The 57,671-nt window shown below is 49.2% G+C and carries 46 protein-coding genes and 4 pseudogenes (1 of these 50 running past the window's edge); 16 read left to right on the top strand and 34 right to left on the bottom strand.

Features of this window, described 5'->3' with window-relative positions; translation table 11 throughout:
- Positions 1 to 79: 79 nt before the first annotated feature.
- On the top strand, positions 80 to 238 hold the full coding sequence (locus MRBLPE1_RS04490; protein WP_364144599.1) for a hypothetical protein: 159 nt from the start codon (positions 80 to 82) through the stop codon (positions 236 to 238).
- Positions 239 to 305: 67 nt separating this feature from the next.
- Here MRBLPE1_RS04490 and MRBLPE1_RS04495 read toward each other — a convergent pair whose 3' ends face one another.
- Positions 306 to 5,204, bottom strand: a complete 4,899-nt coding sequence (locus MRBLPE1_RS04495; RefSeq protein WP_364142076.1) for an endo-1,4-beta-xylanase — start codon at positions 5,202 to 5,204, stop codon at positions 306 to 308.
- A 272-nt stretch (positions 5,205 to 5,476) separates the two neighbouring features.
- A complete protein-coding gene (locus MRBLPE1_RS04500; RefSeq protein WP_364142079.1) occupies positions 5,477 to 6,058 on the bottom strand; it encodes a TetR/AcrR family transcriptional regulator in 582 nt (193 codons plus the stop codon).
- Positions 6,059 to 6,297: 239 nt separating this feature from the next.
- Between MRBLPE1_RS04500 and MRBLPE1_RS04505 the strand changes: the two genes are divergently transcribed.
- On the top strand, positions 6,298 to 7,782 hold the full coding sequence (locus tag MRBLPE1_RS04505; RefSeq protein ID WP_364144488.1) for a DHA2 family efflux MFS transporter permease subunit: 1,485 nt from the start codon (positions 6,298 to 6,300) through the stop codon (positions 7,780 to 7,782).
- A gap of 88 nt (positions 7,783 to 7,870) precedes the next feature.
- On the opposite strand, the gene MRBLPE1_RS04510 is transcribed toward MRBLPE1_RS04505, so the two are convergent.
- Positions 7,871 to 8,632 carry an SDR family oxidoreductase gene (locus MRBLPE1_RS04510; protein WP_364144490.1) on the bottom strand — a complete coding sequence of 254 codons (762 nt, stop codon included), beginning with the start codon at positions 8,630 to 8,632 and terminating at the stop codon, positions 7,871 to 7,873.
- 171 nt (positions 8,633 to 8,803) lie between these two features.
- Here MRBLPE1_RS04510 and MRBLPE1_RS04515 point away from each other — a divergent pair, with 171 nt between their 5' ends.
- Complete coding sequence (locus MRBLPE1_RS04515; RefSeq protein ID WP_364142082.1) at positions 8,804 to 9,406, top strand: TetR/AcrR family transcriptional regulator; 603 nt, start codon at positions 8,804 to 8,806, stop codon at positions 9,404 to 9,406.
- Between the two features lie 77 nt (positions 9,407 to 9,483).
- Here the strand turns inward: MRBLPE1_RS04515 and MRBLPE1_RS04520 are convergent, their stop codons facing one another.
- Positions 9,484 to 10,365 carry a TetR/AcrR family transcriptional regulator gene (locus MRBLPE1_RS04520; RefSeq protein ID WP_364142084.1) on the bottom strand — a complete coding sequence of 294 codons (882 nt, stop codon included), beginning with the start codon at positions 10,363 to 10,365 and terminating at the stop codon, positions 9,484 to 9,486.
- A gap of 164 nt (positions 10,366 to 10,529) precedes the next feature.
- Here MRBLPE1_RS04520 and MRBLPE1_RS04525 point away from each other — a divergent pair, with 164 nt between their 5' ends.
- The 5 genes and pseudogenes from MRBLPE1_RS04525 to MRBLPE1_RS04545 all read left to right on the top strand — a co-directional run bounded on the left by MRBLPE1_RS04525 (position 10,530) and on the right by MRBLPE1_RS04545 (position 12,781).
- Positions 10,530 to 11,348, top strand: a complete 819-nt coding sequence (locus MRBLPE1_RS04525) for a discoidin domain-containing protein (protein ID WP_364142087.1) — start codon at positions 10,530 to 10,532, stop codon at positions 11,346 to 11,348.
- Entirely contained in the window at positions 11,317 to 11,967 is a 651-nt protein-coding gene (locus MRBLPE1_RS04530) for a discoidin domain-containing protein (RefSeq protein ID WP_364144492.1), read from the top strand. Before MRBLPE1_RS04525 ends, MRBLPE1_RS04530 begins: the two co-directional genes overlap by 32 nt.
- Positions 11,968 to 12,038: 71 nt before the next feature.
- Positions 12,039 to 12,335 (top strand): transposase, encoded by a 297-nt coding sequence (locus MRBLPE1_RS04535; RefSeq protein WP_364142089.1) that lies wholly within the window; start codon positions 12,039 to 12,041, stop codon positions 12,333 to 12,335.
- A 182-nt stretch (positions 12,336 to 12,517) separates the two neighbouring features.
- Positions 12,518 to 12,571 (top strand): annotated as a pseudogene (locus MRBLPE1_RS04540) (hypothetical protein); the annotation flags it as partial.
- Entirely contained in the window at positions 12,563 to 12,781 is a 219-nt protein-coding gene (locus MRBLPE1_RS04545; RefSeq protein ID WP_364144495.1) for an IS3 family transposase, read from the top strand. The pseudogene MRBLPE1_RS04540 and the gene MRBLPE1_RS04545, both read left to right, overlap by 9 nt.
- A 77-nt stretch (positions 12,782 to 12,858) precedes the next feature.
- On the opposite strand, the gene MRBLPE1_RS04550 is transcribed toward MRBLPE1_RS04545, so the two are convergent.
- Positions 12,859 to 13,218: a winged helix-turn-helix transcriptional regulator gene (locus MRBLPE1_RS04550; RefSeq protein ID WP_364142092.1), complete on the bottom strand. Its 360-nt coding sequence runs from the start codon at positions 13,216 to 13,218 to the stop codon at positions 12,859 to 12,861.
- A 154-nt stretch (positions 13,219 to 13,372) separates the two neighbouring features.
- On the opposite strand from MRBLPE1_RS04550, the gene MRBLPE1_RS04555 reads away from it, so the two are divergent.
- On the top strand, positions 13,373 to 14,104 hold the full coding sequence (locus MRBLPE1_RS04555) for an NADPH-dependent F420 reductase (RefSeq protein ID WP_364142094.1): 732 nt from the start codon (positions 13,373 to 13,375) through the stop codon (positions 14,102 to 14,104).
- Between the two features lie 215 nt (positions 14,105 to 14,319).
- On the opposite strand, the gene MRBLPE1_RS04560 is transcribed toward MRBLPE1_RS04555, so the two are convergent.
- From MRBLPE1_RS04560 to MRBLPE1_RS04575, 4 genes and pseudogenes are all read right to left on the bottom strand, one after another.
- Positions 14,320 to 15,144 carry a sugar phosphate isomerase/epimerase family protein gene (locus tag MRBLPE1_RS04560; protein ID WP_364142097.1) on the bottom strand — a complete coding sequence of 275 codons (825 nt, stop codon included), beginning with the start codon at positions 15,142 to 15,144 and terminating at the stop codon, positions 14,320 to 14,322.
- A 16-nt stretch (positions 15,145 to 15,160) separates the two neighbouring features.
- Positions 15,161 to 15,745, bottom strand: coding sequence for a Gfo/Idh/MocA family oxidoreductase (locus MRBLPE1_RS04565; protein ID WP_364144497.1), 585 nt, complete (start codon positions 15,743 to 15,745; stop codon positions 15,161 to 15,163).
- 90 nt (positions 15,746 to 15,835) lie between these two features.
- A pseudogene (locus MRBLPE1_RS04570) lies at positions 15,836 to 16,140 on the bottom strand (Gfo/Idh/MocA family oxidoreductase); the annotation flags it as partial.
- Positions 16,141 to 16,275 (bottom strand): hypothetical protein, encoded by a 135-nt coding sequence (locus tag MRBLPE1_RS04575; protein WP_364142100.1) that lies wholly within the window; start codon positions 16,273 to 16,275, stop codon positions 16,141 to 16,143. It lies immediately after the preceding pseudogene.
- A 56-nt stretch (positions 16,276 to 16,331) separates the two neighbouring features.
- Here MRBLPE1_RS04575 and MRBLPE1_RS04580 point away from each other — a divergent pair.
- Together MRBLPE1_RS04580 and MRBLPE1_RS04585 are read left to right on the top strand one after the other, a co-directional pair.
- A pseudogene (locus MRBLPE1_RS04580) lies at positions 16,332 to 16,685 on the top strand (AraC family ligand binding domain-containing protein); the annotation flags it as partial.
- A 55-nt stretch (positions 16,686 to 16,740) separates the two neighbouring features.
- Entirely contained in the window at positions 16,741 to 17,043 is a 303-nt protein-coding gene (locus MRBLPE1_RS04585) for a helix-turn-helix domain-containing protein (RefSeq protein WP_364142103.1), read from the top strand.
- Between the two features lie 211 nt (positions 17,044 to 17,254).
- Here MRBLPE1_RS04585 and MRBLPE1_RS04590 read toward each other — a convergent pair whose 3' ends face one another.
- From MRBLPE1_RS04590 to MRBLPE1_RS04610, 5 genes are all read right to left on the bottom strand, one after another.
- Positions 17,255 to 17,821 carry a hypothetical protein gene (locus MRBLPE1_RS04590; RefSeq protein WP_364142106.1) on the bottom strand — a complete coding sequence of 189 codons (567 nt, stop codon included), beginning with the start codon at positions 17,819 to 17,821 and terminating at the stop codon, positions 17,255 to 17,257.
- Positions 17,814 to 18,212 carry a hypothetical protein gene (locus MRBLPE1_RS04595; RefSeq protein WP_364142109.1) on the bottom strand — a complete coding sequence of 133 codons (399 nt, stop codon included), beginning with the start codon at positions 18,210 to 18,212 and terminating at the stop codon, positions 17,814 to 17,816. Before MRBLPE1_RS04595 ends, MRBLPE1_RS04590 begins: the two co-directional genes overlap by 8 nt.
- Positions 18,209 to 20,122, bottom strand: a complete 1,914-nt coding sequence (locus MRBLPE1_RS04600; RefSeq protein ID WP_364142111.1) for an Ig-like domain-containing protein — start codon at positions 20,120 to 20,122, stop codon at positions 18,209 to 18,211. Before MRBLPE1_RS04600 ends, MRBLPE1_RS04595 begins: the two co-directional genes overlap by 4 nt.
- A 245-nt stretch (positions 20,123 to 20,367) precedes the next feature.
- Positions 20,368 to 21,612 carry an NAD(P)/FAD-dependent oxidoreductase gene (locus MRBLPE1_RS04605; RefSeq protein WP_364142114.1) on the bottom strand — a complete coding sequence of 415 codons (1,245 nt, stop codon included), beginning with the start codon at positions 21,610 to 21,612 and terminating at the stop codon, positions 20,368 to 20,370.
- An 87-nt stretch (positions 21,613 to 21,699) separates the two neighbouring features.
- On the bottom strand, positions 21,700 to 24,357 hold the full coding sequence (locus tag MRBLPE1_RS04610) for a LuxR C-terminal-related transcriptional regulator (protein ID WP_364142117.1): 2,658 nt from the start codon (positions 24,355 to 24,357) through the stop codon (positions 21,700 to 21,702).
- A 124-nt stretch (positions 24,358 to 24,481) separates the two neighbouring features.
- On the opposite strand from MRBLPE1_RS04610, the gene MRBLPE1_RS04615 reads away from it, so the two are divergent.
- A complete protein-coding gene (locus tag MRBLPE1_RS04615; RefSeq protein WP_364142119.1) occupies positions 24,482 to 24,634 on the top strand; it encodes a hypothetical protein in 153 nt (50 codons plus the stop codon).
- A gap of 152 nt (positions 24,635 to 24,786) precedes the next feature.
- Here the strand turns inward: MRBLPE1_RS04615 and MRBLPE1_RS04620 are convergent, their stop codons facing one another.
- The 4 genes from MRBLPE1_RS04620 to MRBLPE1_RS04635 form a co-directional block, all read right to left on the bottom strand.
- Positions 24,787 to 25,770 carry a LacI family DNA-binding transcriptional regulator gene (locus MRBLPE1_RS04620; RefSeq protein ID WP_364142122.1) on the bottom strand — a complete coding sequence of 328 codons (984 nt, stop codon included), beginning with the start codon at positions 25,768 to 25,770 and terminating at the stop codon, positions 24,787 to 24,789.
- A gap of 78 nt (positions 25,771 to 25,848) precedes the next feature.
- On the bottom strand, positions 25,849 to 29,241 hold the full coding sequence (locus MRBLPE1_RS04625) for a GH36-type glycosyl hydrolase domain-containing protein (protein WP_364142125.1): 3,393 nt from the start codon (positions 29,239 to 29,241) through the stop codon (positions 25,849 to 25,851).
- 542 nt (positions 29,242 to 29,783) lie between these two features.
- A complete protein-coding gene (locus tag MRBLPE1_RS04630; protein WP_364142127.1) occupies positions 29,784 to 30,902 on the bottom strand; it encodes a glycoside hydrolase family 5 protein in 1,119 nt (372 codons plus the stop codon).
- A gap of 14 nt (positions 30,903 to 30,916) precedes the next feature.
- Positions 30,917 to 32,686 carry a DUF5605 domain-containing protein gene (locus tag MRBLPE1_RS04635; protein ID WP_364142130.1) on the bottom strand — a complete coding sequence of 590 codons (1,770 nt, stop codon included), beginning with the start codon at positions 32,684 to 32,686 and terminating at the stop codon, positions 30,917 to 30,919.
- Between the two features lie 264 nt (positions 32,687 to 32,950).
- Between MRBLPE1_RS04635 and MRBLPE1_RS04640 the strand changes: the two genes are divergently transcribed.
- Complete coding sequence (locus tag MRBLPE1_RS04640) at positions 32,951 to 33,382, top strand: hypothetical protein (RefSeq protein ID WP_364142133.1); 432 nt, start codon at positions 32,951 to 32,953, stop codon at positions 33,380 to 33,382.
- A gap of 467 nt (positions 33,383 to 33,849) precedes the next feature.
- Positions 33,850 to 34,014, top strand: a complete 165-nt coding sequence (locus MRBLPE1_RS04645) for a hypothetical protein (RefSeq protein ID WP_364142136.1) — start codon at positions 33,850 to 33,852, stop codon at positions 34,012 to 34,014.
- A 70-nt stretch (positions 34,015 to 34,084) separates the two neighbouring features.
- On the opposite strand, the gene MRBLPE1_RS04650 is transcribed toward MRBLPE1_RS04645, so the two are convergent.
- Positions 34,085 to 35,935 carry a glycoside hydrolase family 5 protein gene (locus MRBLPE1_RS04650; protein ID WP_364142138.1) on the bottom strand — a complete coding sequence of 617 codons (1,851 nt, stop codon included), beginning with the start codon at positions 35,933 to 35,935 and terminating at the stop codon, positions 34,085 to 34,087.
- Between the two features lie 254 nt (positions 35,936 to 36,189).
- A pseudogene (tnpC, locus tag MRBLPE1_RS04655) lies at positions 36,190 to 37,123 on the bottom strand (IS66 family transposase); the annotation flags it as partial.
- A gap of 16 nt (positions 37,124 to 37,139) precedes the next feature.
- Here tnpC and MRBLPE1_RS04660 point away from each other — a divergent pair.
- Positions 37,140 to 38,006, top strand: a complete 867-nt coding sequence (locus MRBLPE1_RS04660) for an alpha-L-arabinofuranosidase C-terminal domain-containing protein (protein ID WP_364142140.1) — start codon at positions 37,140 to 37,142, stop codon at positions 38,004 to 38,006.
- 202 nt (positions 38,007 to 38,208) lie between these two features.
- Here MRBLPE1_RS04660 and MRBLPE1_RS04665 read toward each other — a convergent pair whose 3' ends face one another.
- The 6 genes from MRBLPE1_RS04665 to MRBLPE1_RS04690 form a co-directional block, all read right to left on the bottom strand.
- On the bottom strand, positions 38,209 to 39,747 hold the full coding sequence (locus MRBLPE1_RS04665) for an ABC transporter substrate-binding protein (RefSeq protein WP_364142143.1): 1,539 nt from the start codon (positions 39,745 to 39,747) through the stop codon (positions 38,209 to 38,211).
- Between the two features lie 85 nt (positions 39,748 to 39,832).
- Positions 39,833 to 40,711 carry a carbohydrate ABC transporter permease gene (locus MRBLPE1_RS04670; RefSeq protein ID WP_364142146.1) on the bottom strand — a complete coding sequence of 293 codons (879 nt, stop codon included), beginning with the start codon at positions 40,709 to 40,711 and terminating at the stop codon, positions 39,833 to 39,835.
- Positions 40,712 to 40,732: 21 nt separating this feature from the next.
- Positions 40,733 to 41,665 carry an ABC transporter permease gene (locus tag MRBLPE1_RS04675; RefSeq protein ID WP_364142149.1) on the bottom strand — a complete coding sequence of 311 codons (933 nt, stop codon included), beginning with the start codon at positions 41,663 to 41,665 and terminating at the stop codon, positions 40,733 to 40,735.
- Between the two features lie 161 nt (positions 41,666 to 41,826).
- Entirely contained in the window at positions 41,827 to 43,434 is a 1,608-nt protein-coding gene (locus tag MRBLPE1_RS04680; protein WP_364142151.1) for a helix-turn-helix domain-containing protein, read from the bottom strand.
- Positions 43,435 to 43,445: 11 nt separating this feature from the next.
- Entirely contained in the window at positions 43,446 to 45,185 is a 1,740-nt protein-coding gene (locus MRBLPE1_RS04685; protein WP_364142154.1) for a sensor histidine kinase, read from the bottom strand.
- 98 nt (positions 45,186 to 45,283) lie between these two features.
- Complete coding sequence (locus MRBLPE1_RS04690; protein WP_364142156.1) at positions 45,284 to 48,169, bottom strand: family 78 glycoside hydrolase catalytic domain; 2,886 nt, start codon at positions 48,167 to 48,169, stop codon at positions 45,284 to 45,286.
- 281 nt (positions 48,170 to 48,450) lie between these two features.
- Here MRBLPE1_RS04690 and MRBLPE1_RS04695 point away from each other — a divergent pair, with 281 nt between their 5' ends.
- Entirely contained in the window at positions 48,451 to 48,660 is a 210-nt protein-coding gene (locus MRBLPE1_RS04695) for a hypothetical protein (RefSeq protein ID WP_364142159.1), read from the top strand.
- Between the two features lie 157 nt (positions 48,661 to 48,817).
- Here MRBLPE1_RS04695 and MRBLPE1_RS04700 read toward each other — a convergent pair whose 3' ends face one another.
- The 8 genes from MRBLPE1_RS04700 to MRBLPE1_RS04735 all read right to left on the bottom strand — a co-directional run.
- A complete protein-coding gene (locus MRBLPE1_RS04700) occupies positions 48,818 to 49,093 on the bottom strand; it encodes an immunoglobulin-like domain-containing protein (protein WP_364142162.1) in 276 nt (91 codons plus the stop codon).
- Positions 49,083 to 50,792 (bottom strand): glycoside hydrolase, encoded by a 1,710-nt coding sequence (locus tag MRBLPE1_RS04705; protein WP_364142164.1) that lies wholly within the window; start codon positions 50,790 to 50,792, stop codon positions 49,083 to 49,085. The genes MRBLPE1_RS04700 and MRBLPE1_RS04705 overlap by 11 nt, the downstream gene beginning before the upstream one ends.
- 9 nt (positions 50,793 to 50,801) lie before the next feature.
- Positions 50,802 to 51,818 (bottom strand): carbohydrate ABC transporter permease, encoded by a 1,017-nt coding sequence (locus tag MRBLPE1_RS04710; RefSeq protein WP_364142167.1) that lies wholly within the window; start codon positions 51,816 to 51,818, stop codon positions 50,802 to 50,804.
- A 100-nt stretch (positions 51,819 to 51,918) separates the two neighbouring features.
- Positions 51,919 to 52,818, bottom strand: coding sequence for a carbohydrate ABC transporter permease (locus tag MRBLPE1_RS04715; RefSeq protein WP_364142169.1), 900 nt, complete (start codon positions 52,816 to 52,818; stop codon positions 51,919 to 51,921).
- Complete coding sequence (locus tag MRBLPE1_RS04720; protein WP_364142172.1) at positions 52,815 to 55,391, bottom strand: DUF5696 domain-containing protein; 2,577 nt, start codon at positions 55,389 to 55,391, stop codon at positions 52,815 to 52,817. Before MRBLPE1_RS04720 ends, MRBLPE1_RS04715 begins: the two co-directional genes overlap by 4 nt.
- 16 nt (positions 55,392 to 55,407) lie before the next feature.
- Positions 55,408 to 56,031, bottom strand: a complete 624-nt coding sequence (locus MRBLPE1_RS04725; protein ID WP_364142175.1) for a Yip1 family protein — start codon at positions 56,029 to 56,031, stop codon at positions 55,408 to 55,410.
- A complete protein-coding gene (locus MRBLPE1_RS04730) occupies positions 56,009 to 57,457 on the bottom strand; it encodes a gluconolactonase (protein WP_364142177.1) in 1,449 nt (482 codons plus the stop codon). The genes MRBLPE1_RS04725 and MRBLPE1_RS04730 overlap by 23 nt, the downstream gene beginning before the upstream one ends.
- A gap of 20 nt (positions 57,458 to 57,477) precedes the next feature.
- Positions 57,478 to 57,671 carry the 3' end of a carbohydrate ABC transporter permease gene (locus MRBLPE1_RS04735; protein WP_364142179.1) on the bottom strand. 670 nt of this gene lie beyond the right edge of the window, so only the last 194 of its 864 coding nucleotides appear in the window; its start codon lies off the right edge, out of view; the stop codon is at positions 57,478 to 57,480.

The raw sequence follows: 57,671 nt of genomic DNA on the forward strand, positions 1-57,671 counted from the left end.
CCTATTAGGAATAAGACGATGTTTATTTTCACAAAGATAAGTGTAATTACACGTACAAAGATTACAGGAGGTGTTTGCCGTGAAGATCATGATTTCCGCTTCGGAAGCAATGGAAAAAGGGGTATGGAAGGAGATCCTCCGTCTCTTCGGCAGAGACGAAGATGAGGAATTTTGGCCCCAAGAGGAGTTTATTTTATCGGAGGAGCAAGCGCTTCTCTTGCAGCTTATAAAAAAATAGCTTCGTGACTGCCTTATAAAAAAACGGATGCCTCTTCCCTAGGAAAGAGGCATCCGTTTTTTTATATTTAGATTAGATGAAGCAGCTGATCAAGAATTACCGCTGCTTGTGCCCGATTGGCGGCTGCCTTCGGAGCAAAGCTGCCGTCTGGCATTCCATTGATAATGCCGGATTGCTGCATGGCCGAGACGGACTCGCGCGCGTAATCAGCAATCGATGCACTGTCTGCGAACACTTTTGACACGTTATCCCGATTCAATGTCAGCCCCGCCGCAGACAAAGCTCTGTGCGTCATGACCGCCATATCCTCGCGCGTAATCAGGTCTTGAACCCCAAAAGTTCCATCTTGTTTGCCTTTGACGATGCCGAGTTGGTAAGCCGCCGCAATGGCAACGGAATACCATTTGCCTTCCTGGACATCGCTGAAAGGCTGATTCGCGCCATCCGCTTGCAAAGCCAGCGTCTGGACGAGCATTTGCACGAATTCGGCTCTGGTAACATCTTTCTTCGGCGCGAAGGATTCAGCCGATAAGCCTTTTACGATATCCCGCGCCGCCAAGGCGGAGATGCTGTCTTTGGCCCATGCTGCCTGATCCAGATCGGTGAAGCTCACCTGAACGTCTGCGGCTGCGTATTTGCTGAAGTGCTTGGCATCGAATTCAACCGTACCCGAGGCCGGAATATAACGTCCGTTTTTGATCACCTCTAGGCTGCCGCTGTCCGAAATGTAGTAGATCACGACTGCCCCTGCGTTCTCCCCCGGCTTGAGCGTATAGGGAATCGAGACATGAATCGCTTGGTCCGCGCCGAATTGGCTGATTTGTTCCCCGCCTACGCTTAGGTTGAAGTCAAGCACCGCGTTGTTCCCAACCTTGCTGCGAACCTCTTCGGACAACTTCGCTGGATCCACTTTGCTGACGCTCAAGGCGACATCGGCTGTCTGATCCGAGCCTGCGAACAACGAGCTCGGAAGCTCCAGCTTGGCAAGGCCCGTGTCGATCTGGATCCTTTTCACGCCGGCCTCGGCTGCGGCCTGCAATTGACCGACTGGCAGCTTGGCAATGATTGTATTCGCGCTGCTTGGCGCTTTGATTTCGAACCCGATGCGGCCGGCCTTGACATCTTTCAATGCCTCGGCAAAAGCTTGCTGACCGATGCTTGCCATCGCTTTACCATCGGCATCCACAGTCGCAGTGACCTCATTGGCCGGAACGGCCGGTCCTTGACTTGAAGAAGAACCTTGCTGGGATCCCGGGCCAGGCTGTTCCGCAAACTGCACGACGCCGAATCTCGACGTATTTGCGTAGGACTGGCCAGTCGGGTCATTCCAGGTTAACACGCTGTCTCGCGTGCCGCCGTCTTGATCGTTATTTACTTGGAAATCGAACCCGAGTAAGGTTCCGTCAGCCGGCGTAATCGTATCAAGCGAGATGGCTGCTTCTACGATATAACCGCCGGAGATTTGCTTGGCGGCGGACGTATAATTGTCATTTGTTGCATGGCCGCCGACCGTCTTCACGTTGTTGTAGTTGATTCGGTACTGGCCGTCATCATCTTGGTAGCTGGCTGTTTTTCCATTGTTTTGGTCGACGAAAATCTCAACCGAATCCTGCTCCCAATCATTGGAGATGGCATCGCTTAATAGGCTGTCCGTTACGACGGCGTAAACATATAAGTGCTCCTTATCCCACATCGTACGGAAATCCGCTTTTGCGACGGCCCCATTGTTCTGCTCCACCAACACTTCGGTTGTATAAACCGCCGCATTAGCCCATGCGTCGTCCATATTTCCGTCTATCGCAGGCGTTCCATAGGCAGCGCTCGCCAATTTGGCACCCGCGATATAAGTCAGCACGGCATATCCTTGACTACCGCTGTCCTGTGAACTCCCCGGATCGCTCAAGGAGACGATCACGCCGTTACCGCCCTGCTCGGTACCGTCGTTAATCCCCTTGTCGGTAACTCTTGCATCAAACTTCACTTGCTTGCCAAGCGTTCCGTTCAGCGGGATTGCCGTTTCCAGAACATAACCGCCCGTAACCTCAGTCATGGATGCGTGGTTACGCGGGAATGTCAGCTTCTGGATGCCGTTGTTGTCGGTAAACAGCTCGATTTGATCCGTTGCGGTATTGGTCGTGTCTTTAACCGCTACGCGAACATAGAGATTTTGCGCATCCCACAAGGTCTTCACGTCTGCCGCAAGCGTACCTAATTGCTCGGTCTGCAAGGCCGGCACCATATTCCACACCAGGTCTGTGGCATGGTCCATGACCGGCGTGCCTTGTGCTGCATTTGCTGCTTTTGCCGTTACCGGGAGTTTGGAAGGCGTCAGCGTCTTAACCGCCTCGATCATACCCCAATATGCATATTTGGCCTGGTATTGCATGTTGAAAGGGAATGGCGCGTCCTGTCTCTGGATTGGACGGTTATGAAGCCATGTATGATCATCGGCAATGCCCCAAAGCGTAACATTACTGATCCATCCTTCCGGATTGCCCGCAGTGATGCCCATTTCATCCAGACGAACCAGTTCCTTGAACAATTCTTTATAGCGATAGCCTTGCTTAACGAGAAGATCCTCCGGAACCGTCTCGTAGCTTGTGCTGTTATTCGCATAGACCGAGACGTCCAGCTCTGTCAGCTGGTTGTCAAAGCCGGCTTCTGCGAATTTCTTGATCGAATCGGAAATTTGCTGTACGGAAGGTCCGCTAATATTGATATGCGTCTGATGGCCCACGCCATCAATCGGGACGCCCTCGGCTTTGAGCGTTGTCGCCAAGTTGTACAAGAAGTCGCGTTTCTTCGGATCATGCGTATTGTAATCGTTGATATAAAGCTTCGCGCTTGGAAGCTCTTGGCGTGCGACGGTAAACGCTGTTTTGATGAAGTCTGTCCCAGTCAGCCGGAACCATTCGCTCTTCCGCATGCCATCCGGCTGTCCTTCGTCAATTACCTCGTTTACGACGTCTATGGCATGGATGGCTGCACCCATGTTCTTAAAGTGGCGCGTTACGGTTTGAATGTAAGCGGTCAATCTGTCGAGCACCAGCTGCTTGTTCGCAGGCGTGGCTGCAAGCGGCTCGTTATTCTCATCCTTGAACATCCACTCTGCAGCCTGCTGATGCCATGCAAGGGTATGCAATCGGAAGTCTAACTCATGGTCTACCGCGTATTGCGCGATCTTATCTGCCGAAGACCAATTCCACACGCCAGCCGACGGGCTCAGCGATTGCGGTTTCATCGAGTTCTCGGCAACGATGGAGCTGTAATGGTAGTCCAGCAGCTCATGAACATCGCCTTCAAGCTGCGGCGGCTCAACCGCGGCGCCAATCTTGAAGTAATCGGCATAGACTTCCTTCAAATGATCAATGTCCGTTTGGATGGGCATAGGTCCTGCAACAGGGCCGGCATAGGACAATTCGAAGTCGTCCGTGTAAAACGATCTAGCATCAATGATGCTATCTGCCGCTTCGATATAAGCATTCAATACGCCGGGCGTAGTTGCAACGGTGAAGGTACCTTTCAGCTGCACCCATTGATCGGACGTTACCGTGGTGTTCTGGGAGACGTTCGTGTAGGACCCTTCGCCATGCTGTACGGACATTCGCAGTACAGTAGGCGTTTGGCCGGGTGCCATTTTCACCCATGCGGACAGGTTATACTTGTGGCCCTTGTGCATCTTGCCAAGCACGCTGAGCAGCGGCCCGTCATATTGCTGGCTTACAGTAGTCAGCAAGCTTTTGGAGCCCCCTGGAGAATGGTTGTCAGCTGTCGATACACTGATATTGCCGGATCCGCTTCTGCGCACCCAAGCGCCTTGCCCATCCTCAAAATCGGCCTGGACGCCGGATTGATCAACGTCTTCTTCATCTGGTATCGTCTCTGGCGTTACATCCTTGATTACAACCTCATCGATGTAGATGTCCGCCGTGGACGTCGAATCAGTAACGGATTCGACCCAAATGCGGAGTTCAGCCGTATTCGTCGGAACCTCAAAGTTCTTCAGCTCGAATGAGGTCCAATCGGAAGAGGTTACCTCTGTGTTGCCGATCAGCCAAGGGTATTTGTTATCAAGCAGCGGAGAATCGACTTTCGATGAAAGATGAAGCGTGTCGCTCCCTTCGCCAAGCTTGACCTTCAAGGAAACATCGTAAACATGCTCGGATTTCATCAAACCGGTCAGGTTGATGGAAGGACTGCTTGAACGCGAAGCCCGACCGCTGAACTTCAACGACTTGGAGCCTTCGTAAGCATAAGTCGAAGAAACCTCAGCGGTTCCGGCACCGCCCCAGGACAGGTTTTCCCAGCCGCCGGTATGTCCGTCTTCAAAGTTTTGGGACAAGACGAGGGTTCCCGGCGGGATCGGGGTTGTCGGTTCGTCCGGCGGCGTCGGTTCGGAATCGGGCAGCGAGACAAGCTTGACTTCGAAGGTATCGATGTAATAAGCGACGGTGGCATTATCGGTGGATTGCACGTACACTTGATAGCCGGTCGCTCTGGCGTCTACGGTTAATTGTCCTTGCAGCAAGACCCAGTCACCTTCCGTTACCTGTTTCGAGTCAATTCTGGCATAAGCTGCCGGATCGCCGTTCGGCAGACCCGATTGGTTAATCGTCAGCTCAACGGCAGCCGAGCCGGCTGTTCCTTCCATTAATTTGGCGTAAATGGAGAAGTCATAAGCTGCACCTGGCAGCAATGTGTCAGCAGCATTGATTCCTGGACCGTTCCACATCGCGGTACGGCCGGCAGAGAGCAAGCTCCCTGCTCCGCTTTGGGCGGCTGCCGTGCTTTGCGTTACGGTTTCGCTTCCGCGCTTAAACCAACCATCGGTTCCGGTCTCGAAGCTGCTGCTCATGACCGTATCCCCCGGCGCTGCGGCGTCTACAGTTGAAACTCCCCAGCCTTGAGGCGCAATGATCGCGATGCACAAGATGATGGCTAATACAGCGTTTAGCTTTTTTCGCATTTCTTGTTATCCCCCTTTAAACATAATGGCCAACCCTTGATAAACGGTGAAGCATTTTAGCGGATACGCTTTCGGCAAACGCTTTCATAATTGGCTTCACTCCTCTTCTTGATCTATTATGTCGGGTATTCAGGCTGGTTGTAACCTTACAAACTATAGACGTTACTGTAAGAAGTAAATATGTTTTCCGTTCTGCCAATAGAAAAACCATTGATTCTCAAGGGTTTAGAAGTTTGCATAGAAAAGTGCCTACTTTGATTAAACGATTATCCTTATCGTGATATTGACCGCAGCAAAGAAAATTGTTTGGCGAGAAAAAGCGGCGTATACGGCATGTCATTGCGAAGCCATGCAATGATGGTACCGATCAAGGCAGAAGAACCGTACCATATCGCAATGTCCTTTTGAATGCTTGCTTTTACAAGGAAAGAATCGTTCTCCCCCAGCCTTTCGGTAACCAATTTCGCAAGAAGCTTCAACAGACGATCCGAAAAGATCGTTGTTCGATTTATAGCGAGAATGACTTTATAAAACTTTGCATGCTTGGAAATATGCTCAAGCAGATTCACCAGCATCGGCCAATCCTCTTCTTCTGCCGAATTAGAAGGCAGCGGCGTATTATCCAAAACCTGATGAATGTCTTCGATCATATCATTCGCCATCTTTTCCAGCATATCCGGGATGTCCCGATAATGCAGATAAAAAGTAACGCGGTTGATGGTGGCACGTTTTGCCAGTCGATTTACCGATATTTTTTCGATATCCATTTCCTGAAGCAGCTCAATAAAGGCGTCTCTAAGCAATTGACGTGTCCGGAGTATACGAGGATCTGTTCGCGGCGTTGAATTATCCATATCCTACTCCTTTCCATAATTTTGTAAACTACAATTTAAGAGCTTTCGTCGAACATCTTTAAGATAAACGACATAAATACTTTTATTGTAAACTACTTTACACTTCATTCGATTTTTGTCGCTTGTAAACCCATTAAATCTGCCTATAATCTAATTTATACACTGTAAATTATATAACACAGTGTAAATTAAGTCTATATAGAGAAGAATTGAAAGGATGGAGTAGGTTGAGTAAAAGTATGGCAATAAACAGCAGCTCGATAAAAAAGGGACCAATCTTATTCATTATGATTTTGGGTGCCTTTCTTGCGACATTGAATCAAACCGTCATGAGCGTTGCTGTCCCGGAACTAATGATTGATTTTAACATTTCGGCTGCAACGGCCCAGTGGCTGACTACGGGTTATATGTTGGTTAACGGGGTTTTGATCCCGATCACGGCCTATTTGATGCAGCGATTTACCACGCGTGAGCTTTTTCAAACTTCCATGTTTATTTTTCTTGCAGGAACGATCGTTTCCGCGCTTGCATCGAGCTTTCCCGTCCTGCTGACCGGACGTTTGATTCAGGCTGCCGGCGCCGGTATTATTATGCCGCTGCTCATGCATGTTATTCTAACGCTCTTTCCCCCCAACAAAAGGGGAGCAGCCATGGGTATGGTCGGGTTCGCCATTATTTTCGCCCCGGCGATCGGGCCAACGCTTGCCGGTTACATCCTAGAAAATTATCCTTGGGAAACGATGTTTTACGGCATGATTCCGTTAGTCGTCCTTGTTATTATCTGCGGATTTATTTATTTGAAGAATGTGTCGGAGCGAATCCATGCAAAAATTGACATGCTGAGTGTCGTTCTTTCCACCGTCGGTTTCGGCGCTATGATGTACGGCTTCAGCCGGGCCGGCAGCGAGGGGTGGTCGAACGCGGAGGTACTCGTTTCGCTTATTGCCGGGATCCTTTCTCTCGTCCTGTTCACGTGGCGGCAGCTGGTTTCCGTAAATCCGCTGCTTGATCTCCGTGCTTTCAAATACAGCATGTTTTCTTTAACCACTATTATCAATATCGCGGTTACTATCGTAATGTATGCGGATATGATGCTGCTTCCTCTTTATCTGCAGAATGCGCGAGGCTTTACAGCCTTGGAGTCCGGCTTATTGATGTTCCCCGGCTCGCTCCTGATGGGCGTTATGATGCCGATCACAGGACGGCTGTTCGATCGGTTCGGCGCAAAATGGCTTTCCATCATCGGAATGGCGATTACGATTGTCACCACGTTTGGCTTTATTAACTTGACGGACACGACCAGTTATACCTATCTGGTCCTCATGTCCACGGGCCGCCGCTTCGGCATGGCCATGCTCCTAATGCCTATCACCACGGCAGGTTTAAATCAATTACCGGCCAGACTTAATGCGCATGGTACGGCTATCTCCAATACCATTAAACAAGTTGCCGGCGCCGTAGGCACATCCTTGCTCGTGACCGTGATGACGAATCGTACTACAACTCATCTTAAGGACCTTATGACGTCTGGCGCAGCAGAAGGCGCAACACAAAAACATTTAATTATGGAAGCTTCCATCCAAGGTATAAATGACGCTTATCTCGTTATCGTTGGGATTGGCATCGTCGGTTTGCTGCTTTCCTTCTTTATCAAACGGACAGAACAAACTTCCCCGGAAGAATCCAAAGCGAAGATGAAATTGGCCATCGCCAAAGAAGCCTAAAAAAAGACGACTTCCCTTATCCTAAAAGGGGAGTCGTCTTTTCTTTGTATTCAACGCTGATTTGATTTCTTTAATTAGCAGGACGGTTTTAGTAAGACGTCCATCCGGCATCCGCGACAATCGTCGTGCCGTTGACAAAGCTCGATTCATTGGAGGCCAAGAACAATGCAACCTTTGCGATTTCTTCGGACTCGCCCAAACGCGGGTTAATCCCCATTCCGCTCGACGCGCGTTCCACGCCGAATGGATTCGGCTCTGTAATGGATGCGCTGATATTCGTTTTCACGGCGCCCGGCGCAATGGCGTTGCATCGAATACCGAGTTTCGCATATTGAAAGCCGACATTTTTCGTGAATCCGATCACGGCATGCTTCGATGCCGTATATGCGGCGCCTGCACGGGATCCGAATAGTCCTCCATTCGACGCAATATTTACGATGACGCCTTCCTTCTTTTCCGTGAAGATTGGAAGCACCTTGCGTGTAGTCCGCATAGGACCTGTCGTATTGACGGCAAAAACCTTTTCCCAAAGCTCGTCCGTGAGGTCCCCTGCCGGAACAAAATTATCCATAATTCCCGCATTGTTTACTAAGATATCCACCGTGCCGAATTCGTTGACGCAGCTATCGATCAGCCGCTGAACATCCTCTTCCACGGCAACATTGGCAGCAACCGCAATGGCACGGCCTCCTTTTGCTTCGATTCCCTGAACAACTTTATTGGCGTTCTCAAGATTGAGGTCTGAAATGATTACCTTTGCTCCTTCTTCAGCAAATAGCTCTGCGATCGCCTTCCCCATACCCGATGCTGCCCCTGTTACAACCGCTACTTTCCCGAAAAGTTTCATCAGTCATGCCTCCATTTTTTGTGTTAAAATAAACACATGTTTAGTAACAAACATCTGTTAGGTTTACTATAAAGTTGAAAGAAAAAGTTATCAATCATTAAAAAGCGTTCAATTGATCACTAAACAACAAACAGGAATGAAAATGTAAATCAGGTATATAGGAGGATGATTGAGATGCATAAACCCGTCTCTGCTGCGGACCCCAGAGTCATTCGAAGCAAAACGGCCTTAAGAGAAGCACTGCTTCAGCTTATGGCCCAGAAGTCGTTTACCTCCATATCGATAACCGATATTGTCAAACATGCGAATTATAACAGAGGGACATTCTATGCCAATTATGCGAACAAAGAGGAACTCCTGGGCGATATGATTACCGAATTGATCAAGGATTTGCTTCAATCCTTCCGCGCGCCTTATGAAAAAGCAACTGTTTTTTTCCCGCACGAGCTGCATGCAAATTCGATCATGATTTTTGATCACATCGCCCAGCACTCCAACATCTATGGCGTTCTGGCAAAAAGCGATGCACTCCCTATTCTCAGAGAAAAAATGTTTATTTCCTTGAAACAAATATTAATGGAAGAGATCGTTTATGAAGATACCGATGTGGATCAAGAGCTTCTTGTCATCTATTCTCTGCACGCGCTGCTTGGGCTGATCTTTCACTGGATCGATAGCGGGTTTGTCCATTCTCCTTCTTATATGCAAGAGCAGCTTGTTAAAATTTTAAACCATTGCCCGACAAGCACTAAGATGTCCATTAAGACGAGACCATAAAAAAAAGCGGTCTCCCCTATATGGGAAGACCGCTCTGTTTAACCGTATCCAGCTCCTGCGCGTCTTCATTCTTCCCTCTACTTATCCTTTATTTGCTCCAAATGCCACCAGCAATCTTTGGCAATCCTTCTTGCCTCTAAATGGAATCCGTTTGATTCCATTTGTTTTTGAAACGCCCTCAATACTACTTCTAGCATTGCTGCATTCAACTCGTCTTCTTTCAATAAAGAAAGCAGTCCTTTTGTTATTTCCTTAGTTTGTGTCGGTTCTTTGGATTTCTGGACGGTACGATTAAACTCCTGCAGTTCATCAATGAGCGTTTTTTTATCCAAAATCTTCATATTCTCATTGGAGCCAATAAGCGATAAGGTATGAAAATCTATAATATGCTCATGCCTCTCCTGCATCGTTTTCAGCAATACTTCGACATAGTTCAAAACCTTCGGTACAACTTCCTTCCATACGGGCTGACTTTCATGAAAGTTCCTCCGCGTATTCGCGATTTGATGCAGCATCCCGTAACATAGAATCGCTCCTTCGTAAGCATAAGGACGTATCTCTTCCCCGTACAACTGAATCAGGCGTTCAGATAACCATTTCAGCTGTCTCCTGGTTAGGTTGGCCGTATCAAATTCACCAGAATATAGCCCTGTCCAAAATAACTCCATCAGACGTTGTTTTTCCGGAAAAGTCATAGGTACTGCGATTTGATCCACCAGCAAATCAAAATCAGAAGCATAGTCATTGTTTTCAAGGTCTTTCCGAATGATAAGATCCTCTTGCAGCTGCTGTTCTAATATCGCGACAATACAGTCATTTTTAGAATTAAAAAATTTATAATAGGTTCCTTTTGAAACTCCTGACTCATCGAGTATCATTTGGATCGTAGTATTCGCGTAACCCTGCTCTGTCATTAGAGTGAGTGCCGTATCTAACAATAATTGTCTCCGGTTATTCATGAATTTCCCCTCATTTAATTACACTGGATTTTCATTTGATTTTATCATCCTTAGGATTAAGAAAATAGATACTCCTTCCGGTTTGGTCGATTTTTTTGACGGTAACGATTCGCTTGTTATCCTCCTCACCATCTTGCAAATATAAGATAAGAGAACTAAACAAAGTGAGATATAATGCGCGAACCGGCCGATTTATAATGAAATCAACGAATTACCGGGATCCTGCGCAGGATCCGGATTTCTGGGTCGATTCTCAGCTTTCATGGGCCGGCGCGCCGGGCAGCAGTACCTATAAGCTGAATGCCTGGTACTACACGTTCGGCCAATTCTCCCGCTATATCCAAGCCAGCGCGATCCGGATCGACAGCACAGGCGCAATCGGGACCGATGTAATCAACGTCGCCTTTAAGAATCCCGACGGCACCATCGTCGTCATCGTAGTCAACCGCACGCCCGGTCCAAACGGAAGCAATGCAACGGACAGCAATACATCGGCAAAAACACTTAAAATCGTGACGCCGGACGGGCAAATCACCGATACGATTCCAGGCGATACAGTTGCCACATACAAATGGTCGTCAACTACCGGCAATTCGCTTTCACGCAGCAGCTGGAGTGCTTCTGCTTCGAATACGAACGGCTCCTATACCGCCGTGCAGGCCATCGACGGCAACCCCAGTACGGTTTGGACGAGCGGCTTAAGTGAAGCAGCGGGCCAAAATTTTACGTTGAACCTTGGATCGTCCCAGACATTCGATCAAGTTAGTTTGAATATGGGGAACCTTGTGAATGATTCTCCGGTCACTTACCAGCTTTTCACCTCCATTGATGGCGTGAACTGGGGCAGCCCCATCGCATCGGGTTCGGGAACGAACAACATGACCAATATTATTTTTGCTTCCCAGACCAAGTCATTTATTCGAATAGCATTAACTGGAGCGCAGCCCATTGGTGGTCCATTGCGCCGATGCATCGGTTTATAACAGCCAGACTGGACTCTTGCCGCGTAACGGCTGGACGGCTACTGCTTCGGCAACTAGCGGAACGAATGCAGCAAGCAACACGCTTGACGGCAATTCCGCAACAAGGTGGACGAATGGTACTGCGCAAACGAGCGGACAATCGTTCCAAATTGACATGGCTGCCGCAAGAACCTTCAACAAAATCTCCATCGATGCAGGACCAAGCAGCGGAGATCAGCCCCGGGGATACAGTATTTACGTATCTAACGATGGCGTCAATTGGGGAAGCCCCATCTCCACGGGTACGGGTATCGGCCAGGATGTTCAGGTATTTGTCCCGACTCAGACGGCCCGGTACATGAAGGTCATACAGACAGGCTCAGCTTCTAACTGGTGGTCCATTGCCGAGTTCCGTGTCTACAACGCAGCGCCCTCGCTGTTGAACCGTTCAGGCTGGAGCACAACCGGCTCCGCATCCGGAAGCGGAACGACAGCTAGCAACACGCTGGACGGTAGTCTCTCTACCCGCTGGGCGAATGGCTCCTCACAGGCTAACGGACAATGGTTCCAAGTCGATATGGGCAAAATCAATTCCATTTCCGGCGTTACATTAAATGCGGCTTCGGCGCAGGCTCGCTGAAGTGCACCCCTTATAGTAGACATTGGATAAACCCATATGGGAAACCGATGATACTTTAGGGGTGTATTTTTATGAGAAAAAGAGAGCAAACGAATAAATTGTATTCAAATGAAGTTAGGAAAGAAGCCGTACGTTTACACGAGGAGGATAAATGGACGTACAAGCAGATTACAGAAAAGTATGGAATACAAGATAAAGATAGAGTTCGTAAATGGGTGTATAAATTCAGGAAACAAGGCGAATACGGATTATTGGATAACAGAGGCCGCCGAGAAGAGTATATAGATAAGGATCGTTACAACCAACAACTTCAACGGGAGAATACGGTACTAAAAAAGTGCTTAGAAATCTGGAAACGGGAGGTGTGAAAGGCAAGTATGCAATTATCGAGGAGTTATCTGATCTTTACCCAGTGACTCTGCTATGTGAATTACTTGATGTATGGAGGAGCGCATACTATCGATATCTTAAGCGTAAGCAAGCAGACCCTGATGGCGTAATCAAGCAGCGGATAAAGACGATTTATCTACAGCGTTAGCGAACGTACGGCTATAGGAGAATCCAAGGTGAGTTAGAACGTCAGTACAATGAAACGGTGAATCATAAGAAAGTATTACATTGTATAGACAACGCCGCAATGGAGAGTTTTTTCTCGCATCTGAAAACGGAAGCACTCTACCCCTATGATATTAGTTCAATTAGCGAGGCTCAACAACGAATTGAGGAGTTCATTCGATTTTACAATAATGAACGAATACAAATTAAATTAAAAAAACAGACGCCAATTGAGTATCGACTACAATTTACAGCATGAGTATTAGACATAAATCAAATGTTAGACTGGACTTCACTAAGCTAATGGGCAGATTAATTTAAGATATCCAATTTGTGTTAATCTATTTTATCCCCAAACTTCTTCCCGAATTCTTCCATTAAATCAATAATAGGAATTAATTCCTCTCCTTTTAATGTTAATGAATATTCTACACGCGGAGGAACCTCTGGATAAATTTTGCGACTAATTAAGCCATCCGCTTCTAATTCTCGAAGTTGTTTGGTTAGGGATCCTTGTGAAAGTCCCCCTAAACGAGTCTTAATTTCATTATATCGATGCGGGTTAAACTTTAAAAACCAAAGTATTAGATACTTCCAACGTCCCGAAAGTATGTTTTGAGTGTAGGCGATGCCATATACTTCTCTATGATCTTTCTTACATTCTTCACTAAATTCATCTTCATTTATTCTAGACACCTTAATCAACTCATTTCTGCTGTTAGGTACGAAAAAGTGTACTATGTCAATTTTAATTGCCTTCTTCAAATTTCCGAGCAACGTATATATATTAGTACATGTACACAGATTACTCAATCAGGGGACCCTAAAATAGGATATTGGAGGAATGGAAATGAGATTTGGAATTATAGGTGCAGGACCAATTGGGTCTAATATTGCGAAAAAATTGGTTGATAATGGACATGATGTCAAGATTGCAGATGCTCGTGGGATTGAACGCTTGGAAGGGAAAAATCTTACAGGAACACCTGTGATCGTAGAAGATGTAATTAAAAATATTGATGTTCTTATAACATCGATCCCTTTCCACGCATTACCAAGCATTCGCAACATTACAGATAAAGTTGGGAAGGAAGTAGTCGTTGTAGACACTTCAAATTATTATCCTCAAATAAGCGGTAAAATCGAAGAAATTGAGAACGGGATGGTTGAAAGTGTTTGGGTATCCAAACATTTAGGTAGACCTATCATTAAAGCTTTCAACAATTTCTTAGCCTATACGTTAGAACATCATGGAACTCCCGAAGGGACTTATGGACGCATTGCCATAGCGATTGCTGGTGATGACCTATCCCATAAACAAATAATTATAGGTGTCGCAAACGATCTAGGCTTCGACGCTGTAGATAGTGGTTCTTTAAGCGATTCGTGGAGACAACAGCCAGGAACCCCTGCGTACTGCACCGAACTTACAAAAGAGCAATTAACCATAGCCTTAACTAAAGCGAATAAAGAAAAAGCGCCATTTCTGCGCGATAAGGTGATGGAAAAGCTGGTAGCTTCAGGTGGTACATTTTCCATTCATGATGTTGTTAAAGCAAATAGAGAAGTATTTAATTCATAAATTACAAATCCATGTACCTTCAAATAACTGGGATCGATAGTTCAATCATAGAAGCGGCGGACCAGAATTTGGTCTGCCGCTTTGTCATTAAACAGTTCAGTTCATAGGGCTTTTTTCATTGTCTACAATATTGGGTCTTGACCTCGCCGATTGGAGGGGTTCTTTTTTGATGTTCAAGCGTTACTTAAAATAATTTTCTAATGTTAGGTTAGCAATTATACGCTGTATGCTGATTTCATTTTCTTCAAGCCATACGCTGCTACTTCTAATGCATCTCGTTGTCCATAGTTCTCTTGGAAGAGCTCCAAGGACAAGAAGCCTCTGTAACCTGCGTCATATAAAAGTTTTGCGAGTCTGGCTGAGGGCGCTATGCCTTCCCCCGGAAACACTCTTTCCCTATCTTGAATGACATCAGAGGACGGACTCTCAGGATAGTCGTTCACATGGAATATTCCAATATGGGATCCGTTGATCTCTTTCAATAATTCAAAATCGCTTCCGCCAGTATACATATGGAAAGGATCCAGTAAAATCTTCGAATCTTTAAGTCCGCTTTTGGCCAAAATCTGATAGGTCTCGGAAAGGGTTGAAAGTTTCTTTGCCCTGCCCCAAAATTCCAAGTAAGGTTCAACTCCGATTTTATGGCCCATTTCGGAAAGCTTGGAGAAGTAATACGCAAATTGATCAAGCGTTACGTCTTCCACATTGCCGAATGGAGGAGCGGCGACGGCCTCGCAGCCAAGCTCCGCAAGAAGGAGCATCTCTTCTTCGGCTTGCATCAAGCCCTGAGCCCGGGTATCATCGTCCGAATCCGCCCATTTAAAAAAGGCGATGGCATTTACAAGCCGAATGCCGGATTCATTCATTTTCGAACGCAGTTGCGCCGTGGTTCCCCCTTTTTTTATGTAGGATTGAATATCGCCTACCCATAACTCAATGCCCTCGTAACCCGCCTCGGCTGCCACCTGAATTTGCTGTTCAACATCCAATTGAAATGGGAATAAAGTAGAGGCGTTTAATGCCGTTTTGAATGGAAACATATTCATCTCCCTCTCGCTAATGTGTAACGGGTATCGATCTGCCTTTTTTATGGCTCTTTAACGCCAATTCCATTAACCAAACCGCCGTTCTTGCTTCTTCCTGTTTTACCTCGAGCTCCTCATTACCGGCAATATGTTCATATACATTCCGATAGAAATCCGCATAATTGCCAGGTAGAGTCTCCATTCTGCCTTCGATATGAAGCCCGCCTATGGAAGCGTTCAGCTTCCCCCAGAATACCTTTGCTTCTTTTCCCCAATCCCGTACGGAATCAGGAGTGCCGCCAGCAATCAGTGCCGGCTCCTGAGGGTCGCTCCCATATTTGATGAATGAACCTTTCGAGCCGTGCAGCTTATACCTGGGACCCGGTTCCCGCACAAAACGGGAAGATTTGAGAATGACCTTGAGATGATCATTATACCGCAATATGACATCGAAATAATCGGCAGCAAGCCCGTTCTCCCGCTGAATCTGGACATCTGCTTCAATACTATTCGGAATCCCGAATAAACATAAGGCCTGATCGATGAAATGAATGCCAAGGTCATAAAAAACACCTGTTCCCGGCGCTGAGATTTCTCGCCAGTTCCCAGGTTTCATTACGGGATCAAAACCATCCCACCGCCTATTATGAAATACGCTAAGCATCTTCCGTTTTTTTCTCGCTAATGCAATATGTTCATCTGCTTCCCCAGCAGTCACTGTAAAAGGCTTCTCGACCACAACATGTTTACCTGCAAGGAGGGCGTCCCGCGCAAATGTGAAATGATCCGTACTCGGGGTAGCTACGACGACTAGATCAATTTCATTGTCGTTAATAGTTCATTGACATCATCAACAACTTCAACCCAAGGATATCGCTCCTTGGATTGCTTGCTTTTGCGTTCCACGACCTTTGTTAACCATAAATTCGGAACGCAAGAGATAACCGGCGCATGAAAGGTCCGGCCTGCATAACCGTATCCGATCAGACCGACACGAATTTCATTTGCCAATTAAATGACCCCCATCGAATTTAGATTATGATAGCTTGTCGCAATACAATCAAACGGCGATCTTCGGCATTCGTCCTGTTCTACGATTAACCACTTCGTTCCGGACTCACCCGCAGCATGAATGATCTCTTTCATCGGGAGAATCGCTTCCCCGACCTCGGCAAAAAAACGATCCTCGCCAGGGAAGCGGTGCCCATCATATTGGGGACAACGTTCTTCAAGTCGTGCGCGGCGATATCTTTCTCATTCCCATCGGCGTCTCCCATGTTTATCGGCCGACATCCACTGCAAAGGATCGCAGCTTGGTTGTCTACAATTGCATTATTAAGCTCGAGGCGTTGACACAGCTGCTGCACGCCTTTCCAGGCGGGATTGATCTGCTTTCGATTTTAACGCATAAGCAAATTCGCCGTTATTTGGACCGTAACGGAGAATTCCACAGGCTGTTCCAGCAGGTTTTGGAAGAATACTCGACGAATCGAATGGGACGGGAAGCTGCGTTGTACCGGCATTGTCAATCTTCTTGTCTATTTGTGCAGATGTGAAGCAAGCTCATCTTCGGCTCCGGCCGTAAGCCCTATCCCTGGTAAGGACGAGGCGATGCAGCTCCTTCATACCGCTTATAATAGAACGATTAAGACCCATGAGCTTGCTGTCCTGACAGGTGTCGGGGAGCGACAATTTCTTAGGCTCTTCACCAAGCATACCGGCATGAACGTGACCGATTATCTTCAAAATATCCGAGTGGATCGAGCATGCGATTTGCTTCAAAGCTCTAATCGAAAGGTAAGCGATATCGCCGCATCCGTGGGATACCACAATGTCGCATTTTTTAATGAGCTTTTCAAAAAAAAGACCGGCGTATCGCCCCGTGAGTTCCGGCATCGCAACCGATTACTATAGTTTTTGAACGATCCCTCAGCAGACGTTATGGACACAAAATCATGAGGTGGCAGTGTTACCTATTTTCAAGCTAAACTCTCCGGTCAATACGGATTTAGGGAAAGAATAAAAAAAAGCCACGTTACGATAACGTGGCCATTGAGTCTGCGATAAAACTTATACTGACGATATTCCTGATGACTTGTCATCTCTTTGCCTTATTCCCAGCACACTACTTCTTAACTGAGGCGTGGATATGCTTGTTGTCCTCAAAGAACACCCAATCGAATCCGGCCTCAACCGCGAGCTGCCCAAGCCTCCCAAGCTTGCCTCCATCCAAGTCGCTGATGTTGATGTCGACTCCACGGCCCTCATAATGCGTGCTGGTCTCACTATGCTCATTGTTTTCATCCCAGCATTCCGTCACCCGGAGCTTCTTCCCAGGCCACTCCATCTTAACCAGTGCAGCGAGCTCGTTCAGTTTCTCCTCCATGCGGGGAGTCATCATCTTATCCGCCTCTGCAGCTTCTTCGTCCTTAAACACAATATCCGCATTCGTGTTCTTTACAAGAGCGGAAAACTCCGGCGTGCCCCGTACTACCTTAGCTGTAATGGCGCCCACTGCATCCGACTCGCTTTTATCCGGAACTTTGTCATGAAGCTTTAATACAGGCTTGGCTGGTTGTGCAGCAGGAACGCTAGCTGCCGAAGTGCCCGTCACCTTGTCACTATTGGCCAAAGGCGAAGTTGCAGCTACACTGCTGCTCTTTCCCAATGCTTTTGGGACAAGATTACTCATCGGATTTAACCTCTGCAGTTTCTTCCTCGCTTACCGGCGGGTAGAACAGCTTCGCATAAATAGCCGCAGCCGCACTGTCACGATTATTCAAGATTTGCTGTGCATGGTCTTCCCGCTGCTGGCGCTCCCGCAACAGATCGTTTTCCAGTTTTTTGGCGCGAATGGTTTCTTTTTGCAAGTTCTCCGAATATTCGTCAAGCGCATTCCCTTGCCCAAGCAGCGCCTCCACAATCATTCCTTCCGTGCGAAGCACATGTTTATTCGCCGCTGTTATGATGCCCGCCACCTTGATTTCCGTCCCTGATGCTTCATCCTTATAGGTTGACGTATAGTCCTTTTTCACGCGCAAATAGTTGGAATAGGGGATATCTTTTCCTTCCGTATCCTTCATGACGATATCCTCAACAAAGGTATGATGCCGATCCTTATAATCGAACACATTAACCAACTGATGCAGAATGGACTTACGGACAACCGCCCGTTATTAGGTACAATTGTGTCGTTCAGCAGCGCGTCAAGCTGAGGCAGCGTCACTTCACGATAGGCCGGCACTTCCTTTCCATTAACCATATCTACGCTGAAAAATCCAATTCGGATATCAGTCAGATGAAGGAGCGTAATAAACTCCTGATTCATTTGGCGGAACACGAAGTTAAGTGTCCGCCCGACATTGATATTCTCAATCTCTCTAACGATAGCCGTTTCTTCTGAGGAAGATGTCTTTGTCTCATAGCTTGTGTTAACCTGCATGTCACGGTTGGATGATGCTTTCGCCACATGCTTCTGAACGGCATTCGACATATTTTTCGCAAATTCCTCCCTTGCGCCATTCGTGCCTCCGCTTACTTCTCCGTTGATAGAAGCGCTTCCGAAGCCCCAACTCGCCTTGGCCTCTGCACTCACCTTGTATTTGAAGCTTTCTTCGTAACCTTTTCTATTGGATTGTTCGTTAGCCATCGATTTCTCCAGATCAATCGCGCTCTCATCCGTAAAAGAATCCACTACACTGGAGGCACTCTTGGATGTTGTCTCGCTCTGGGTGTAGCTTCGCACACTAATCTTGGACTTTTCCCCTGGCAGAAGCGAGAACGTTTTTAGCGTCCGGCCAGCTCCATAATTACCAAGATAAGAAGAGAGCTGGTACTGCTCAACAATAATAAGGCGCTTCAGCCTCGAGATGACTTCCGGAATGATGACGACCTTTACGGCCACCGTTGTTGCTGCCGTATTGCCGGCCTTATCCGTTGTCATAGCATGAACCGTCTGAAGTCCGGGTTCCTTGACTAATAGAAACCCATTCCACTCTGACCAGTCTCCCGGCGCCTTAGGTTGAACTTCGATCCAAACAGGGCTTAAGCCCAAGGAAAGCTCGACCTTCCGAATTCCATTCTCGTCTTGTGCGGTTCCGGTAACCTCGATCATTGCACCTTGGAGCTCGCTGCCTGTTATTTCGGTATTGCCAAGAGGCTTGGAAATCGTGATTTTGGGAGCTATCGTATCCACGCTGAACGTCAAGCTGTGATTATTCGTATTGTTATTGCCGTCGGTAGCTTTGGCAACGAGCGTATGTGAGCCGGCAGCGAGCGTAATGGTCTTGGACCAATTCGCCCATCCATTGCCTGCCTCAGTTAGCATAGGCGCTCCACCATCGACGGATAACTCCACTTTGGTGAGCAGCTTATTATCCGATGCCGTTCCTTCTACCTTTATCGAGACGGTGCTTCCAGTACCGGGGAGTATTTGGCCGGCTGCAGGAGATAAAATCTGAACAGCAGGCAATTGTGTGTCCGGCTGCGGTGCGAGGGCCACATTCACATTAATCTGCCGCAAGCTTGTGGTTCCCCCGCTATGTGTCGCCCTGGCTGCGAGCTTGAGCGCTCCTGCAGTAGTCACTACGACGTTCGCAAGCGTCCAGGTTCCGCCGGTTAAAGCAGCCGTCTGGAAGGCCCCGTTCCCAACCTGCACCTCAACTTTCTTTATTGATCCGCCGCCGGAGGATACGACAGCCGTGCCCGTGATATTAAAGGACGCACCGGCAAAAGGACCATTGATCGTAGCGCCCGCAGCCGGCGATGTGATTTCCACCGACAAGTCGATTGGAATGGGTTCCGGGTCTGGATCCGGGTCCGGATCTTCGATTGGTCTCATCGCAACGATAGGCTCGCCGCCCGCAAGCGGACGAAGACCGGAAGTGCTGGATACGAAAGGATCTTCCTTATTCACCTCGTTATCAATAAAGTTATAGATTAAGTTTCCGGATAAGGAACGATAAAGGTTAAGCTTCTTGCCTTGCAGCTCCATCCGTTCGACTTCCGCCGCATCAATTCCGATCGTTTTAAAGTCATCTTGCGAATACGCACCGGTTTGATCAAGTGCAGGCTCAACAGCAAACGATGCCGCCCCAGCGTTGCTGGGCTTGAAATAGCTCTCTGAAAACTACAAATCAATAAAGTTTCTGCCGCTATACGTAGTCCCTTCGGGAACATTGTAGCTTAATATAGGCGCCTCGCCTCCCGGCTGAAGCTTAATCATCGGTTCTTTGGACATTAGATTTCCTCCTGAATAATTGAATGAGATAGCACACCGATCACCCTCCCCAGCTCCCCAGGCTCGTTCGCATGATTATACATGCCGAGAAAGGCGCTCGTTGCCTGCGGATGAGCGGCAATGAGGCGGTTGACCATTATTTGCTCCGGTGTATACGGCACATTGCGAGTCATCTCGCAGGCTAATCCAAACAGAGGCTGAAACTTGTTCATCAGCTCGCTTTCATAGTGCGCCGCCATCTTCTCCCACTGGAAGTTCTCTAATCCATGCCGGCCAACTACCTCCTTCAGCAGCCTGGCGCTGTACATGGCATCATGCATACCCTGCCCGATCGCAGGATCCTTGAAAGACAGTGCATCACCAATCAAGGCCCACCCTTTGCCCATTGCTTCATGCCAATCGTTGTCATAGCCCTGCAGACCGCGAATCGGACCAGCCGCTTCCGCTTCCTGAAGCCTCAAAGCGAAGGATGTTTCTCCGAAGCCGGATTGAATGGCTTCCCGAAAGCCCTTCTCCGCGTTCGCCTTCATTCGGCTCGTCAAGGCCGTGTTAGCGAGCGGAAACATGAGTCCGACAACATGAAGATGATCACTGGTCGGGAACACGATCGCGATAAATTCCCCGAGCTTATAAAACTCCGAACAAGGCTCATGTTCTTGGCAAAAACCTTTGAAGTAACCCACATAAGAGGCAAAGTCGGTGGGCATAGACGTCAGGCATTTGCTTCCAGCCAATGAGCGTATCGTTGAGTGTCTGCCATCCGCTCCAACAACAAGCTTGGCTGTATATTGCACGGCTTCACCGCCGGATTGTACCCCCTCGACTCCCGAAACAACCTCATTTTCGCGCAGTAGACCGGTCACCCGAAAATGCTGCAGAGCATGGACTTGTTCCAGCGAACAGGCGTGTTCGAATAAAATGCGGTCCAGATGGGTCCGGCGAATGCACAGGCATTCGGATTCGCCATTCACCTCTGGAAATATCCCTTCAATGATCGCATCCTCCAACTGTACATAGGCCCGCTTATAAGTAGGTGTTCCCAAGGCGAGCAGCCTATCCAATACGCCCATCTCTCTCAACATCGCCAGCGAATTATTGAATAAATTATGGGTGGACAGCACGTCACTTGGAAAATGTCCTTTATCGACGAGCAGCACCTCATAACCGGCTCGCCCCAACTCATAGGCAAGCGTTGCGCCTGCTATTCGAGCGCCGACAATGATGACATCGTAATCCGTTTTCACCGTTAATTCTCCTCCTCTCTTTCGTTATGCCCCCATCTTACCTCCGTATGAGGCCGGGCAGCGTCTATCGAAAGATATAGAAGCAGGTTATAACTTTCCTAGCAGCCCGCTGTTCTCCGCAATTCGAATAGCCTGTACCCGGCCCTGCGCCTGCAGCTTGCTATACACCCGGTGGAGATGAAGCTTCACGGTTCCTTCCGTCAGGACAAGCTCGGCTGCAATGGCTTTATTCGATAACCCTTGCGCCATAAGGATCAATACCTCCCTTTCTCTTGCAGTCAGGACATCCATGGAGCCTCTGGAGGACAATGCAACTGCCTGGGCATCCCCCACAACGGTATTTTCCGAATGATGACCCAACATTTGGATAAAGCCCCGCTCTTGTTCGGACCACACCGAGGTGTGGGAAGAAGCCGCCTCGTACTTGACCAGACGCTCCATAACAGCAGGTCCCGCATCCAGGAATGGCCGGATACATCCATGCTGGCAGCCAACCCGTACCGCTGAAAGCAGCATGCATCCGCTCTCTATAGAATTATTCCTGTTCGCATAGATCTCGCTAAGCAGAAGAAGCGCCTGGAGCTCGCTTAATCGATTCCCTCGCGTCTCTGTGATAGTCAATGCATCAAGCGCTCTCTCGCAGGCCTCTTCCCACTCTCCTATCCCCATTAAGATCTGGATATAAACGAAATCTTCATCGTTAGGGAACAAGGCACTCCTAGAGATTGTCCGTTCCGCAGCCATCCGTTTGTGCTCATCCGCCCATTCGCGCGCAGTCAGCGGATTCCCTAATTGAAGCTGACGCAGTACCGTGCTTGCCGCAAGCTTGCTGTACCAGGCTGACGTTTGCTGATGATGGTTCCGCAAATGCCTCATCGCCTCCTCCATGACATCTAGCGATGCGTGATTTCGCCGTTCCGCGATTAGAATATTCGATAATAGGAGTACTGATGGAACGTAAGAACCGATCGTACCGAATTTCCTTCCTAACCGGAGTCCTTCTTCCGCATAGCTTCGCGCGAGAGGCAGCTTGTTGCGCAAATAACAAACCTCTCCCATTGCGGTCTGCTGGTAGGAAGTATAGGCACTCTCATGCAAACCGTTCTTCTCGATAAATTCACCGTATGCGCGGTGGTAGCTACCGGCATAATCAATCCGGCCGTTAAAGCCGAAGTTCCCGCGAATAAACGGAACTGTTCCCTCATTTAGCTCAAGTCCTAGGCTTAGCAGCAGCGGTGTCTCAGGATCAGGCAAATCCTCCCTCTCACCGTACTCTTGAATAAGCGCAAGCGCATGATCGAAGTTTCCGCTCATGACGGAATGAAAGTTCTCAATAATCCGGACTTCTTCCCGCATACGGAAGAATCCCGAGGCCTGCGGCTCGGCTTTCATACTCTCAAGTGCGGTATTCAGCTTTCGGAGCAACGCCTCGGCCAGTTCTGTCTGTCCATCCATCAGATCTATCCAGAGCAAGAGCAGCAGATTGCCTGGTTCGTTCGCGGTATGCGTAGACAATCGCTCGAGCCAGCGGCGAAGCATCACCGTCTCTCTAACCTTCAACCAGATATGGGCATGCTGCTGCATCCATGTTGCCGCCCTGTGCTCATCTCCAGCGAATAGCGCATGATCAATGGCTTCCTCCAGGAAGCCGTGGCGTTCGTACCATGCAGCCGCTCGGTTATGCAACAAGGCGATCCCTGCTTGTTCTTCGTCCTGGAGCTTGACGCGCAGAAAATCCGCAAACAGGTGATGATACCGATACCACTCTCGTTCATCATCAAGCGGAATCAAAAACAATCCCCGGCGCACGAGTTCTTGAATTCTATATCCTGCATCGGGCTCATTCATAACCGCGCTGCACAAAGAAGGGCATAATCGATCAAGAATCGAGGTCTGGAGTACGAAGCGCTTGGTTTCTTCAGCTATATGATTGAATACCTCTTCCATTAAATAGTCAGCCACATGCCGATTGCGTCCGGTTAGCGGCTTGATAACGCCGCCAAATTGTCCGGCAGAATAGGATAGCGCCGATAACTGCAGCATAGCAGCCCATCCTTCCGTATTGCGAACGAGATGACGAAGGGTCATGCCATCCGGAGGCGCTCCGGTCTGTTTGTGCCAATAAGAATCAATTTCCGAATCCGTGAAACGCAGATCGGACAAGCTGAGTTCATTCAACCTTCCATTGGCCCGCAAGGCGCCTAACGGAATCGGGATTTCATGCCGGCTGATTAGCGTAAGGTGAACGGTCGAAGGCAATTTGCCCAGCCAGTCATAGAGCGCTTCGTGTATAGATTCCGTTGCAATCACATGATAATCATCAAGGACAAGCATCAAGGACTCGCCTTGACGCGATAATTCGATCAAGGTATGCAGCAGCTGTGCCGATAGCCTCTCGGCGGATTCGAACCCGCCAAGGCCGGATTCCCCAAGATTTACATGGAGCGCTTGCTCGACCGAGCCTCGCAAATAACGCCAAAATCGCAGGGGATGGTTTTCCCTGGCATCAAGGGACACCCAGCCGCTCTTCAGCCCGGCTTGCCGAATCCAACTGCTCACAAGCGTCGACTTGCCGAATCCGGGGGGCGCGACAACCGTTGTGAGACGAGCGTCCAGTGAACGTTCAAGCAGTTGATTCAGCCTGCTCCTCGTTATGTGAGATGGGGTACTATCGGGCAAATAGAGCTTCGTTTTCAGCAGCCCTTCCACCTGATGAGGATCTGCCGCTTTATTGTCATCCGTCATATTCGTTCACCTTTTCTCATTTTTTCCCATTTTATGATGTATTCACGAATAAGCTATCCGATTCCTCCCTCTTAAACAGTTGATTCACACAAAATTTCCATTCACGGGAGTCGATTCGGATTTCATGGAGCATAAATTTGTTTATGGGGTTAAAGAACGAGAAAAAGCCGGGCGACAATCAGGAGTAGTTCCTGAATATCACTCGGCCTTGGCTGTTACTCTATTTAATGTGCTGCTGAAGGCACTAACGCTTCGCTTTAGACCTGAAAATCCTTGATTGTTCAATGGTTTTCACGAAGCACCTACCGCAGGATTTTAGGTCCTGTTTTGAAAAGCGAAACTCGGACATTAAATATGGATGTTGCGATTAGTCAAAAAAATTCCCTATCCTATGGATAGAGAATCTCTTCGTTTATTTCCTGTTTTGGTTTATTTCGCCATACTGACTGAATTACCTTTGATTAGCGTAACATATATCCGTTCATTTTCCACCGAATCGCCGCTTATAAGCTTGATCAGCTGCTCGGCAGCAAGCGCGCCCCATTTGCGCTTCGAATAATCAATCGTGGATAGGCGCGGCTGCGTATACGAAGCCAGCTCCATATTATCAAACCCAACGATATGAATTTGTTCCCCGATCCGAATGTTTGGATGGTTCCCCGCCAAATAATTAAACATGCCGATCGCCATCTCATCGTTGAAGCAAAACACGGAGGCGGAGACCAAATCTTCGTTGTTTTCTGCCATGATTCTCGCGGCTGCCCGCTCCCCCGCCGACTTATTGAAGTCGCCTTCGATTACGATTAGCTTAACGCCAGCTGTCCGTTCTACCGCTTGCGTGACTGCCTGCAGCCGCTGCTTCGAATCATACGAGCCGCTAGGTCCCGTTACGACGTAAAGCGTTCGGTGACCTTGCTCGATAAGATATTCCGCCGCCAGCATAGCTCCCGCCTTGTTGTCTAGCAGCACCTGATTGATATTCGGATGCAAAAGCTCCCGATCCAGCACAACGAGCTTATGACCGCGGTCCGCATAGCTCAGCAGCTCTTCGCTGCCGAATGTCTCGTCCAATATAATGGCTCCGTCGATCATCCGCTCAGGCAGCATTCGATGGGACTGCTTACCGCTGCACACAATAAGGTCATAGCCCTTTTGCGTCAAAATCTCCTTCGTTCCTTGCAAGAGATCGCCATAGAACGCGCCGCTGAAGTCCGTAAGAAAGACACCGATAATTTTCGTTTCCCTCGTCTTGAGCGATCTTGCAGCAGCGTTCGGGACATAATTCAATGCCTTGGCGATAGCAAGTATTCTTGCCGTCGTCTCATCTGTCACCTTAGGGCTGCCGTTAAGCGCGTAAGAAACCGTCGAGATCGAGACCCCCGCTTGTTTAGCGATATCCTTAATACTAACCACAGCACTCGCTCCTATCTATCATTGTCCGTTCATTATAGCACAAAGACTGGCGGTTCTTGGATACCGCCAGTCTGCATGTTACATAAAAATTTCTATCCGGTTGGATGCCGTATTCAGGTTTGCTTTCAATTGCTCGCCTGCCAATTGCATACCGCCTGTGCGATAGCGGTTAGCCGACGGTATTAGCGGCATTTCATTGCCGTTAATCGTTACTTTTGTTATCTGCTTTGCATCGCTGATGCGATAGACAAAGGTAACCGGCAGGCCGTTCCACATGAATTCGAATTGCATGCCGTCCAGCTTGGCAGGCAGAATCGGATCGATGACCATCTCGCCCTCGGATTGACGAATGCCGAGTGCATTCGAAATCAATTGGTTCATATAAATGCCGGGGCCGCTTGAATAAATCCGCCAGCCGCCCTTAACCGGCACCGTGCCTTCCCGAAGCTCGCCGAAGCGCTCCTGCGCCTCATAACGGTTATTGAACTTACCGTCGGAGCTGCTGAAATACGAGTTGCTTTGGCGCAGCTCTGCATTTGGCACGACATCGCGCAGTCCGACTGGATTAATCATGAGCAGGCTTTGCCACACTTCATCGGTCTTGCCCAGCTTAGCCATTGCCTCTACATAGCGGATATGAGCATGCACGTATTGCAAACCAACCTCACGGCCGAAGTTCGCTGCCTGCTCCGCTCGCTTGAAGTTCGTGCTTACGCCGCCTGCATACTGCGCAGGGCGATCCATGAGCCGCACGCCATCCGGGCAGTACAGCTGCTCTTTAATAATGCGGTAATGCTCCGCCGCTTGCTCCTCCGTCAGCAGCTCGCTGATCATGCTGCGCGTCATTGGGAGCAGTCGGTATTGAATGCCTGTAGTCGTATCCGTAGGGTGAAGCATCAGCTTCGCATCGCCCGGCTCCTCCATATAGACGAAGCCCGGAATAACTTCTTGCTGAAGCATATATCGGTTGAAATCTTCTTTGATCGCGGATGCCAGCTCCGTAAGCTCAGCTGCCTGCACCGCATCTACGGACTCCATGACTCGTCCAAACTGCGCAATAACCTGATACGTCAGCGCTACGGTCCAGCTGCTGATCATATACTGCTTCAACTGCGCATTTGCCGGTTGAAGCGTATCATCCCAATCGCCGTCGCCATACGAAGACAAATGCGTGTCATGAAGGAAGTGATCCTTCATATAAGCAATTTCCTTCAGCGCATGCTCAAGCAGCGTTGCCGATTCCGCCGTAAATTCACCCTTGTGGCGTACCGTATAAGGAACGCGTTCCTGCAGAATGCTGTAATCCTTCGTCGCAGCGAGATAATCGCCCAGCACCTTCAGCGGCCAGACAATAATATCGCCATGGCTCTCCTCCTGCTGAATGCGGAAGTACCGGTCGAACATGAACCATTGGGGCCAGTTGCCGTCATCCTCGTATTGATGCGAATAAACCGTCTTAAGAATTTCCGCAACCTGCTCGTATTTACGCATCGCCATGAAATATTCCGTCGGCCCTTGGCAGACGTCGCGCGTTCCCCACGCTGCGCCGCCGTATTGTTCCAAGCCATGCGGAACGGAATAATGGACGAGCATATTGTGCGTGTACCACCATGCCAATGCGTTCACTTTGTCCAGCTCAGCCGCAGCTCCAGCAGTTCCTTCCCCGGATAAGCGGAAGCCGTTCATCACATTCTGGAAAAACTCACGGTAGCGCTCGATCTCCTGCCCCGCTTTCCGTTCTGCGAGCGGCAGATTCTCACCGTGCAAGAGTCCTTGCATGGTGATCGTCCACTCTGCGCTCGCGCCAAGCGAAAGAACCACTAACGACGCTGCCCCAGGCTTAACGCCGCTGATAAGCAAACCTTCATCGCCTGCTGTCATGTCCGCTCCGTCAACAGTCATCCGGTATTGCAGATCAGGGAAGACGGAAGTGCTAATCGATTCACGGTCTGCTTGAAACGTAAGCACGCTATCCGTTTGCTCCATATGGAATGGAAGCTCATATTCATTGTTATTCATCGACACTTGGTTCGTAACGAGGAAGCGATAAGCCTTCCCTTTAACCGAACGCAAGTGGAGACGCACTTCAGGCGTATCGACTGTCGTAAAATTCGTGATCATAAGCGTATCGTCTGCCATTTTGTAATACCAACGGGCATAGTTGAACCCCATCTCGAACATCGAAGGCATCGTGAGCAGGCGGTACGTCCCTTCAAGCTCTACATAGATGCGCTGACCCGATGTCTTGAGCGTATTCAAAGCGCTGCGGGCATTTGTAAGCATCTTATGGAAGTTTGTATTGCCTGTCAGCAGCTGCGAGTTGAAAATGCCGTACATATATGAAGTTGTCGTCATTACGTTCTCAGTCATCTTGTCGTTGCCGCCGGACATCAGAATATGACCATGCGGACGCTCAACAAGCAGCTCCTTCTCCTTCAGCACAACATGCTCATGGCTGTCAGTGAAGAAAGAAAGCAGCTTGCCATCCTGCCACTCTTCTTGATGACGGATGGGGAAATAAACGTCAATCTCAGCCAAAGTTATCGATGCCGTACGTACCGGTGAACCGATGGCAGCCGAGAACCCAACTTTTACGACAGGCTCAGAATCAACTGTAAGATCCGTCTCTTTGTTGCGCTCAACCTCTTCCCAAGTGCTCCGTACATCCGCGCCGAATGCCAACGAATCGACAGCAGAAGGATGATTTGCCTTGAACAAGCCGTAAAATACAAAGCGCGCTTCCCCTTTAAGCCGGGTAAGTTCCGATTGCAGCGCTGCATATCCGAATTCGTATTGGTATACTTCATTCGCCAGCTTAGGCTTTCCAAGCGCTTCAGGCACATCCGTTTCCTTATAGCTGAGGCCGAAGAATTGGAACCCGTCCGTCGAATAGCCAGCCGCTCCCGTAAGCGAGCCATGCTGCATATAAGGAAAGGCGCCGCCTTGCATCGGCTGATTCTGACGGAAGCACAGCACGTAGCCTTGTTCCTCGTCTTTAAACGCCTTATGATCGACATACTGCGACATATAAGCCTCGTTAGTCCGTACCGCGCCGATATCGGCGAGTCCGATGTCCTGACCATAAATGATGTCGATCTTCGCATCGCTTCCTTGCGAATCAACCGTTACATCCCAGAACCAGATGCCATGCTTTGTCGCGGTGAAAATAATCCGGTAGGAGATGGCGCTGAACGCGGTCCCCTCCCATAGCAGGCGTCCGCCGGCAGCCGACATGCGGCTCGTTGAACGAATGCCAAGCAGCGGCTCGCAAGCAATGCCTTCTGCGCTATGCATGCGCAAATAAATGTTATTAAGCGAACCGTCAACAGAACTCGACACCACTTGATTCAGCATCGTTCCTTGATGAACGGCTCTCGAAAGATCCCCGCTGTTTAGAAAATCAAACGTCAGGTCCCCCGCTTTTATTTGTACCAAATCCATCGCCTTTAGCGTATCGATTACAGCTTCCATGCTTCCCACTGCCTTTCTGCTTGCTTAGCTATCTATTAACTCATGATTCATGAAATCGAAACGTTTCTATTGATGCCTAATCTGGATTATAAACAATTAAAAATGAGTCGTCAATGACTATTTCAGATAGAAAGAAACATTATTTTTACCAATAATAGACCATTTTCGTTCTAAATAAGGGCTTGAATTTTGTCCATCGAAACGTTTCACAACGTAAAAAGAAATTCTAAATATATGTGGCGAACGTTTTTGTTGCATGAGGTGTGGCAGCAGCATACTGCTCGCATCGTTCGAGGCGGCGGAATAGAGATTGGCTTGTACACCGTTAGCGAATATGATCTGTCCTGACGCCCCGCATTCTGAAGGTACGTTGAACTCCACTTGTACGAATTAATGTAACCAAAATAAAAAACAGATGCCTGCGTACAGGCATCTGTTTGTGTTTTATACTATTCATTACCGCTCGCATATTAATTTACATTACTCTCTACAGAGCCTAAATAGGCGTTCGGCATGTGAAATGGATACCGGAATTCTGCGCATCAATACCGATCAGGCAGCCACCCCTGCTCAATGCTCTTGCCCATATCCCAGCTGTCCCAGCCTTCTGACGATGAATCGCCGACCGTATCCAACAGTAATTTATAGCTCCAGTAAAACCAACCCTGCCCCTTCTCCCAAGCTTGCAGTTGTGCATTAGCAATTTTCATATAAAGGTGCTTCCGCTCTTCTTCGTTCATTTCTTTCAGTCCCTCGGTATTGTTGAAGAGGCACCACTCTCCAACGATGACCGGGAAATAGGCCTGCATCTCGGCAACATCTTTAGCAAAGTTATTATCGATGTAATAGATGTAGGCATCCAAATTGTTCTCACAGCCCATTGCTTCTGCTATCATCAGATACAAATGCGTATCAAGAGCAACATTAACAAACTCCTCTTGTCTCATGAAATCCTTCCACTCATGGAGCCGGAACCCGTCATGGAATACAATAACCTTATCTTCCGGTAAATGCTTCCTCATTCTGTGGTACGCCTCAACATAGAAGGTTCGCAGAAACTCGCTCGGAACCGGACCGGAACCCTCCGCCTCTTCCTTATCGACTGCCGGATAGCGATCGGGTATATTGACAAGATTCCACACTTCTTCGGATATAGGTTCATTGAGGATCTCAATGCCCCATAATCCTTCCCTAGTTCCATAGCGCTGCGCCAGACGCTCCAGCAGTGTCAGCACAAACTCCACTGCCTCCGGATTCTGGCTCCATTTGCACACTCCGCAAATTCCGCCGTTGTCAAAACCATTTTGGCTCCCCGGAACCGTATGCAGGTCGATCAGAATCCGAAGATGGTATTTCTCTGCCCAGTTGAATGCCTTGTCTAGATACTCTACGCAGCCTACAAATGGTTCTACATCTCCGAAGATAAAATAGGGAACGGGAATACGTACAGTGTTTAATCCTTTGCTTGCAATATAAGCAAAGTCACGTTCCGTAATGTAGGCAGCTCTGTGTTGGGTATATCTGTCGACCTTTATATCATGGGGCAAGGTTCTGCATAGCCATGTCTCATCTTCGCATTCCGTTCCGGAGAACATAACGGGATTCATCCATTTTTCCAAAACAAGCCAATTCCCTAGGTTAACACCTTTGATTTGTTTCATTTTGGTTCTCCTTTTTATTCGTGTTTCGTGTCAACCTTCGTTAATCTCACAGCCATGTATGCTTTCCCCGGGAGCTCGATTCGGAAAGAACCCTCATAAGTACCCGGAAGCTTCTCTATGGACATCATCCACGTATCGATCACTTCGACCTGGTACCGGATTCCCGGCTTGCGGTTGAATTTCCGGAAACGAGGCTGGTTGAATCCGAAATAATACAAGTAATATTCGTCCTTGATTCCCGCGCAAGGCACATCCCAGTCAGACGGCAGCGGATTGAGCACGCCTCCGGGGCTTGCTTCCGTAATTCCGCGAAGAAAAGCAATCCGATCCGGACTCGTTCCCGTCAGTTTACCGCCTTTGGACCACCATAGAATTTCTTCCGCATTGAGATAGGTTTCGCCATGGCCAACGTATCCCCCGCGAACCGCGCCTTCCCAGAAACGGCGGGTCATCTCTTCTCCGCTGATATTACCCCAGCCTTGATCGATATCCCCCTCGTATGCACACTCGTCGATCACGATGGGCTTTTTCCACTTCTCGCGCCATTCGGTCGTTGCCTCCGAGGTTTTGTACACGTCGATGCGCTGGATGCTGCAATGCGTAACCCACGGCTTGCTATAATCGTAAAAGCTTAGGCAATTATGGTTCGAAATGAGATGGTCGGCCGGATCGTTTTCTTTGATTATTTTTGCAAACCGCTCCCAATCATCCTCCTCCTTGGACCACATTAGATCATACTCATTTGCCAGCGACCACCACACGTTGCGGTATGCGGAAAGCCGTGCCGTGATATAGCGAAGATATCGGTCGTCCGCTGCCGGAGGCATTTCCGAATAGCCCCAGCGGTCGTAAGGATGAAACAGAATGAGGTCTGCCTCGATGCCCAGCATGTCCAAATCGGCAATGCGTTTCTCTAGGTGCTCGAAGAATGCCGGATTGGGTCGGGTGTAATCCCAGCCTTCCGCCAAGGATCCTTCGAAGGGATAATAGACCGGTTCGTTCTCGTTGAACAGGTACGATTTTGGAAACACGCACATCCTCATCTTATTGAACGGGGAAGCTTTCAACGTTTCGAGCGTCTGTTCCTCCAATTCGTCCCCTTGGTGAGTCCACGCGTAACTGGTTGTCCCCACGGGAATGTAAGATGTTCCGTCTGCGTAGGCAAAATGGAAAGTATCCTTCACACGCAGAGGACCATGGTTGCTTGGTGAAGGCTTTACAATCCGGAAGGAACCTTCAATCCCATCGAGCGAACGCGCATTGCTGGATGTACGGAACTTCCAGTCACCCTGGATATCCGGCATGAAGCGAATGCGGTATATCCCGTCTCCATCGTAGAATCCCCCCATTCGGATGGTCTTGTCGCCTGAACTGAACTCGGCATGAAGGGAAACTTCCGTGAATGGATTGCCGTGGCTTGGGCCCTTAAGCTCGATTTCGTAAACGCCCCATTGTTCGGCCTGGGCAGGCGCCTGAACGACAGCGGAAGCTGACGGGACATCGGCAGGCTCGTAATCGGTGGACGGAATCAATTCGGGTTCCTGCTCTACGGTTAACACTTCATAAGGTATATCAGCCAGCTCGGACAGCGTTTCCGCTATCCAATCCGGCTGCGACAGCTCTTCTTGATTAAATTGGTAGTATTGATCCAGGGACAGGCTCTTGAAGAGGGACGCGATATGCGGCGCAGCTGTGTGCAGCGCCGGTATCCGGCGCATGATAATCGCGCGGGCCGCTTCATTTTTGTAGATCGTGCCAATGCGGGTCTTCTCGGTAAAGGTCATGTTCATTGATCTCCCTACTGTTCTGGTTTTTTGCCTTGCTGTGTATAATCGTTTTCTACACTATTGCTTTGATTCTCATTCTAAAGAACTATCCGGCAGAACACCCACCAATAATACGACTTTCCGCTTTCGATAATCTGACTTCCGCAGCATTTCGGCATGTCATCAAAACACAAACGCAATGTCGTCATATTGAAAGCTTTGAAGAATGTACCTGTTCTATAATGGTAGCAGTTTTAGATATCCGAAAAGGAGTGCCTGCACATGCGCAAATCAGTAAATGTAACTATTCATGCGGATAAAATCCGTTTTCCGGTAAGCCCAACCCTGTACGGGCTATTTTTCGAAGAAATTAGCCATGCCGGAGACGGAGGGATCTACGCGGAGCTGATCCGTAACCGGTCTTTCGAAGATACGTTGGTTCCGGATAGATGCCATGTCGAAAATTGCAAGCTTCATTCTCCGACCGGATGGGTCTCGCCTTTTGAACATACCGATCCCATTCCCGGCTGGTATACGCAGATCCCAGAAGGATGCGAAGCTGAAATCAAACTCGACGACGTGCTTCCGCTGAACGAAACGAATCCGATTTCCTTGCGGGTTGAGGCGGCGTCCGTTCCGCACGGCAGTTGGGGTATTCCCGTTCGGTCCGGGGAGACGTACAACCGTGACCGTAAATTAAGCATCCTAATTTGATTATCACTAGTTGATCCCAGAGACTCTGCTTCGAAACCTGATAACCCAAAAACGAGTTGATCCCATTGCTGAAGTGTCCTTGAGGCAAATAACGATTCCAAGTTCCACTTATCGTGATGGCCTGAAACTTCGAAATAGTCCATGCCGAGTTCCCTCATCCTTGGCGTGATACTCTTTGTTAAAAAGTGATCAAGCTCGTTGATAAAAGCATAATTGTTGTGGTCACCAATAAGGTAAAATCCCTTCATTCCCTTGCTCCAAATTAAAGCAGTCCTTGGTGAGTCCATTTGATCATGAACGGATCTCGGTCGGAATTCGGACGGAATGTCTGTAAAATTCCCGCCTGCAGGAATATACTTCATGCATTCCTTGGTTTCCGGATCAGGCTTCGAGTAATCCTGTTGATTCGGCAAACTCCATAGCAGATATTTCAATTTCTCTCTTACCGTTACATGGTTGCTCTTCTTATGATTCGGACTAGGCAGGCAGCTGAGTATTGCGACATCTATCGGCAGTTGATGGATGAACAAGCCGTACGAGATATGGCCACGATCCAGCAGAAGAACACCATTGGCGAGTATCACTTTTGGACACAAGAATCTGTTGTCTTTTCCATGCTGGACTACACATAATATAGACATTTTACCTGAAATACCTCCGAACCATTCCGGTCGGAGGTATCCAGTTCCTGAAGATGCTTATTTATTTTCCTGACTGATCATGGGGAACCGTAACGGTGACATCTGCTTCCGTAACATTCCCTGCTTGATCTATCGCTTTATAAGTTATTGTATAAACTAGAGGCTCTTTACCTTTTGCTTTTTTGGCCAACAGCTTGAATTCCGTATCGAATGTGCCGAAATCGGCTTCTTGTACCATGGATTCATAGCTGCCAACGGCTATGCTCGGCGTAATGGACAGCAATTCCACCTGAGACAGCTCAACATCCGTTTCAACAGTTGCCGTTACTTTAACCAGCTTGTTGTTGGCCGGCCACAATGTTTCCTTATCCAGTACGACATTCAGGGTTGGGGCAACCGTATTAATTCTCAAGCTTCTGTACGCCCACTCCGACCAGGCGCCCCGATTATCCTTCGCACGAACCCTGATCGACCAATCTCCGTCCGCCAATCCATTCAAGGTGTATGAACCGGATGCGCCCGCCAGTTCGCCGCTGTCCACATCAACCGACTCCCAACCGTTGCTGGAAGCTTGAACCTGATAGGCCGCTTGAACATCCGCATCGTCGGCGTCAAGGAACGTCCAGTCAATCTGCGGACTATTCAGATTGATTGCCTGCCCATCCTGATACGAGGTGATCGAGGCGGTTGGAGCCGAATTCGCCTTGACAGCCATAAGCTGCTCAAGCAGCACCTTATCATTCATTTCAGATATATCTCGGTTGTAATGTAGATTTGTAACATCCCATAAAACCGGGGTAATTCCTCGGGAATATGCGGCACTGGTCACCGACGTAAGATAGAGCCGTATCATTTCTTGCGTCTTATTTTTTGTAGCTACACCAAACTCCCCCATGATAACGGGGATACCTTTGTCGATGAAACGTGTTTTAACCATATCCATGAGCCTGTTTAGCTCGGCGAAGTCTTCATCCGTTCCCCACTCCGTACGCGCTGTTCCCCAACTCGCATCCTCTTCCAGGAGGGCGAATGTTACAGGAGTGTAATAATGGACCGATACTGCACAGCGATTTTGGGGATCGTTTGGCAGCTTATAAAGTTCATCAACGGTCTTCTCGATATCCGTTACATAACCGCCTACCAACAGGTGGCGTTGTTTATTGTTGCCCCCGGAACCGCGTACAATATCTACAAATCTCTGGTTGATCTCATTCAGCAGCGCATAAGCTTCTTCTTTTCCGTCATCGCTGCCGTAAAAATTCCATAAATCAGGCCATACACCTTCCTCATTGAAAGACTCGAACATCAGATGATCGTCATAGTTTTTAAAAGCTTCTGTCAGTTGTGTCCATATGCGTGTATATTTGTACATAGATTCTTCTTTTTCTGACGGAAATTTCTCAAACCAGCCGCCGTCCCAATGAATATTCAGAATAACATACATACCGCTATCCAGTGCCCAATCCACAACTTCTTTTGCCCGGGCCAGATAACTAGGATTGATTGTGTAATCCTCGCCCATCATATTTGACCACGCTACGGGAATTCGAAGGACGCCAAAACCTTCGTTTGCATAACCTTTAATCATTTCCTCCGTAATAACGGGACTGCCCCAGGCAGTTTCATAATTTGTAACACTGGTGCCATTAATCCAGCTGCCTGTGGCTTCAAGCGTGTTGCCCAAATTAATGCCGATTCCCATTTCTTTGACAAGCTCCATTGTTGTGATCTCTCGCATTTCGGCCGTTGCTTCGCTTCCGGTCGAATCCGCTGCGAATGCCTTATCGGGGATCGCCGTCAACGAAGAGCCCATGCTTACTGTCAACGTGGCGGCCATCAGCAGAAGTGAAGCTGACTTACATAAGGAAATGATTGATTTGGTGAATCCACGCGACTTTTTACTTGTTTTCATCAACTAGTCTCCTTTATTAATTTTTATTTGAAAGCGTATACATTTCTGTTTTCTGATTGATTGTAAGTCATCGTTTGATTATTAACAACCCTTCATATTCTAGCCATAGAATAGCACGATAAAGACATGAAAAAACGGCGTATTTTTAAGCAACTCCCATTCAATACCATGCCAAGAAAGCCGAGGCAATAGCAGATCCCGCTTTACCATTCGGATGCGCATCGAACTCGCTCGACATATATTTTTTGTGATACCTATCCCATAACGCGACAAGTAATCGGAAGCATAGATGACCATGGCAAATAAGGCTCGAGCGCCTCTGGATTTTGTGAATCCGGAAGCTGCGTAAGCTGCTCGAACAGGTACTTTAAATATTGAAATGGAAGACGTTTTCCTTCGCCGTCTCGATGACGCTGTAGATCGCCGCACTTGCCTTCGCGCTGCGAGGCGTATTCGCAAATAACCAGTTCTTTCTCCCGATTACGAATGGCTTGATCGAGCGCTCACTGCGATTATTATCGATCTCGAGCCGACCATCCCTCAGGAAGGCAGTCAATTTCTCCCACTGATTCAGGCTGTAAGCAATCGCTTTTCCAACCAGACTCTTCGGCAGTGTTTGAGAGCGCTGTTGCTTGAGCCATACCGAATAAGCCTCCAGGATCGGAAGGCTTCGCTTCTTTCGCTCGGCATATCGTTCTTCTGGCGAAGCATCCTTCAGCTCGCGCTCAATGGCGAAGAGAGCATTGCAGTAAGCCAGTCCTTGACTAGCTACCGAATCCTTGTTACCTCTCGTCGCTGGCGGGGCTGCTTTCAACGCTTCATCGTATTTACGCCGCGCATGTGCCCAGCACCCCACAAGAGTCACACCAGCAACCTTATGATAGCCCGCATAACCATCGACATGCAGGTAACCTTTGAACCCGGATAAGAAGATTTGTGGATGCTCGCCGCCACGTGTCTTCTGGTAATCGTAGATGACCGCCGGCGCTACACCGCGTCCGGTGCGATACAGCCACATTACGAGGACGATTGAGCAGACTTCCCAGGCTCACGCAGCACCTGCAGCGTCGTCTCATCTGCATGAAGCACATCCTGCCTTAGCAGATATGCTTTCATCACGGAGACCAATGGCATGAGCCATTTCTGTGCACCATAGATCATCCAATTGGCCATCGTCTGACGAGATAACGTATGGGATCCCAGCTTGATCTATTTTGACGGAACGAAAGTGTACGGCACGCCTTCCTTTCACATTCAGAAGATGTTCGGCGAGCATCGCGGAGAGTACGTGGTTGATAGCTATGTCGCAACAGAAAGCCGTCCGGCCGACCTTTACGGAGGCCTCGGCGTCGAGGAGAAGGCGCTTGGCCGGATTCAGGATCTCGTCTTAAGCAACGGCAGGGAAACCCTGCTGTGCTTGAAGCGCTTATCCGACAGTCAGCCGCAGTGCAGGGAGTTCCATGGCACGTTGTTGATCGGCGATCCTTCTTGGAGCCAGTATGACGTTTCTATCAAAGCGATACTAGGTTCGGAAGGGATCCGGCTTCGCCTGTTGGACAGGCATCTGCCATGGGACAAGCAGAATTATCTCCTATGGGAATTGGATCCGGATGGAGAAAGCCGTCTGGTACGCATCGTCGGCTGGTCCCTCGTCAAATTGGCGCCCAACCGAAAGATCGCCGTCCAGGAAGCGGATTGGCAGCACATGCAGGCGACTATCGTCGACGACACGGTAAAGTGTTTCCTAAATGGCGAGCTCATCCACGAGTACCAGTCGGCGCCGATTCCGTATCTGACATCCGTTTCGACTTTGGACCGTACAGCAGGCGAACTGATTATCAAGCTGGTCAATCCTTCTCCTTATCTATTGGAGACGGAAATCCATATTCACGGCACGGGAAATGTTCCGGTGCAAGGCATACAAACGGTACTGACCTCCGGGGATCCAAAGGACGCGAATACGATCGACCGGCCTGAATCGGTGTCGCCCAAGGACTCGGATTTCAGCTGCGATGACGGCGTTTATCCGCTGCCGCCGTACGCCGCCGCGATCCTCCGCATCAAAATATAAGCAATGTCCCCAAAAGGTGACGAAGGCCTTGCGTTCGTTATTGCTTTTGGGGGGCACAAAAAAACACCCCGCGATCAGAGGATCGCGGGGTGTTAACGCTTAGCCGTTCAAAAAATATCTCTTATCCCCGTTATAAAAGGCTCCCTTCCCCGAAACAGGGTTTCGACGAAAAGAGCCTTTACTTGCTAATCCTTATATCCGGTTATTGCACGTTGTTTTCTACCGCCCACTGATCGAGCTGTTTCTGCTTCTCGGCAATGATCTTGTCAAGGCCGGCAGATTTCAGCTTGCTGATGAATTCATCCAGCTTGGCAGGATCGAGCGTGCCCGACTCCAGACCAGCCTTGTATTGGTTGTTTACGTTGGCTACCGCAGCGATCTCGGTCTTCACAGGAGAAGAATCGAACGAGAAGCCGAGCGCTTTGGAGAAGGTCGACGAATTGTTAAACTCCTTCGTCTGCTCCCAAATGTCGGGCGCCGTGCCTTCCCATACTTTGGCCAGCGCGTTGTTGCCGACTTGCCATTGGTTGAAGACGTAGTTGCTTCCGCCTTCCGGCGCTTTGATCTGTCCGTTGCCTGCATCTACGTAATGCTTGCCTTCGACGCCGTTGGCGATCAGATTAGCGATGTCCTTGTCGGTATAGAGCAGGTTCAACAGCTGTGCTGCGCGATCCGGATCCTGTGTATTTTTTGGGATCGACATCATGAATCCCGTACCGGAGTCGGAAGTGGAAATCGGGGGCACGAACCGGGCAGCCACCATTTCATATCCGTTTACCGTTTTCTCTTGGGCCTCGAAGCCCGGTTTCATGTTGGACAGGTAGCTGAAGCCTTTGCCCGCTTTCAACAGACTATTATTGCCTTCCTGCGTCGTTGCGGCATCCGGCATGGTGTATCCAGCCTGGTACCACTTGCGTGCAAGCTGCAGCGCGTCCTTATACATTTGCTGTTCGTAGAGGTTCACGACTTTCAGATCCTGATTCTCGACGATTAGGATACCTGGCGTATCGCCAAGCGTATCGATGTAACCGCGTACGATTTCAGCCGCAATCCCCGATGTTTGGGAACGCTGAACCAGCGGATACATCCCCGGCTCGTTCTCTTTGATCTTCTGGAAGATCGGATCAAGATCCGCATACGTTTTTACATTATCGAACGTCAGGCCATACTTGTCCATCAGGTCTTTTCTAGCCACGAAACCGTGGTCGGCCGCCGTATCACGCACGCTCGGCACACCATAGCTCTTGCCGCCGACTTTCGTCGCGTTGAAAATAGCCAATTCCATCGTATCTTTAATGGTCGGAGCGTGTTTCTCCACAAGCTCGTCGATCGGAAGCAGCTGTCCTTTGGCTACCTGCGAGCTGAAGTTGAAGAAAGAAGAAGTAACAAGGAGATCCAAAGGCTCATTGCCTGCAAGCAGCAGGTTGACTTGCTGTACCCACGCGCCAATGTCGATCGGCATCAATTTGACCGTTGCGTTAATCTTTTCTTTAGTAATTTTGCTGATTTGTTCCTCAACGAGAGCGACTTCATTCATATTCCCGAGTCCGATGAACGCTATCGTCAACTCCAGTTCTTTCTCGTTAGATGAGGAAGTGGCTGCTGCGCCGTCATTGCCAGCCGGATCGGAAGAACCGGCATTATTGCCCGAATTGTTCGATCCTGAGCAAGCGGAAACGAGCAATGACAGGATTAGCAGAACGGAGAGCAGAAGTGTTACGGCTTTTGACTTTCTTGGCATGTATTTTCCCCCTAGATTATGTTGGCACTGCAGCTGCAATCTATACCAACCGGGCGCAAAGGCCCGGAACTGGCTTATCCTGGCATTAACCCTTGACCGCCCCGATGGTGAGGCCTTTGACGAAATATTTCTGGAAGAACGGATAAATTAGGATCAGCGGCAGGATTCCTATAACGGCCATTGCCATCCGCACGGAGTTCATCGGCGGGTTGGCCGCCATCTGTTGTCCGCCCAGATTATTCTGCTGGAGGAACTGGATGTTAACCAGCATCCGGTTGAGCAGGTTCTGGATACTGAACAGTTTCGGCTCCGTGATATAGATGAGTCCGTTAAACCAGTCGTTCCAGTAGTTGATCGTCAGCATGAGGCCGATCGTCGCTAGAATCGGAAGCGACAGCGGTAGCACCATCCGGTAGAAAATCTTGAACTCCGTAGCTCCGTCGATATAAGCCGACTCGATAATCTGGACCGGAATCGAATTGGCGAAAAAAGTCCGAATCAGCAGGATGAAGAAACCGTTGGTGAGCAGACCGGGAATAACCAGGGCCATCAGCGTATTCTTCATGTGGAAAACTTCGGTATAAATCAGGTACGTCGGCACCAGGCCTCCGTTGAACAGGAGCGTGAAGAACACCAGAAAGCTTAGGATGCTGCGCATCGGCAAGTCCCGCCGGGATAACGGATACGCAAGCAGGGCGCTGATCAGCAGGCCGACGAAAGTGCCGATGATCGTGATCAGGATGGTGATCCCGTAAGAGTTGAACATTGCCGCCTTCTGTACCCAGAGGTACGAATAAGCATCCAGGCTGAACTCGCTCGGCCAGAACGAATATCCGTTACTGACGATCGCGCTTTCCTCCGTGAACGAGGACATGATGAGCAGTACGAATGGAAACAGGCACAGCACTACAAGAATGATGAATATCGCATGGACGACGGTCTGGTTCATATCGTTGGTTTTCATAGTCATTTTCCCTCTTTCCGCTTAGAACAAGGCGTTTTCTTTGTTGCGTCGGCTGACGATGTAGTTGGACAGCAGGACCAGGATAAATCCGACCAAGGATTGGTACAGACCGGCTGCGGATGACATTCCGATATCGCCGAGCGTCATGAGGCCGCGGTAAACGTAAGTGTCGATAACGTCCGTAACCGGCTGCAGCGGACCGGAGTTGAGCGGCACTTGGTAGAACAAGCCGAAATCTGAGTAGAAAATGCGTCCAATCGCCAGCAGCGTCATGATCGTAATGGTAGGCGCTATGAGCGGTACCGTAATGGTGCGGATCTGCTGCCATTTCGTCGCGCCGTCGATCGTCGCTGCTTCGTAATACTCGTGGTCGATGCCGATGATCGCTGCCAGGAAGATGACGCACAGGTATCCGGTAGACTTCCAGATTTGAACGATGGTTAGGATGTAAGGCCAGTATTTCGGTTCAAAGTACCAGGATATCGGCTCGATTCCGAACATCGGAAGCAGATTCAGGTTCAGGTAACCGCTCTCGGCGCTTAGCATCGAGAGTACTAGATAACCTACGATAACCATAGAAATCAGAAACGGAAGAAGAATGACGCTTTGATAGAATCGGGCCGAGAGCTTGCTTCTTACTTCATTGAGCAGAATCGCAACCGCGATGGCCATTACCGTATTAAGAATAATGAATGATACGTTATAAAGAATGGTGTTGCGGGTGATGATGAAAGCATCCGCCGTCTTGAACAGATACTCGAAGTTTTTGAACCCCACCCAATCGCTGCCGAGTATGCCCTTGGCATAGTTGATGTCCTTAAAGGCGATGACGACTCCGAACATTGGCAGGTAATTGTTGATAATGAGGTAAGCGATCCCTGGAATCATCATCAGAAACAATGCCCGGTAACGCTTGAGCTTCTTGAAAAACGGAGTCCATCCTGTTTGTACCATCTGCTGTCCCCTTCTTTCTTGCTGTTGTTATATTCTCATTCTAAGGGACAGGACATCGTGCCGCTTACCAAAAAAACGACTTCCCACTTTCAAAATTCCGACCATCTCCGGGTCTATAAAAGATAAAAGCCGATTCCGCTGGTACGGAATCGGCTCAAAGCCTAATTTTGCTGCGTCCGCTTGCGATAGTCCACCGGGTTCACTCCTGTTGCTTTCTTGAAGATCGTCGAGAAATAGGACAAATTCGAGTAGCCGGAAGTGACCGCTATGTCGCTGACCGATTGGCCGGTATTGGCGAGCAGCTCCTTCGCGTAATCGATCCTGCTTTGCTGAAGGAAGTCCGAAAGCGACATTCCCGTCTCTTTCTTGAAGATTCGCGACAAGTAGTCTGGATTGAGATAAACATGTCTAGCGATGTCTTCCCGAGATAAGTCCTGCTGTCCGATCTGGTCCGCAATAAAACGTTTAGCCTTGTCCACGACGGATAAGTTTTCTTCTATGGCGTGTATGTGGTTCATCGCGACTTCGATGACATACCTTACCCACTCCTGCAGGGATGCCAGCGAGCGAAGCACGGATTCCGGCTTGTCCGTCAGCAGATTTTGCGCGAATACCTGATTAGCCTGCAGACCTTTGGACTGAAGGACGAAAAATATCATCTGGAGGAAGTCCTGGTAGAAGGCATGCAGGGCTTGCGCATCGACAGAGCCGTCGAAAGCTTTCCATGACTCCAAATACTTCGATACCTGTTCCGACAGCTTATCTCGGGCGCCCTGCTTCATCCATTCCGCCCATCCGGCGAGAGGAGCCGGATCCAGCCTTGACCCATTTTTCTTGGACTCGCTAAGGATGAACGTCCGGTTGATCTGGGTCACATTATTCTCGTCGAGCTGTTGAAGGGAGCGCAGCATGCCGGCCAATTCGTAAAGCGGCACACGATCGCCTACGTAACAGCTGATATCGCAAAACAAATACTGATTGCAATTGCGGATGAACGCATCGCAATTCTCGCGTGTTTCCGCCTCGTTCACTGGCAATTCCAAAGGAATCACGGTCAGAAAAGAACCGTTAGCTGCCGGAATGACCGCCGTGCCGGACGTTGTTTCCATGGCTTCCTGCAGCACGTTGCGAAGGGCATATTCCATGATACGCTGATCCCGTTCCGACAGCTCTTTGTGCCAGCGCTGGACGCGGGTGTAGACGGTCAGAAAACGGGTGTTTTCGGAATACGTAAGCCCCGCTTTCCGCAAGTGCCCGCAGAGCGCTTCCGGATTTGAAGGGATTTTCCGATGAATCAGGTCCTGCCAGAAAAGCTCTGCCACGACCGGCTGATGCGATTCCCAAAGCTGCCTGTAATGATGATGGGTTTCCTCGAAGGAACGCAGCTCCCTTGCTTTGGCCATCTTGTCGAACGCCTTGCAAATCACCGATTCAAGCTCCGAATAATCAACGGGCTTCAGCAAGTAATCGAAGCTGTCGAGTTGAATGGCTTGTTTGGCGAATTGAAAATCCGAATGGCAAGTCAGGAAAATGGTCTCGGTATCGGGATAATGCTCCTTGACCCAAGCGGCCAATTCCAATCCCGACCCTTGCGGCATTTCGATATCACAAACCATTAAATGCACGGACTGGGAACGGAAAACTTCTTGTGCCTGCTTCAAACTATGCGCCGTATACACAGACCCTACATTCAGGCGTTCCCATTGAACGCCCGCCTGCAGTCCTCTCACCGCGTGGACTTCATCGTCAACAAGCAACGCATGATACATGAATCATCACCTCAAGGATCTTTTGTCTTTATGGGAATGGAAATCCGCACAACGGCTCCCGATTCGTTCTCGTTATAGAAATCAATATCCGCCTGGTCTTCATACAGCAAGCGAAGCCTGCGCCTAGCGTTCCAAATCCCGATCTGTTCCCCGGTCTCGTTAACTGGTTCCCCTTCGTACGCAAGCCGCTGAAGCACTTCCTTCGGAAACCCGGGTCCCGTGTCCTTAATATGAATAACAAGGCGCGAATCTCTTCCGGTCTCTTCTATGCAGACTTCAACCGATATCAGGATCAGCTCCTCCATGTTGACCGCGTACTTGATCGTGTTCTCCACCATGGTCTGAACGATCAAAGGCGGAACCTCCGTATCGAGCAGATGATCGGGCATCTCGACATGGTATTGGAAGATATCCGGAAATCGAAGCTGCTGGATCCTCAGATAGTTTTCCGTGTGGGCAAGCTCGTCCCTAAGGGCCACAAAATAGGAATTGCTTCGGAACATGAACCGGAAGTAGGACACCAGACATTTGGTCATTTCCTGGATCAGGGCAAAATCCCTTACCGTCGCCAGATTATAAATGATATTGAGAGAATTCAAAAAAAAGTGAGGATTAATCTGAAGCTGCAGATGACGCAGCTCCGCTCGTTGATGGTTTAATTTTTCCTCATACACGTTAATTTTAAGATCGTGAATCTCGGTGATCATGCGGTTGAACGTTTCGTTTACAATTTCGAACTCCGTTGAGGTCGGCACCTGCTCCATCCTGGAATCCCAGTTGCCGTCCCGAAGCTTCCGCATAGCAATGACTATCCGCTTGACCGGATTCAGGAATACTCTTCTCATCATAAAGATGAAGAGAAACAGAAATAGGACGGCTGCCAGCGAGATGAAAGATGAGATCCGCTGCAGATAAGGAAGCTTCTGAAGGATCGTGCTGTCGGGCACTGCAACTACTAAATTGAATTTGCCCTGCGTGGAAGGCTCGCCCATCACGAGATACTGATCCTTGCCTTTCCCTGTGATGGTGTAGGATTCTTCCGGGAATTCCAAGTTGATTTCCTTGTCCTGAATCAGGTTCTTATGACTGATAGGCTCGTCGTTGTCCGTCGTAATAAGCGCAACGCCGGATTTGCCCAGATCAATCAGATTGAGCGGCACCATCAATTTATCGCTGCTCATCCAAGCCCCCATATACACATTGCCGGACTTCAATAGATGGAACAAATAATATTCGTTCTTGCCTTCCCAAAGATGCCAGCGTGCGTAATCGATTGAATTGGCGTTAAGTTTAATCATTTCCAGCATTTCGTTCCGCGCCGACTCGCGTGCTTCAAAAGTATCTAACGAGTTTTGAATCACGATCAGGTCGCGGTTGATCTCGGAATAGACGAAAAATGAATCCAGAATCGGATAGTAGCCGAGATCCTCGCGAATCATATTAAATAGGGTAATTTTTGCGATGTTATAGCGATCCTCGTCCATCTCTTTGGGAAATTCGAGATCAAGCACGTTCAAATCGCTCTCCAACGTATTAGCCAGGTATTTGTCCACTTCTTCGAGATTGCGGTCGATCTGGTCCTTATACAGACTCAACATATTTTTGTTAGATTGCGCCACCTGGTTTCGGACTACGTCGACGGAATAGTAATTATTGACGATAAGAACGGTAACCAGAGGGATGAAAATAACGAGAACGGCGGCAAAAAATTTGAAGCGGAGTGAGTTGATTACCGGTTTGATTCTGCGCAATGCCGCCGTTCCTCCTTTATTATGGTTGACTTTCTTTGTATTATATCTTTTCTATTTCATTTGCGATACACGCCAAAGGATGGGAGACGTCTCCGCCTTTACTCACGGATTTGGGAGAGCTCCCGGCTGATGGCATCATATTGCTCTTTAGAAATGGCAGTACCCATGGGGCTATTGGCTGCCGCTGCTAGAGGCAGGTTGGCAAAATGATTCAAATTACCGGAAAAACCCGGCGCATGGCGGTCCAGGATTTGTTTGGCCGTTTCCCATTGAACGACTTCGCTTAGCCGCATGTCAGGCGTGTAAATCCGGTAAGTAGAATCCGTCCTAGCGTATGTGAACACGTAACGGCCCGACCCGGTTTCTACCCGGACTCCTTCTGCTTCTTGTGTGATGGACAAGATTCCTTCGTCCTTTATGCTGCCTTTTATCTCGTCCGCATGAGCTCCGCGCAGCAGGATCGATGCGGCTGCGTTGGCTGGAACGACGGCCTCGACCCGGATTTGCCTGTCATGAAACGTCCATCCGGCTTCCACTGTCCCGTACATCGATTCGTACGACGCCCGGGCATGGCTCAGCCTTCCGCCTGTGAAGTCGGGCTCGATCCGGACTTTTTTGTAGCCCGGCTGTTCCGCATCCGGCGAAAGACCGGCAATTTTGCGGTACATCCATTCGCCCACCGCCCCATAGGCGTAGTGGTTGAAGGAATTCATGTCATCGCTCCAGAACGAGCCGTCCGGCTTTATCCCATCCCAGTGCTCCCAAATCGTGGTCGCTCCCTTGGAAACGGAATAGAGCCAGGAAGGATACGTTTTCTGTAGAAGAAGCTTCACCGCCGTTTCATGGTATCCGTTATCCGAGAGCGCGAAGCAAAGATAAGGCGTACCAACGAAACCGGTAGTCAGGTGATAGTTGTTTTCCACGATCATTTCGTTCAGGTCGCGCGCGATTCTTGCGCGGTCCTTCGACTCAGCAAGATCGAAGACAAGAGCCAGCACATGGGCGGTTTGCGTTCGAGCGGCGACCCTCCCGTTCGGCGTGATGAATTCATCGCGGTACGCCGCAGCGATCCGCTCGGCCAGCGCCCCGTAATAAGCGGCGTCCTCCTCGAAGCCAAGCACTTTGGCGGCATCCCGTATAATTCGCGTGGAAAGCGCGAAATATGCCGCCGTTACCATGTGGCTCGGAGTGGCGCCCATATAGCTTCCTTCCTTGGCGTCCAAGGCCAACCAATCTCCGAAATGGAAGCCGGTGTTCCAGATATGCTCGGTGTCGCCCTGGGACCGGATGTAATCCACCCAACCCTTCATACTGTCGTATTGCTCGGTGAGAATTTGTTTGTCAGCCAGGCTCGTATACATCGCCCATGGAATAACTGTCGCGGCGTCGCCCCAAGCAGCTGACGAATACCCTTGAATAATGTTTGGCACGACGAATGGAACCTGGCCGTCGGCCAGTTGGTCTGCCTTCAGATCACGCAGCCATTTGGTGAAGAACGGACCGCCGTTGTAATTGAACAAAGCCGTACCGGCGAATACCTGCGCGTCGCCTGTCCAGCCAAGGCGTTCGTCGCGCTGCGGGCAGTCCGTAGGAACGTCGAGGAAGTTGCCCCGCTGGCCCCACACGATGTTCCGCTGCAGTTGATTCACCATTTCATCCGAGCATTCGAACGCTCCCGTCTGATCCATATCGGAATGAATCACTTCGCCGGTAAATGCTTCGGGCGGCAATCCCTTCTCTTGATCCGGGTAGCCTTCCACCTTGACATATCGGAATCCTTGGAATGTAAAATGCGGCGCATAGGTTTCGGTTCCTTCGCCTTTGGCGATGAAAGTGACCAACTGTTTGGCGGTGCGAATGTTGCCCATGTAGAAGTTGCCTTCTTTGTCCAAAACTTCGGCATGGGTCAGCTTAATTACCGTACCCTCCGGCGCCGAGACGTTAAAGCGGATTCGTCCCACCATGTTCTGGCCCATATCCAGCAGGGTATCGCCGGACGGCGTAACGATTACAGCCAGCGGCTTCAGCGTTTGCGTCACGCGTGTCGAAACATTCTCTTGCGCGACCAAATGCGTGAGCGGCAGCTCCAGCCGTTCGGCAGCGCCCCAAGACAAATCGTCGAATCCCGGCTCGCTCCATCCATTTTGCTCCATGCGGGCGTCGTACGTTTCTCCATCATAAATCTCGGAGAACCGTATCGCTCCCGTCGAGGCTTTCCAAGTTGGATCGGATCCCATTACCTCTTCGGTTCCGTCGTTGTATCTAACATGCAGCTGCACAAGAACAGCACGGCGATCACCGTAATGATTGGCCTTGTTCTCCCAGCCCAGCCGCCCTTTGTACCAGCCGTTGGCTACCATGATTCCGATCGCGTTGCCGCCCTTCTGAAGCTGCGCCGACACATCGTAAGTCTGATAAGCTTGGCGGGAGCGATAGCTTGTCCATCCAGGCGCAAGCTCGTCGTCTCCGACCTTTTCCCCGTTGAGGTAAAGCTCGTACACGCCGGCAGCGGTTACATAAATGCGCGCCGAAGCGATTTCCGCGCCCTTCAGCGAGAACGGCTTACGAAGCAAGAATGCCGGCTCTGCCTGCGGATCGATCGATTCGGAAGAAGGCGTAATCCACTGCGCCATCCATTCCTTCGAGTCGCAGAACGCCGTTTCCCACCACGCCGGATCACTCCATTCAGACTCACGCCCGAAATTGTCCCATGCCTTCACCCGGTACAGATACCGTGTACACGATGAAAGCGAGGGGCCATCGTACGGAACCAGAACGTTCTTGTCCGACTCGCATAGGCCAGAATCCCACAGCGGTTCATCGAAATTCCCGTTCTCCCCGGCCGTCTGGATTCGATAGGCTTTTTGCGTTGTCCCTTGACGGTCGGATTCAATACGCCAGCTCATGCGCGGATGAGTAACATCCGTCCCGAGCAGCTCACGGCGGTATTCCGCGGTTAGATGAGTTACCTTCAGTTCTGCCATATCAGCATTCTCCCTTTCATTTACCGTGATGAGTCTAATATCCCGATTTTATTTTACCGAATTCCAACCTCCGTCCGCTTTCGGTATAACGACTTATGTTTATGGTTTTCCGACCAAAATGGCCGACTTCCAAGCTGAATAGCGTATAGCTGCAATTTTTTCTAGTCCTAAACTGAAAAACTTTTTCCAATTACCTCCGCTTCCATTGCATTATATGAAGTAATTAATGTATCATTTGACCTTAGAACAAAAAAAAACAGAACCGTGGAGGGCATGTCTACATGCAAGGAAAAATTAAACTTCAAGAAGGCCAAAAACTAATTACGGACAAAGATTTTGAAATAGCCATTGCTGAAAAAGCGATAATCAAAGCAATGCAAAACGGTATGCAGATTCGCCCAGCCGCAACAATTGTTGGATATAACGATGATTCCGTTCGTATGTCTGACGGAAGTATTATCCATAGAGGCGCAAATTCGTTTTTCGTCTAAAAAGAGTTTCTATAGTTTCTATATGACCAAGGCCGATATAAATATCGGTCTTTTTTTTTTCGCAAATTATACCTCACGTAAAAATAAAAAAAGCCGCAAATATGCGGCTTCCTAAGCGTATATATTTTGACATGCAGCGACCCATTTTCTTGAACGTTCAAAGATGAGACAAGTATTTGGCGTAAATGGCATCGTACTTGGTTTTCGTGACCGGTATAACCGTTCCGTGACGGGGACTGCCGGGCTTGGGACGTGTCACTTCTCCGGACGCCGTTATGACTTCCAGGCTTCCGGATTTCCATGTGATCGTCGTTCCGTTCTCCCCTTTGACAGGCAAAGTCAAGTTACCCCGCACATTATCGATATTGTATACCGTCAGCGCTTCTTGATCTAACTGAACCGTTTCTTCATCGCTTCTGCTATTATCTTGCATCGTCTGCCCCTCTCCCGGTCAAGGTGATGACCGACTTCGCGGGAATAACCGCTTCGAAGGAATGTACGTCCTGAACCGTAATATCTTCACCCCGGGCAAGATCGCGGCCAGCCGATGTGATGTACGATTCCATAAGCGTAATGGATTTGCTCTTGTCCATGCCTTTCAACGAAAGCTGAATACGCTTATCCTCTTCGCTATTGTTGACGAACACCGCCGTAACCGTCTGTTCTTCTGCGTGTACGTAAGCCGAGCCAAGCAGCTCGCTTTCAGCTCCCTCGTCCAGCCCCGTAAGCGCAATGCGCACCGCGCCGGGACGGATAAATTTGCTGTAGTTGCCGAGAGCCCACAATATTTTGGATGTCAAAATATTTTGCTCGTCTCCCGCTTCATTAAAGTCAGTATAGATCAGACCGTCCTTGTAATCCACCTTGGACACCGCCGTCCACCACTGCCATGCGGCCGCATTCGCCTTCGTCAAATCAAAATGAATCGTTCTGGCCACATACAAAGCGGGATCCATGCCAAGGTCGCGGCCGGGACCGTAATCGCCAAGAATACAATATTCCGACACCCAATATTTAACCTCAGCGCCGTATTTCTTCAAATTTGCTACCAGCAATTCTCTCAATTTGACGAGCCGGTCATCTCCCGGTTTACTGTAATCGGACCAATAGGAATGCGATGCGATTTTATTGCCGATCGCTTCCTTGAGCTCGGGGTCGCCGAGCAAATCCTTTATATATTCCCGGTATTTCCCTGTTCCCAGGTTATTTGCCCCGCTCGTATATTGCCCGCTTCCCGCGAACATTTGATAATATTCGTCATCCAGCAGAGAAGTAATCTCCACGCCGTCCGGAGCGCTGATTTGCGCATCGAGGCTGCTTTCCTTCAGCTGACGGTGCAATGCGAGAATGACTCGCTTCAGGTCTTCATTGTTATAGCGATTCCCTTCCTGCTGCGCGCGGTTCCAATCCCAAGTCGGCTCGTTAATGGGACTTATATATTGAAACGTCAGGCCTTCCTGTTTAAAGTGCTCCAATACATCGATTAAGTAGGTCGCAAATTCATCCTCAAAGTCCTCTTTGAGATTCGTGGAGCCAACGTCCGGGTCTGGTTGGGCGTGTCCGTTCTTCGTCATCCAGACCGGAGGACTGTTCACGAATGCGATCAAAGTATCGACGCCGCGATCCTTGGCCGCCTTTAGAAACCACTGCTGGCCCGACTGCTTGCTCCAATCGTAATCGCCTATCTCCGACTTCTTGAACGCTTCCGACCGCCGCCACGGATCGGGAATAATCGTCTGGTCCGTTTCGCTCGAACCTGCTCCGATATTGAAACGCCATGCGGATAGCCCGATCCCTTTCTCCCTCGAAAAAAGCAGGTCGGCAACCCGGTTTTTATTTTCCTCCGTCCAATGTTTGCCCAGAGGATCCATAGACCATGCGTCGGATGCGCCGAAGTTATCAATCGTTTGATAACGGACCGATTCGTCGATCGATACATTAGCATCCGGAGGCGCCGGCTGCTGCACGGGCACCTCTGTCTCTTTTTCGCTGTTGGAACTATTGGAGCTATTGGAACTATTGGAACTATTGGAGCTGCTAGAACTGTCGGAACCTCCCGACGTGAATCCGAAATACAAACCGAGCACTGAGGTAAAGGCAACAAGTGTGATGACTATCAATTTTCTTTTCATCCGCCTCTCCTAACCTACTAATCCTGAACGTTCAACGCTTTCTACAAAATGTCTTTGCACGAACAAATACAAAATAATGAGCGGCAGTATCGCCATCAGGACGCTGGTATTCATCATCATGGACATAAAGAACGGATCCTGAACATAGGATGCCGTTGCCGCCTGTTCCCCTCCGCTAAGGAAAGTGGCGATTGCATAACCGGAAGAAGCCATCATCGAAGACATGACCTTCGGTTCATTCAAATACATGTTCGTAAAGAAGGAATCGTTCCATTGCCATACGAAGGAGAACAGCATGACCGTCACCATCGAAGGGATGGCATTGGGCAAAATAACCCTTCTGAATGTTGAAAAATAGCCGGCGCCGTCAACGTAAGCAGCTTCTTCAATTTCTCGCGGAATCCCTTTAAAAAACTGGCGAAAAATATAGACGTACAACCCTGTCTTCACGCCCATGCCGAGTGCGGCAGAAATGATAAACGGCCAGTAGGTGTTGATCAGATTGGCGGGCTCGCCCTTGATGAGCTCAATCAATCCGAACAGGTCAAAATTTTTGAAATGTAAATAGAGCGGAATCATAATCGTATTGGTCGGCACTAGAATCGTAAAAATAACTGCCGCAAACAATAGGCCGCTTCCCTTGAACCTCACTCTCGCAAAACCGTATCCGGCCAGCACGCAGGTTATCGTTTGGAGCAGCATAACCGCGGAGGAAAGAAATAACGTATTGAGCAGAACGCGCGGATAGTTCATCGCTTGGAACACGAGCTTGAAATTATCGAGCGTAAACGCCTTCGGCACCCAAATGACAGCGGAATCGTATAAATCGTCCATACTTTTGAACGCAATCGACAACTTCAACAGAATCGGGTAGACGATGACAAACGAAATGCCGAAAATAAGCACGAATCGGACGATGACCCATAACCATTTCTTAGCGAATTCAACCCAATAGGCAGCGGATGCCATGCGATGCATCCGCGCTTCTCTCGTCTGCCGTTGTTGTACTGCGGTTTCCGTCTTCATGTAATCTCTCCTTCAATGTTTGCAGAGCAAACATACTTCGTAAGCATTCACCTTCAATGTTTGCAGAGCAAACATACATCGTAAGCATACGCCTAAACCGCTAATCTTGATAAAAGACCTTGCGCGACACAATCGACGTCGTGATCCACAATACAAGCGCAATGACGGCAAAATACATCCAAGCCATCGCGGCGCTGAGACCAAAATCGAAGCTTTTGAATGCCGTATCTACTACTAGCCGGCTAGTTTCATCGCTGATGAAGCTATCGATTATCGTGTAGACCAGATTCGTCAGTATCAACGGGCTGATCATTGGAAACGTAATTTTCCAAAAAGCCTCGTAGCCGGTCGAGCCTTCGATCTTGGCAGCCTCGTATAAGGAGGGGGAGATCGACTGAAGCCCTGCAAGGAAAATTAAAATTTGGACGCCGGATTGACTGACGATCTCATAGATTCGGCTGACAGCCCCGGTCAGGTACTCGACAAAGGTAATATTTATCCCCGATTCAACGAGGATGACGGTGAGCTCCAAATTTTTCATAACGGACAAACCGCCGCCGGTTGTGTCGTTCGCGCTTCGAACGACGGACTGCATCAAATCTCCGTTCTCGATACTGGCGATAATTCCCGATGCCAGAATAACCGGGAGGAAGAAGATAGCCCGGGCGAGCACCCGTCCTCTAAACTTCTGATTGAGCAGAACCGCAAAAAATAAACTGAAAATAATGATGAGCGGCGTGTTGACCGCAATATTCATCACGGATTCCGTCAATATCCTGACATACGATTCGTGTGACAGCAGCGCTTCCCGATAGTTCGATAACCCGATAAACTCCAGACTGAAGCCCTCATCCGTAACTTGCAGATTGCTTAAACTGTACCGTAACGAGGATAAGAGCGGAATCATAAACAGGAACAAGAAGCCTACGAACCAGGGAAGTATGAAATAAAGCCCGTAATATCTGTTTTTTTGTTCAAGCGAAAGCTTCTTGAACCTCATCGCTGCGTTTCACCTCCAACCCAATAATCCTTCGCCCCTACTATAATTCCGTCCACATTCGATGCTGTATCGTTATAATTGACGATAATCGTTTTGCCTTTTTCGAACGTCGTTTGATACACGCCGTCAGCCAGCATCCGATGATCGGCAATCGTTTGGGTTTGCACATCATGGAGAACATCGTTAAGTTCGCGATATCTTTGAGACGCTTCGTCGATCCATAGCCGGTAATCGGCGGAATACAAGTGATCGAACTCCGTCATCTTGATCGCCGACGAATCCGCGTTAAACCATGTATAATGCATAGCGGAGCCCGTTTCGAGCGCCTTCAGGAAGTTGTACGCAGAATCCTGATCGTCCGCCATGTTCCAGGCCATTCCGGCATAATTAACGTAACCGTGAAACACCGTCTGAAAAAAAGGAACCGTTTCATCGGTAATGATAAAGCCGCTGCTTGTCATCGGCGCATCCACGATATGCCGCGCATAGGCAGCCGCATAGGCGTTTCCGCCTTCCACCAGTATTTCTTTGACGGAGCCGCTCATTTGCTGCAGCTGTCCACTCACGATCGCCTTCGCTTCTTCGCGATCGATGACATTGGCACGGTTAAAGTCGGAATTCAGCTTGCTGCCAAGATCGCGCAGCGATACTCCGGTGAGCTGAAGCTTCTCGTAATCGGCCATAAATCCGTCTACCGTTTTGGGCAGCGACTTCGGACTAAGCACATAACCAGGCTCCTGTTCGTCGTCTTCTCTGAAGTCGGCAGCTCTGTACGGATAAATATGTGCCAGCTTGCCCGTAATAAACCGGGAAGCCTGCGATTTTTTGAAACCGTCCGCGTTCGGAGCTGCTTCAAGAAAGGCTGCGTCAGGAAACAGCGAGATGCGGTTGGCATCGGCATAAGCTTTTAGCTCGTTCAACCCTTTGCTTCCGCCAAGCTTCTTGTCGACGGCAATGGATTTCGCGACGTCATGGACGATGCCTCCGTTGAACCAACCCGTATAACGCAGCTTGATGTTACCGATTCCCAGATCCATCATTTGGCCCAATACCGATTCGGCTTGATCGAAGGTCGTAAGCGGCTCATAGGCGTTGTAAGGAATGCCCAGGAAAAATTTCTTTTTCGGTATGCCTCCTATAAACTCGGCATAGAACGGAACGCTTTCTTCATCCGTCAGCCTAGTTAGACCCGCTTGCTTGATCAAGTAATCGCGGTAATGCGCGGCCATGCCGGAGTAGCTGGCATCCTTGGCGCCGAGAAATCCGTAGCGAACACTAATATCGCCTTGGAAAGGCGCTGCTTGAAACTTCTTAACCGTACTGGAGCGCCACCCGTTCGTCAGGGTAACCTCCTCCAGGTTACGGAGCTTAAAGCTGGAGGACACCGTGTTATAGACATTCAGCCTGCCGCTTATGTCTGCCTCGACAGCTGCGACCGCATCTCCCTCTTCAATGATACCGACGAATGCCCGGTCCTCGTACTTCATCCCGAACACAGGCAACCGCGCAGCTTCATCATTCTGAACTCGAATGCGCTGGCTAATGGACGCGTCCGTGCCGTATAATTCTTTACGGAACGGCGTGGCGTACGTCTTTTCATTGTTGAAGCGGATCAGTGAACCCGAGCCGTCGGGAACGAGCGTATAGCCTTCATCCTCGAGTCCGCTTGCCCCAAAAAACGGCAGCAGGGACAGCGTTTGAATTTTCATCGTTTCCGGATATTCGACTCCTCCAGAATCCACCGTAACCTTCAACTGTTCTCCGTCAAGCCGGTAATGGAGAGGGATCTTAACGTTGAGTTCGCCGGCTGCCGCTTCGCCAAACGCAGCATTATCGATCGCTTTCTGCTCCTCGTCGTATCCGATCTGTTCGAAAACTTCGGTTACTTTCTTTAATCCGACTCCCTTTAAGGAGGAGTCTCTTCTTTCGTAACGCTTCTCTTGCTCGTTATGTTTAAAACGTTTTTCAACTTCTCTTTTGTCCCCCGAATCTTCGATCTTATCCAGGATGAGAGTTTGAAATCTTTCCTCGCTTATATACTTAGGTATAGCGTCGATATCGCTTTTAACTTCCCCTAGCGTATAAACGATGTTCAAGCCTCCGCTTACCTTCTCGATGACATATTGGCCGTTCTGGACGCTGTGCGTATAATTGTCATACTTTAACGAATTTCCCGCACTGTCCAAATAAGTGATCTCGACCTGCACGTTCAGCTTCGCTTTGTTGTAGCCGGTTGCGACTTTGTCGTCTTCGCGATCTTGCGGATTGGAATACCAGATCGCCCCGCTGCGCTTGTCCTGAACCGCGATTTCCGTCGTTGCATTGTTGACGTACAAAATCAAAAATTCATTCTCAGCCGCATTTTCCATACCTTCGGCTATACTCGCCGCTTTGCCGGAATTGTTTCTCGCTGCCGTTACCTCGGCAGTCTGTCCGTCGCCTGGCGCGGATTCCGCCCCTGCCTCTGAAACGGACACCGCCCCGGATGCAGGTTCCGCGAAATTGGTCTCTTGGGCTATAAGCAAGCAGCCGATAATGACTGCAGTCATAATGATCGCAAGCCTCCGCTTCACCGCTTGGCCCCCCTTCTTATGCTCGCAATGAAAGTTCCTGATAGATCGTATAAACAAAAGCAACGATTTGTTGAATCAGGCTGAAGAACAGCAGACCCAGAAAGATAATGACACCCATGACCACGACGGTTAACAGCATCGTCATGATCGTCTTCATAACCGTGTATTGATGGACCGTCATCGTTCCGATAAACAACAGCCAGACAAACCACAGCGTGGCCGCGGATTCCAGCAAAAAATAGAACGAAGCCTCGCGCAGCGTAATGACATTGCTGAGCAATATATTAGGCAGATAGATTAGAATTAAAGGGAGCATCGCGTAGCATGTGGCGATGACAATTTCTTTGAATTTCCCTTCCCCGTCCATCAGCGTGGTCAGAGACCAGTTCGCGACGCACCAGAGCAGGAACGGGAGGACGATGTATTTCAACTCGTCAATGCTGTTTAAATCAAGCGGGTAATTAAAGTTGACTACATAACCGGCATACTGGCGTTTCAGTATCATCATAACCGTCACGCCGAACAAGATGGCAAGCGCGATTCTTAGCTTTCCTTTGTTTTCGTATTTCAGATCCCAAAAACCGTCAAAGGGATGAAAAGCGACATGCAGCGTGTACTTAGCGTCCTTGAGAAACTGCATCCTGTTTCATGCCCTCCTTTCTTATCCTCATGCCACGGCGCACGGCCATTACGATCAGGATGAGCGCGATCACACCCGTCATGTAGGTCCCGAAGTATTCGCGCATATATTCCCTGCGGAATTTCGTTAACGCTTTGGAATAATATTCCCTGTCGTTGCCCAGCTTCAGATAAGTCATGGCTTGCTTGTATTCGCCTTGACGCAGCATCGATTTGCCGATTCCGACATAGGCCATTTCGTAATTCGCATCGAGCTTGAGCACTTGTTCCCACAGTTTTGCCGCATCATCGTGCTTCCCCATGCTGTACAAGCCGTTCGCTTCGTTAACCAGGCTTCCGAATTTGGTCGCGGCAAACTCAGTAATCATTCCCAGATCGCGATCCAGAACAAAGATTCGATTGCCGAAGCTTTCAACCGCGATCGGCGTTTTGAACGTGCCGAGTTGATTGCCGAGCTGGCCGATCACATACAATAAATTGCCATCCTCGTTATAAGTAAAAATTCGCCCCCGAGTCGAATCAAGCGTCCGGTACACGCCGTTACCGCTGACATCAATATCGATGAAAGCCGATCGCTCCCTGCTGAAATCGCCGATCGGACCCCATGCCCCGTTTATGCGAAGCACATCAATGCCGGATGGGTTCAGCCTTTTAACGGGAATTGCAGTTTGCTTGTCAGCCGTAGTCGTAAAGATAAATCCGTCTGTATCTACGTCCACATTGTTAAACTCAATCGGGACAAAACGGATCATTTTTTCCCGCTGTTCTTTTGTCGATACGGTTTTCCAGAACAAATCAACGGGATCGAATTGCACGGGATTCGTACCTATAAAGCCGGTAAAATCGCCATCGCTGTCGAATTCGATAATGCCGTCAAAGACGCCTCTGGCGACAACATAGATTCGGCCGGCTTTATCGACAATCACCTTGCGCGGGAAGTATTCGAAATTGTCGCTGAGTACCTCCGACTTCGGAGCGCCAATTTCTCTAATGAACGCTCCGCTGCTGTCAAGTACGACTACGCGCCGATTTTCGGTATCCGCCACATAAATATGACCTGCCCCGCTAACGAAAATGCCTTCCGGCATATTGAAGTTATCCTGCTTGCCGTTATTATCGAAGCCTTGAATTTGGCGGATCGCCTTCCACTCGCTGTTTAGCACTACAATTCGTCCGTTACCGGAATCCAGAACATACAGATTGCCGTCAGGTGCCGCGAACATATCGCTTGGCGCCGCCAATGGTCCAATGCCTATTTCCTGTCCCGTTATCGCCTTGGAAGGAAGATAAGCAATCGGCGATTGTACGGCATCTCCCCAATACGAATAGGTATATCCCTCGTACGGCGATGCGTGAGCCGGCTTAGGACATAGGCTGGCGATAATCATCGCAGCCGCCAGGATCAGAATCGATCGCTTTATTATCAAACCTATACGCCTCCATCGCTTTAGTCCTTCATGCCGGACGAAGCCATCGTTTGAATCACATTGCTTTGAGACAAAACAAACGTTACGATCGGCACCGTCATCATAATAACCGCAACTGCGGCTCCTACCCCTGCACGGGCGATACCGCCTTGAACGATTTGCCCCATGGCGTAATGCATCGTCTTAAGCTGCTCGCTGTAGATAAAGCTGCCTC

Origin of the sequence: Paenibacillus sp. LPE1-1-1.1 (assembly GCF_040676435.1) — a bacterium.
Lineage (GTDB): Bacteria > Bacillota > Bacilli > Paenibacillales > Paenibacillaceae > Pristimantibacillus.

Excerpts from the sequence above, each read along its gene's own strand:
- MRBLPE1_RS04495 (WP_364142076.1), bottom strand. The coding sequence starts at position 5,204 with ATGCGAAAAAAGCTAAACGCTGTATTAGCCATCATCTTGTGCATCGCG.
- MRBLPE1_RS04500 (WP_364142079.1), bottom strand. The coding sequence starts at position 6,058 with ATGGATAATTCAACGCCGCGAACAGATCCTCGTATACTCCGGACACGT.
- MRBLPE1_RS04505 (WP_364144488.1), top strand. The coding sequence starts at position 6,298 with ATGGCAATAAACAGCAGCTCGATAAAAAAGGGACCAATCTTATTCATT.
- MRBLPE1_RS04515 (WP_364142082.1), top strand. The coding sequence starts at position 8,804 with ATGCATAAACCCGTCTCTGCTGCGGACCCCAGAGTCATTCGAAGCAAA.
- MRBLPE1_RS04520 (WP_364142084.1), bottom strand. The coding sequence starts at position 10,365 with ATGAATAACCGGAGACAATTATTGTTAGATACGGCACTCACTCTAATG.
- MRBLPE1_RS04535 (WP_364142089.1), top strand. The coding sequence starts at position 12,039 with ATGAGAAAAAGAGAGCAAACGAATAAATTGTATTCAAATGAAGTTAGG.
- MRBLPE1_RS04555 (WP_364142094.1), top strand. The coding sequence starts at position 13,373 with ATGAGATTTGGAATTATAGGTGCAGGACCAATTGGGTCTAATATTGCG.
- MRBLPE1_RS04560 (WP_364142097.1), bottom strand. The coding sequence starts at position 15,144 with ATGTTTCCATTCAAAACGGCATTAAACGCCTCTACTTTATTCCCATTT.
- MRBLPE1_RS04565 (WP_364144497.1), bottom strand. The coding sequence starts at position 15,745 with ATGAAACCTGGGAACTGGCGAGAAATCTCAGCGCCGGGAACAGGTGTT.
- MRBLPE1_RS04575 (WP_364142100.1), bottom strand. The coding sequence starts at position 16,275 with ATGAAAGAGATCATTCATGCTGCGGGTGAGTCCGGAACGAAGTGGTTA.
- MRBLPE1_RS04585 (WP_364142103.1), top strand. The coding sequence starts at position 16,741 with ATGCAGCTCCTTCATACCGCTTATAATAGAACGATTAAGACCCATGAG.
- MRBLPE1_RS04590 (WP_364142106.1), bottom strand. The coding sequence starts at position 17,821 with ATGAGTAATCTTGTCCCAAAAGCATTGGGAAAGAGCAGCAGTGTAGCT.
- MRBLPE1_RS04595 (WP_364142109.1), bottom strand. The coding sequence starts at position 18,212 with ATGAAGGATACGGAAGGAAAAGATATCCCCTATTCCAACTATTTGCGC.
- MRBLPE1_RS04600 (WP_364142111.1), bottom strand. The coding sequence starts at position 20,122 with ATGGAGCTGCAAGGCAAGAAGCTTAACCTTTATCGTTCCTTATCCGGA.
- MRBLPE1_RS04610 (WP_364142117.1), bottom strand. The coding sequence starts at position 24,357 with ATGACGGATGACAATAAAGCGGCAGATCCTCATCAGGTGGAAGGGCTG.
- MRBLPE1_RS04615 (WP_364142119.1), top strand. The coding sequence starts at position 24,482 with ATGGAGCATAAATTTGTTTATGGGGTTAAAGAACGAGAAAAAGCCGGG.
- MRBLPE1_RS04625 (WP_364142125.1), bottom strand. The coding sequence starts at position 29,241 with ATGGAAGCTGTAATCGATACGCTAAAGGCGATGGATTTGGTACAAATA.
- MRBLPE1_RS04630 (WP_364142127.1), bottom strand. The coding sequence starts at position 30,902 with ATGAAACAAATCAAAGGTGTTAACCTAGGGAATTGGCTTGTTTTGGAA.
- MRBLPE1_RS04635 (WP_364142130.1), bottom strand. The coding sequence starts at position 32,686 with ATGACCTTTACCGAGAAGACCCGCATTGGCACGATCTACAAAAATGAA.
- MRBLPE1_RS04640 (WP_364142133.1), top strand. The coding sequence starts at position 32,951 with ATGCGCAAATCAGTAAATGTAACTATTCATGCGGATAAAATCCGTTTT.
- MRBLPE1_RS04645 (WP_364142136.1), top strand. The coding sequence starts at position 33,850 with ATGATTCGGACTAGGCAGGCAGCTGAGTATTGCGACATCTATCGGCAG.
- MRBLPE1_RS04650 (WP_364142138.1), bottom strand. The coding sequence starts at position 35,935 with ATGAAAACAAGTAAAAAGTCGCGTGGATTCACCAAATCAATCATTTCC.
- MRBLPE1_RS04665 (WP_364142143.1), bottom strand. The coding sequence starts at position 39,747 with ATGCCAAGAAAGTCAAAAGCCGTAACACTTCTGCTCTCCGTTCTGCTA.
- MRBLPE1_RS04670 (WP_364142146.1), bottom strand. The coding sequence starts at position 40,711 with ATGAAAACCAACGATATGAACCAGACCGTCGTCCATGCGATATTCATC.
- MRBLPE1_RS04675 (WP_364142149.1), bottom strand. The coding sequence starts at position 41,665 with ATGGTACAAACAGGATGGACTCCGTTTTTCAAGAAGCTCAAGCGTTAC.
- MRBLPE1_RS04680 (WP_364142151.1), bottom strand. The coding sequence starts at position 43,434 with ATGTATCATGCGTTGCTTGTTGACGATGAAGTCCACGCGGTGAGAGGA.
- MRBLPE1_RS04690 (WP_364142156.1), bottom strand. The coding sequence starts at position 48,169 with ATGGCAGAACTGAAGGTAACTCATCTAACCGCGGAATACCGCCGTGAG.
- MRBLPE1_RS04695 (WP_364142159.1), top strand. The coding sequence starts at position 48,451 with ATGCAAGGAAAAATTAAACTTCAAGAAGGCCAAAAACTAATTACGGAC.
- MRBLPE1_RS04700 (WP_364142162.1), bottom strand. The coding sequence starts at position 49,093 with ATGCAAGATAATAGCAGAAGCGATGAAGAAACGGTTCAGTTAGATCAA.
- MRBLPE1_RS04705 (WP_364142164.1), bottom strand. The coding sequence starts at position 50,792 with ATGAAAAGAAAATTGATAGTCATCACACTTGTTGCCTTTACCTCAGTG.
- MRBLPE1_RS04710 (WP_364142167.1), bottom strand. The coding sequence starts at position 51,818 with ATGAAGACGGAAACCGCAGTACAACAACGGCAGACGAGAGAAGCGCGG.
- MRBLPE1_RS04715 (WP_364142169.1), bottom strand. The coding sequence starts at position 52,818 with ATGAGGTTCAAGAAGCTTTCGCTTGAACAAAAAAACAGATATTACGGG.
- MRBLPE1_RS04725 (WP_364142175.1), bottom strand. The coding sequence starts at position 56,031 with ATGCAGTTTCTCAAGGACGCTAAGTACACGCTGCATGTCGCTTTTCAT.